The organism is Photobacterium piscicola, from assembly GCF_046058925.1.
Classification (GTDB): Bacteria; Pseudomonadota; Gammaproteobacteria; order Enterobacterales; family Vibrionaceae; genus Photobacterium; species Photobacterium piscicola.
Genome location: NZ_CP175534.1, coordinates 1,614,804 through 1,672,474, shown reverse-complemented (window position 1 = coordinate 1,672,474; position 57,671 = coordinate 1,614,804). Strand labels below are relative to the sequence as shown.

The following is a 57,671-nucleotide window of genomic DNA, read 5'->3' as shown; positions in this document are numbered from 1 at the left end:
CCCGCTCAAGTACAAACGGCGGCTCAAACACAATCGCCATTATTAGAATTAACCTACAATTGGGATGCTGAAGCCTATACTGGCGGCCGTAATTTTGGTCATCTTGCATTTCGTGTTGATGATATTTATCAATTATGCCAACACTTACAAGACAGCGGCGTGACGATTAATCGCCCACCCCGTGATGGTCATATGGCTTTTGTCCGTTCGCCTGATGGTATTTCAATTGAATTACTGCAAAAAGGTGAGCCGTTATCCCCTGCTGAACCGTGGGTTTCACAAGCTAACATTGGTGAATGGTAACCATTAATCAATGCTGCCACAGGCATATCCCGTATTCCTGTGGCGATCATTGATTAGCATAACTATTTATAAAACAACGATACCTAAATTACCTAATAGTTGCTCTTGTTGCCAATCACAAATTTGAGCCCCTTCCAAAGACACTCGGCGAACATCAACATTATCAAGATCAACATGGCATAGGTTAGCTTCATTAAATATCGCTTGTTGCCATTGCTCACTTGAAAATTCACCACGGCTTAAATCAGAACCTTTAAATGACACGCCGATTAAATTAGCGCCACGCCAACGGTTTTCAAATAGCTCACATTTTTCAAGCATCACACTTTCTAAGTTGGCATAGCTCAAATCACATCCAGAAATAAATGCCGAACAAAAAAAAGAATTATGCGTAATGTAATTAGCAAAAGACGCATAATGGAAATCAGCACCTTTAAGATTACATTGGTGCAATTCAATACCAAAGCATTGTGCGTTACGAAAATTTGCCATCGCTAAATTACAACCTTTAAAACTGGCATCTTTTAATTTCGTATAAGCAAAACTGCAACCGTCAGTCTCTCCTGCTTCAATAAAGCTACAATCAATAAAACAAGCATCGGTTAAATTTGCACGTGAAAAATCACAGCGAAAAAACTGACATTGTTCAAAGGTTGCTTCACTTAAATCTTGATGGGAAAAGACTTCGCCATCGAATTGTTTTTTTGCAACATGCATCAATTATTACTCTATTAATGTCTAAAAACAGCCCTATATTAATAACAAAAAACCATTAATTACCAGTAAAAACAGTGAACTAATAAATGTTTTTTTACATTAGCTTAAATAGCTAAATCTCGCGTTTTTAAGGGGTGCTAGTCATGTTATTTAAAATAAAATGCATGAACGTTTATTGTTTTTATTAACGCCTAACAAAGGCGCTATTAGCGGGTTATAAATAGACATAAAAAAACAGCCGCTGGTATTGATCAATAATCAATAGCAGCAGCTGTTTTTTCATTAGAGGTTGCGGTTAAATAATAACCACACGCTATAAATGATTAGGCACATCACAATTTGAAGCAGCGCCAACTTTCTTGTTTACTGATTCAACAGTGTAAGTGTTTTTTAAACTACGGAAAACTTTAGCGGTATAAACGTCATGATTTTCGATTGAAAATGTAACGTTGTAATTCATACCAGCAACAACTTGTTGAGTAACATGAATAACATTTTTTAACTGATGATCACCAGCAATGTCTTTTACTGCGGCTTGTGCTGCAGCCGTTACTTCAGGTGTGATTTCACCTTGTTGCCAGCCACCAGGAATTGCGTGAGTATAGTCACAGCCCGTTTGCATATTTGCCTCGTTAGTCGTTTTGACATCTTGTGCACTACACGCCACTAACGCTAATGAACCCAAAGCAACAACCAGAAGTTTCTTATTCATGACTTTTCCTATTTATAGTAGACATCTCTATAACAACATAAAAACAGTGTTCATTGCAAATAAAATTGAAAAAAAAGCTTAATTTGCAAATTTATACTACATATTTCCGATAAGATTGCTGATTAATATCTTCAATCTCCACACTAATGGCAATATTAGAATGAAACATAGATGCGACATTATGCAATATCAATTCAGATAACATATCTTTCTGCTGTTCAGAACGGCCGGGTAAAATACGTAACGTAATATGCACAAATGGCTTTACTGTTGTTCCCGTTCGATAAATTTCATAAGGAATAAGGCGGGTTTTTATATCCTCTTCTTCAAAAATACCTGAACTAAAAATAGAAAAATGCGTGGTGGTCATTAATTCAGTTAAATCAATGTCTGTTTCTAAATCCTTAGCATATTCCACGATACAATGTGGCATATTGTTACTCCCTCTTTAGTACAGCTAATATTTTGTAACACTAGCGCCGAATAAATATCATAACGGCTTAATATCGCCAATATTAGTTCACCAAATTAGATTTTAATCACTAATATATTAATTTGTGATCAATACCAAATTATCACCTTGTGAGATTACAAACGAAATCGAGAATAACAGCTAAAAATCATCTTTATTTCGACTGTAATATACGAACAAACTATAGTATTAATTTACAGTAGATGAATTCGCAGCCTTTGTTGCTTGAGCTGGCGTCATTTGACCAAATAACGTATCCATCATAAAACCAATTCGTTTGCTCGCATTACCAAATTTATTAGGGTTAGCGGTGTAAGGTACCTTAAACTTAATATCACCAACTCTTTGACCACCTTGGTATGCTTTTATCTCCGCATCTTTTAAATACAAAGCAAGATCCCAGCCCCAATGCCCTTCATATTCAATCGTTAATTTATTCAAATCATGCTTTGAATTATCAGGGAAAATAATGTACGAATAGTTATTATCTTGAAGCCAAACTTTTATTGTATCGAGAAATCCAGCACGAGTATCATTATCCTGAACAATAACAACCTCTGGTTTAATATTTGTTATTGGCACAGAACTACCTGTGTAGCGAGGTGAACCACAACCAATTAATGTTAAAGAAATAGTGGAAAGTAATAATATTTTTTTCATCTAATAAGTCTTATTAATTAATACATTATTAAAAATAGGCCGCAATTAAAGCCCGTAAAGATCTAGACAAGATTATCCTTATACGCAACTTGTTTTAATTAAAATAAATAATGTATCTCTTTAATCTTGGACAGCCATATATTTTAGTTCTTAAAAAACGATCTTAAAAAATAATTTATTCCACTAACAATAAACTCTCGAATCTAAGATTAACGACTTATTATTTGAATTATCCGTTAAATCAATTCTCTTTCTATATTTCAGGATCAACAAAGCCCACAATCCTAACGGTTATTGCGGTATTTGCATTCGATTATAAAAACTATGTCTAATTAGGGTGTAACTGATGACTCGCTAACTTTCCTTTACACCAATGTCCACCAATACGTTGTTTAAAAGCACACATTCGGGACCATCTACCGCTTACATTGGCATAATGTTCCATAAATTGTTCACTGTGCTCAAGCCAAGCATCTGCTGTTATTCCCATTTGCTGTAAAATCTTGGGTTGATTAGGTGCAATAAAGCCTTTTTTATCATTTCGAATACACCGACCAGTCCAGTCAATTAGTTCCAGGTAATCGGCAAAAGCAAAGTTTATCCCTGCGGTTTTAGCTTGATGTTCTCCGCCAACAAAGGGTAATAATTGGAAATGACTTTTGTTTGATGAGGATGGTTTAAAGGGAGTTTTCGTTTGATTATATTCACGAATACGCTGCTGAATTGAGGTAAAATCTGATTGCTCTAGTGACGGTGTAACGCCCGCCCTTATCGGGTTTAAATCAACGTACATCATGCATGATAATAACGCTTGTTCGTCGAGTAATGCTTGAGACTTAAACCGCCCTTCCCAAAATGCACCTTTGCATTGATCTTCTTTATTGGCTTTTCGCGCAATTTCTTCATTCAAACAACGCATAAACCAGCTAATACTGCCTAATCGTTGTTGCCATTCAGCCACTAAATTTGATAATGCTTGTTGTTTATCAGAGTCAATTTGACCCTCTTTTAAAAATTCGACTGCAATAGGATGACCATTAAATAGCTGTAACCAGCGTGATATTACCGCTTCTGGAGTTAACTTTTGCTGCTGCTCTGTATCTATTTTAAGCACTAAATGATAATGGTTACTCATTACAGCATAAGCACAAACATCAATACAAAACACAGCTGCTAATTGTTTGATTTTATTTACTATCCAACCTCGACGGTGTTGATAGTTTTTACCGTTATACGGGTCATCCCCACACAAATAGGCACGACGTACACAGCGATTAATCACATGATAAAAAGGTGTAATTTGAGGCTCTATCAATTTCCGTCTTGAGATTGTCATTCGTTCCACCATAAGCAACTTGAAGCTTAACTATAGTAGCTCATGGTTGATGTGCAAGGTTATGGCTGTCCATTATTCTTTTATTCTTTCACTTAACTGCGAATCTTTACCTAAGCTACATTGATCCCTTTTTTCACTACTCTTGCTGGATTACCTACAACAACCGTATTGTCAGGTACGTCTTTTGTCACAACACTTCCAGCACCGACAACAGCACCATCGCCAATACTTACACCTGGTAAAACAACCACATTAGCGCCAATCCAAACTTTATTACCTATATTAATTGGTTTAGCAAACTCTTCGTAGGTATAGCGAGTTGCAGCATCAAGTGGGTGTCCAGCTGTGCATAATGTAACATTTGGGCCTATCATTACATAATCACCAATAATGACCTTGCCACAGTCTAAAATGACACCGTTGGTATTCATATAGAAGTTTTTACCGACTTTTATGTTATAGCCATAATCGCAAAAAAAATGACCGTTTAACTGAGTCGTCTCATCTGAACAACCAAACAGTCTTTGACTCAAAAGATTTTTTTCATCGACTTCAAAGCATGTGCTTATTTGATGGCATAATTTAGCGGCCTTAAGTCTATCTTCAGGTAACCCTTCTGAGTCTGGATTATATAGTTCTCCACTAATATGACTCTTCGCTCTGTTACTCAATACTTTCATTTATATACCTAAATTACTGAAGGCAGTCCAAAAAACTAACAACTTATTATACGGCTAACTTACTCAAATTTATTTTTAAGCACGCGCCCATACCCCTTCGTCATAATCTAACAAGCACTATAAATCAGATGATGTTTTACTTTGAAAGCCCGATTGTAATCAAAAAATCGGGCTCCTATCGTTTAGTTTCAATTTTTACTAACTACAGTTGCTATACATATTTACAAACAGTAATTAAACAATCTTAACGCCCGTAGCCATTAAACGTTCTGGAGTTAATAACACGCTTTCAGATTCATCATCCGTTTCAGCACATAACAACATGCACTCTGATGTTTCACCGCGCATCTTGGCTTTGGCTAGATTACATAGTACTACCACTTGCTTACCCAATAATTGCTCTTCGGTGTAGTAAGGCACTAAACTAGTGACGGTTTGAAGCTTAGTTTCACCCACTTCAATTTGAACAATATACAATTTATCGGCATTGTCATGACGAACAACATCAATAATTTTACCCACACGAATATCTAATTTAGCGAAATCTGCGTACGAAATAGTGTCCATGGAATCTCCTTTGTATTTAATACTCAATTAAGTTCATTATTAATCGTGGTATATATACCCTTTATGTTAACGTTTACACTACCAATTAAATATTGATTTACAAAGAATATCATTTCAAATTAGTTAGCTATATCACACAGTTAAATTGCGTTATTTACACAAGCGTAGTTTAATAGCTTCAACAGTAAAGAGGTGATCATGGCAACAATCAAAGATGTGGCGAAACTCGCCGAAGTATCTGTAGCAACCGTATCTAGGGTGATCAATAAATCACCAAAAGCAAGTCAAGCTGCTATTACCGCAGTAACACAAGCAATGCAGGCGCTGGGTTATCGTCCCAATGCTAATGCTCGTGCGTTAGTCAGCCAATCAACCAATACTATTGGCGTGTTAGTGGGTGATGTTTCTGATCCTTTCTTTGGCGCGATGATCAAATCGATCGACAATATTGCTCGCCAACACAATAAACATTTATTGATAGGTAATGGCTACCATAATGCTGACAGTGAGCGTGATGTTATTGAACTATTGATCAATAGCCGCTGTGATACGTTAATTATTCACAGTAAAAGTTTATCTAATGATGAATTAATCGCTTACGCGCAAGAAGTACCGGGAATGGTGCTTATTAACCGCTTTATTCCTGAGATAGCTGATCGCTGTATTGCGCTTGATAACCACCGAGGATCATATCTAGCGACAGAGCTATTAATTAAACATGGCCACCAGCATATTGGTTATATTTGTTCCAATCATGATATTGAAGATACTGAGCAGCGCAAGCAAGGCTATCTAGATGCGTTACAAGCACATCAGCTGGCTGCACCACAAAGCTATATTGAATATGGCACACCAGATGAAGATGGTGGTGAGATCGCAATGACTAACCTACTCGCCAAAAATCAACCAATAACGGCGATTGCGGCTTATAACGATTATATGGCAGCGGGATGCTTATCTGTACTTGAAGGTAATGGTTTAACGGTACCAAATCAGATGTCTTTAATTGGCTTTGACGATGGCTTAATTGCAAAGTATCTGCATCCTAAACTAACAACTGTCCGCTATCCCATTCAGATCATGGCAGAGCAAGCAACGCAATTGGCTTTTCAATTAGCGGCGGCGGCAAAACAATCAACATCGAATACCACAAAATCTGATTCAAGTATTACGCATATGTTTGTGCCAACCTTAGTCAAACGTTTATCAATAATGAGTCCTCAATAATTTTCGTTTGACTGAATTTCTATATGCCCACTATATAACCGCATCAGTGACACTGTCACTGATGCGGCTATTATCTAGCAGCACTACTTTAGAACGTAAACACTTTATCAGCTGCAAGTGTCCACTCTGCTAAATCATCCAATGTTGCAATTACAACATCTTCAATTAATGGTAATGCTGTTAATCCGCGTGCGGCGCAGCATGTTTTACACAATTTAACTTCACCACCTTGGGCTAGAACAATCTCAACCATTTGTTGAATATCATACCCTTCTGTTGGGGCTTGTTTTGCTAGTGCACAGGTGACAGCATCAGACATTAAAAAAACTTTCACAGCAACAGGCTCAGCATCTTGTTCATTTAGTTTTATGGCCAATCGCAGTGCATTAAACGGACGCTCAGCTCCATAAGGAGCATCATTAATTATTATCAATATGGTTTGCATTGTTTTCCTATCCCTATCTGATTTTTCGACTTCTGTTTTACCATGAAATCCATCGTCAGTAGTCATTTATGAATGTAAACCGCACCTAATGTCTATTTTTTATTCTCTAGCGGTATTTTTTGTAATTTTAAACTTTTAACTGCAGCAATAATTTGGCACATTAACGCCCTTAACGTGTAATTGTATGTTAAATGCAATTGCCATAACCTAATTGTCATCTACAGTGAGCATTTAATGAGCCATCGCCTCCAACTAACTTCTGCCCCATCAGTGTTGTTTTTGTTTGGCTTATCAGGTGCAGGAAAATCATTTGTCGGTGACGTTATTGGCGCTCATCATGAATGGTTTGTTTACCATGCAGATGATGATCTTACGGATGAAATGCGTCAGGTTATTGCCGAGAAGCAGCCGTTTACAGAAGAAATGCGTGACCAATTTTTTAGCCGTATTGTTGATAAAATTCACTACTATCGTGCTATTTATCCACGTCTGGTGATCACTCAAGGGGCATATAAGAAAAAACACCGCGATTACATTCGCCAGTATGTTGATAATATTGATCTGATTTATGTAACCACATCAGATAAGTTAATTCACCAACGCTTAGAATACCGAACTAATGGTATTTCTAATGCTAGTGCTGAGGCGATTAAACATATTTTTGAAATTCCCGATGATAGTGTTAAGAAATTACACAATATCGATGGTAAAGATGAAATTATTCAGCAACTTAATGCGTTTTATAATAAGTAACCACCAATAAAAACGCCCACAGTATTAACTAAATATAGTTTTCACACTGTGAGCGTTATTGATAATGACTTAATGACTATCGAAACCGATAACAAGTTAGATGACGATACTGCGCATTTGGGCGTAGTATCGAATTATTATTCGGCCATTGTGGGTGATTTGGTGAATCTGGCAAAAATTGGGTTTCTAACGCAAAACCACTGTAATCAGCATACTCTCCTCCAACTCGATTAGGGCACCCAGCTAAAAAATTGCCTGTGTATAATTGCATTGCCGGTTTAGTGGTTAATACATCCATCGTTAATGAATGATCAGCAGCAATGACCGTTGCACAAGCAGTGATGGCACGATGCACATCAGAGCGTAATATAAACGCATGATCATACCCTTTGGCTTGCCGTTGATCATTATCCACTAACCAATCTTGATTTATCAATTTTGGCTCGCGAAAATCAAAACTTGTTGCTTCAACCCTCTTAAATTCATCCTGCGGGATCCCGCTTGAATCCGTCGGTAAATAATGATCAGCATTGATCATTAACTGATGTGATAAGCAATCTTTGCCATTATCAGCCCCGAGCAAATTAAAATAGCCATGATTGGTAAGGTTAACCACGGTGGGCTTATCGGTTTCAGCATTGTATCGAATATTTAATTCGTTATTTTCAGTCAGAGTATAAGTAACAATGACCTGTAAATTCCCCGGAAAACCCATATCACCATCCGCAGATAACAAACTAAATTGCACTTCGGTGGCATTCACTTGCTGCATCTGCCAGCGACGATGACTAAAACCACTTTCGCCGCCATGCAAACAATTGCCATTTTGATTAATTGATAGTTGGTAATCTTCACCGTCTAAGTTAAATTTACCTGCAGCAATACGGTTAGCATAACGCCCAACGGTTGCGCCTAAATAGGCTTGCTGCTGATAAAAGTCATTCAAGGTACTTACCCCTAACAACACTTCTCGGTATTGGGTTTGGTGATCCACGATGATAGGTACACAACAACTAAGCCATGTAGCACCAATATCCATTAACGTAACTGACATACCGCGTTGATTAACAAGGGTGATCAGTTTTGCAGGTAACCCATCAGTTGCCATATCAACAGTCATGGATTGATGTAAGGTAATAGCGTGTTGAGGTAAATGAGTTAACATATTCAATCGCCTTAAATTACGCTATTGCTAAGTTTTGTTCACTGATAACACCAGCGCCCGCCATAGCTTTACACACATAAATAGTTGCTTGTAAGCCTGTTGCAGCCTGATATTTCGCATTCACTTCAGCGGTAATAGCATCAACAAATGTTGGCGGTACCAGTGCCACAATACAACCGCCAAAACCACCGCCGGTCATACGTACGCCACCTTGATCGCCAATAACACCTTTCACCATATCAACCAGCGTATCAATCTCAGACACAGTAATCTCAAAATCATCCCGCATTGATGCATGTGACTCTGCCATTAGCTCAGCCAATAACACCATATTGCCATTACTTAACGCAATAGCGGCTTGTTCCGTTCGCATGTTTTCAGTGATCACATGACGAGCACGTTTAGCAACCATAGGATCAAGCTCTGTTTCACGCGCGATAAACGTCGCTAATGTCACATCACGCAAGGCTGGTACACCAAAGAAGGCAGCAGCTTGTTCACACTGTGCACGACGCGTGTTGTATTCACTATCGACTAAACCACGTTTCTTATTTGAGTTAATGATTACCACCGCCATATCTTCAGGCATCGCAACAGCAGTTGTCTCTAGCGAACGACAATCAATTAATAGTGCGTGGTTTTGCTCACCTTCAGCTGAAATTAATTGATCCATAATGCCGCAATTACAACCAACAAACTGATTTTCTGCTTGCTGGCCATTGAGTGCAATTTCTTGCTGACTAATAGTAAGACCAAATAATGCTTTAAATGTTTGACCAATGACGACTTCAAGCGCTGCTGATGAACTTAAACCTGCACCTTGTGGAACATTACCACTGATAACAATATCGGCGCCACCAAGAACATAGCCTCGCTCAAGCAGACATTTAATCACACCACGAACATAGTTTACCCACATGCATTGCTGGTCAAATTCTAACGGTTGACTAATATCAAACTCGTTCATTTCATTATTGTAATCAACCGCCACCACACGCACGATATTATCGTCACGACGTGCAGCAGCCACGATGGCTTGATAATCAATCGCACAAGGAAGCACAAAACCATCGTTATAATCGGTATGCTCACCAATAAGATTTACACGCCCAGGCGCTTGAATAATATGGCTGGCGACATAGCCTAATACTGATGAGAAAACAGCTGATACATTATCAATAAGGTGTTGAGTACGATTCGTTGTCATTATTTTTACCTACTATTACCAAAGATTATCAAGAAACATATTTTTATTCGTGCTATTCAGCACTTAATCTAAATAGTGCACATCACTTACGGCGCGTAATTTTTCAGCCGCTTGTTCTGCGGTTAAATCACGTTGACTTTCAGCCAACATTTCATAACCCACCATAAATTTTTTCACTGTTGCAGAACGCAATAATGGTGGATAAAACAGCGCATGTAGCTGCCAATGATCGGTTGAGGTATCACTAAAATTAACATCAGATTCAAAGAAAGGAGCGTAATGCCATCCCATTGAATAAGGGAATGAACATTTAAAAAGATTATCGTAACGGCTGGTTAATTTTTTAATCGCTAGCGCCAAATCATCACGCTGGGCTTGAGTTAACTCATCCATTCGACGAATATGGGTTTTAGGTAATAACATGGTTTCAAATGGCCATGCCGCCCAATAAGGCACCACTGCTAACCAATGCTCAGTTTCAACCACAGTACGAGAGCCGTCTTCTAGCTCACTATTAATGTAATCAACTAATAAGTTAGTGCCATGTTGTGCATAATATTCACGTAATAAAGTATCTTTACGGCTAATTTCATTCGGTAAAAAGCTATTTGCCCAAATTTGACCATGGGGATGTGGTTGTGAACATCCCATTACTGAGCCTTTATTTTCAAACGCTTGTACCCAAACGTAATCTTTACCTAGCTCTTCAATTTGCTCATTCCACGTATCAACCACTTTACGAATTGCACCAACTGATAATTGCGGCAGCGTTTTACTGTGATTAGGTGAAAAACAAATAACACGGCTTAAACCACGGGCACTTTGGCAACGAAATAATGGATTACTGTTTTCAGGAGCACTTGGCGTATCGGCAGTTAATGCAGCATGATCATTACTAAAAACATAAGTGCCAGTGTAATCGGGGTTTTTATCACCTGACACACGGGTATTGGTTGGACATAAAAAACAAGAACCGTCATAAGCAACATTCAATTCCGGTTGTGGCTGCTCATCAGCACCTTGCCACGGACGCTTAGCGCGGTGTGGTGAAACTAGCACCCACTGCCCTGTTAACGGATTATAACGACGATGAGGATGGTCAATCGGATCAAAACATTCAGACATAATAATTCAGCTCTTGTGATTATTTAATGCTAAAAAGTCTAAAGTGATTTCAGGCTAACTTCCGTGATCAATGACACATTGTGTAAACGTTTCCATTAAAAGAATAATACGTGCTAATCATCACAGGATAAGATTATCGTTATTGCTTATCTGCATCAAATCACTCAATACTTTAAACTTCTCTATCCACCAATTCCGATCTCGGTGATAAAATATTCAATAATAGATACTAAATTATTCGCGTTTTTTACTAAAAATAAATAGTATAATTCTATAAAATATAATCACATGTCCCTTAAACGCACAGCAAACATGATTTAGGTTGCAGGGATTGCCGGAGGACAAATGGCAACATTAAAACAAATAGCAACCAAAGCTGGTGTCTCGTTAGCGACGGTCTCTCGAGTATTAAATGATGATCCAACCCTAAGCGTAAAAGATGAGACTAAGCGCAAAATCTTTGAAATTGCTGAACAGCTTGAATACACTACCAGTCAATCTCGAAAAACAGCCAAAAAAAACACCTTACATTTCCTTGCCTTGTATAATTACAAACAAGATATTGAAGTTGATGATCCCTACTACCTCGCTATTCGACATGGCATTGATACCCAATGCGATAAACTCGGTATTAAACTAACTAATATTTATGAATGTAATATTGCCGCTGCGCCTAAAACCGTGGATGGCATATTACTAATAGGACAAGTAAGCGAAGACAACCTTGCCGCAGCTCGTACCCTTTCGAGTAACACGGTTTATATTGATTACACCGATCACCAACTTGATATTGATTGTATTGATATTGATTTAGAACGGATCAGTAAAGAAGTCATTAACCACTTTACTCAGCAAGGTTATCAGCGAATTGGATTTATTGGTGGTCAAGATAACCCTGATAAATATGATATTCGTGAATTAATTTTTACTGAATATGGCAAATTTAAAGGCGTTGTATCTGATAATGATATTTATCGCGGTGATTTTAGTAGTCAATCTGGGTATTCATTAGCTAAACAGATGCTTGCCAATAATCACCCAAGCGCTTTGTTTGTCGCATCAGACTCAATCGCTATTGGTGTATTACGTGCGATACATGAAAGCGGACTCAATATTCCTAATGATATTAGCGTAATCAGTGTCAATGACATTCCAACCGCGAAGTTTACTTATCCACCGTTATCAACCTTTAGAATTCACTCAGAACTGATGGGCTCTCAAGGCGTTAATCTATTATTAGAGCGCAGTCGTGACGGTCGGACCATTCCCTTACGAGTCTTTGTTCCAAGCCAACTCATTTTACGCGAGACAACCAAAAAATAATATAACCAATTGATAAAAAATAAAAAACGACAATTTACTTGTCGTTTTTTTTTATCTTTTAATTCATAGACTGTTTAAAACAAGAGCAAGATCACTCAAATAATCATCTGTAATAGTTTTTTTGTTGTCGACCTCACAAAGCTCAAAACAGAATGTGATCGAGTTAATACAACAAAGTTTTACCTATATTTTTTAGTAAAATTTTACTTAATAATAACTCCAGATAATTAAAACATGTCTTGGAGGCATCGTGAATAACTGGGAAAACATTAACTTACTTAGCGAAAATAGACTGGCACCTCGTGCATACTTTTTCTCTTACAACGCATTAAATAAAGCACAACGCTTTCAGCGTGATTTAAGTCAGCATTTCATGTTGCTAAGTGGCCAGTGGACATTCAATTTCTTCACTAACCCATTGCTTGTTCCTGAAGAATTCTATCATCAAGAAATGAGTGACTGGACAAGCATTCAAGTACCAAACATGTGGCAAATGGAAGGCCACGGTAACTTACAATACACAGACGAAGGCTTCCCCTTCCCGATTGATGTACCTTTTGTACCCTCAAATAACCCAACTGGCGCATATCAGCGCACCTTCCTCCTGGGTGATAATTGGAATGAAAAACAAACGATTATTAAGTTTGACGGCGTTGAAACCTATTTTGAAGTTTATGTTAATGGCCAATATGTTGGCTTTAGTAAAGGCAGCCGTTTAACTGCTGAATTTGATATTTCTGCTTTTGTTAATACAGGCAAGAACTTACTTTCTGTACGTGTGATGCAATGGGCTGATTCAACCTATATCGAAGATCAAGATATGTGGTGGATGGCGGGCATTTTCCGTGATGTTTACTTAGTCGGTAAAGAGCCTGTTCACGTACGTGATTTCACTGTACGTACTGATTTTGATGATAATTACCAAGCAGCAACCTTGGGCTGTAAAATTGATTTAGAAAACCTCAGCGGTGATATTGTTAATGGCTATAGCCTTGATTATGCCCTTTACGATGGTCAACATCAGGTTGCCAATGGAAACGTTTCCAATCTAACAATTGCCAGTATGACACATACCGATTTTGCAATCAAAATGGTAAATCCAATCTATTGGACGGCTGAAAACCCGCATTTATACCACTTATTTCTAACACTAAGAGATGCTGATGGCATCATAATTGAAGTGATTCCACAACGAGTTGGCTTCCGCGATATTAAAGTGCGTAATGGTCTGTTTGAAATAAACGGTCAATACGTAATGCTCCACGGGGTTAACCGTCACGATAACGATCACCTTAACAGCCGCGCTGTTGGAATGGATCGTGTCGAGAAAGACATCGTATTGATGAAACAACACAATATTAACGCAGTACGCACAGCACACTACCCTAATGATCCGCGTTTTTACGAACTGTGTGATCAGTACGGTTTATTTGTGATGGCTGAAACGGACGTTGAAACTCACGGCTTTGCGAATGTTGGCAACTTAAGCATGATCACAGATGATCCTGCATGGGAACAAGTATTCGTTGAGCGTATTGAGCGTCATATTCACGCCCAAAAAAATCACCCTTCAATCATTATGTGGTCACTGGGTAACGAATCAGGTTACGGCTGTAATATTCGTTCAATGTATGCAGCAACCAAAGCGATTGATGATACCCGTCTAGTCCATTACGAAGAAGATCGTGATGCTGAAGTGGTTGATATTATTAGTACTATGTACTCTCGCGCCCAAATGATGAATGAGTTTGGTGAATTCCCACATGCTAAGCCACGAATTATTTGTGAGTATGCTCATGCTATGGGTAATGGTCCTGGTGGACTGACTGAATATCAAAATGTGTTCTATAAACATGATCATATTCAAGGTCACTTTGTATGGGAATGGTGTGATCACGGCATTTACGAACAAGATGAAAATGGCCGTGATGTATACAAATATGGCGGTGATTACAGCGATTATCCAAATAACTATAACTTCTGCATGGATGGCTTAGTCTACCCAGACCAAACTCCAGGCCCTGGTTTACGTGAATACAAACAAGTTATTTGTCCGGTAAAAATCAACGTTAAAGATCACACTAAAGGTATCATTACGGTTACTAACAAATATTGGTTCTCTACCTTAGATGACGTGGTATTTGATATCGCAGTACGTGCTGAAGGCGACACGCTAACCTTTAATCAAATTACCGTTACAGGTTTGGCGGCAGGTGAATCACGCGATATTGAATTAGCACTGCCAGTGATGGATCAACGTGAAACGTTTGTAAACGTGTCGATACGTAAAAAATCTCGCACCGCATATAGCGAAGCTAACCATGAACTTGGTATTTTCCAATACCAAGCCAAACCCAATACTGCATATCCTGAAATATTTGAAAATAACAATGCTATACCACTGTCAGTCATTGAAAACCGTCTTGATTGGGAAATTAGTGGTTATGACTTTACCCTGCGCTTTTCTAAAGTCGACGGCAAGCTTACATCATGGCTACGCCAAAATAATGAACTGATTGCATCATCACCTGCAATGAGCTTCTTCAAGCCGATGATTGATAACCATAAGCAAGAATATGAAGGTTTATGGCACCCTGCTCATCTGCAAATTATGCAAGAGCATTTCCGCAGCATTAATGTAGAACACGTTGCAGGTAAGGTGATTGTTACCACTAACAGTATTGTTGCACCACCAGTATTAGATTTTGGTATGCGTTGCCAATACCGTTTTGAAATTTGTCCTCAAGGTCAAGTTAACATGACGTTAAGTGGCAATAAGTACGGTGATTACCCACATGTCATTCCTGTTATCGGTTTAGATTTAGGGATTAATAATCAATTTGATCAGGTTGAATACTACGGCCGAGGCCCTGAAGAAAGTTACCAAGATAGCCGTCAAAGTAACATTATTGATATCTACAGTACTACCGTTAGCAATATGTTTGAGAACTATCCGTTCCCACAAAATAATGGCAACCGTCAACATGTGCGTTGGGCAAGTTTAACGAACCGTCATGGCGTAGGTTTATTGGTTAAACCTAAGCAAGAAATTAATTTCAGCGCATGGCATTACACCAATCAACATATCCATCAAGCACAACACATTAATGAGCTTGAGCCAAGTGGTTACATTACGGTCAATCTTGATCATCAAGTTATGGGCTTAGGCTCTAACTCATGGGGTTCAGAAGTACTTGACTCATATCGTGTTTACTTTACTGATTTTAGTTACCAACTAAGCTTAGTGCCATTTAGTAAAGCAGATTGCGATAGCCGTTACTTAGCAAGTCAAACATTTACCACAACACGTATCGGTGGAGATAAATAATGATTACTTTAGCATCACTGGATCAGTTCAAAAGTCTATATCGCGATGGTCGTAAATGGAATCGTTGTGTAGAGGCTATTGAAAATATCCCGAATATTCAACCAAATGTCTTCCACTCTGTGGGTGATTCACTGGCTTATCGACTTCAACATGGCCCTTCAACCGCAAATGAGCACTTTGTCGGTCATCGTCGTTATTTTGATGTGCATTACTACCTTGCAGGCAGTGAAACCATTGAATGTGCAGATAAAGACACACTAACGCAAGTTCATCCATACAGCGATGAAACCGATCGTGAATACTTAGCTGGTACCGGCCAAACCCACCGCATAGAAGCAGGCCAAATGGTAATTTTTGAAAACCATCAAGCTCACCGTTTCAGTGCCGCTGACAACCTTGAGAAAGTCGTTTTACGTGTCACCATTGAGGACGGTTACTTCCTTAATAAATAACTAAACATAACCGCCAGCTAATCATCGCTGGCGGTTATGCAATAAAAAAGAAACAAATATAAAGCATAAAAACAATAACCTATGATTTGGTTTAGTCGCTAAATACATAGACATCCTACAATACTAAACGTGATCCATCGGAGATTCTCATGTCTGAATCAAAACGTAATACCATAGGGAAATTTGGTCTACTATCGATGACCTTTGCTGCGGTATACAGTTTCAATAATGTCATTAATAACAATATCGAAATTGGCTTATCCTCTACCCCTATGTTCTTTATTGCTACCTTACTTTATTTCATCCCATTTTGTTTAATCATTGCTGAATTTGTTTCACTGAATAAAGACTCAGAAGCCGGTGTTTATGCGTGGGTTAAAAGTTCTCTTGGTGGACGTTGGGCATTCCTCGCCGCTTATACCTATTGGTTTGTTAATCTATTCTTTTTTACCTCATTACTGCCGCGCGTTATTGCTTATGCATCCTATGCGTTCCTTGGCTATGAATATATATTTACCCCAACCACGACCACACTATTAAGTATTGCGCTATTTGCCCTTGCTACGTATGTATCAACCAATGGCGCAAAGATGTTGGGGCCAATCACTTCTGTCACCTCGTCATTTATGCTAGTGCTAACATTGTCATACATTATATTGGCAGGTGCGGCGGTAATGGGCGGTATTCAACCGGCAGATCCGATTACAGTAGAAGCATTAACACCGCAAATTAACTGGGCCTTCTTTGGCGTAACAGCATGGATCTTTATGGCGGCTGGCGGAGCAGAGTCTGTGTCGGTTTATGTTAATGATATTAAAGGTGGTCACAAAGCGTTTGTAAAAGTAATTATTTTTGCAGGTATCTTTATCGGTGGTCTGTACTGTGTTTCATCTGTACTAATCAACGTATTTGTTGAGCGTGAAGCACTGAAATTCACTGGTGGTTCAGTACAAGTATTTGAAGGTTTAGCGCGCCATTATGGATTACCTGAAATTGTAATGAATCGTTTCGTTGGTGTTGTTTCATTCACGGCAATGTTAGGTTCATTACTGATGTGGACAGCCACACCAGTTAAAATTTTCTTCTCTGAGATCCCTGCAGGTATTTTTGGTGAGAAAACCGTTAAATTAAACAAAAATGGTGTTCCGGCACGTGCAGCATGGGCGCAATTTTTCATTGTAATACCTCTACTTATCGTACCAATGTTAGGTTCTGATTCAGTACAAGAACTAATGAGCACTGTAATTAACATGACTGCGGCAGCTTCTATGCTACCACCATTGTTTATTATGATTGCTTACTTAAACTTACGTCTAAAATTGGATCACTTACCACGTGACTTTAAGATGGGTTCACGTACAACAGGCATCGTGATGGTATCGATTCTAATTGGTATCTTCAGTATCGGTTTCTTGGCTTCTACTTTCCCAACAGGTGCCGACATCATGACGATTATCTTCTATAACGTCGGTGGTATTGTTATCTTCCTTGGCTATGCATGGTGGAAATATAACCGCTATGAAAGCCAGTTGGCAGCTGAGCAAAAAATCACATTAGAAACTACAACCACGACAAATTAGTAATTAAATTTAACCGCTATAACTTTCTAGCCTTGAGTTTCCTCTCAAGGCTTTTTACGTTTAAATAATCACAAATAGCAACCATACGATTACATATACATCACAAAATTATATTTATAATCTTAACTTTATGTGTTCAATAGCATATAGTTGGTGCATTAGATGTTAAATCTAACGGTATGTTATAAGGATATTATGCGACAAGCACTAGGAGTCAGTTTAGTTTTCTCTCTTTTATTACTCACTTTAACAGTAATAAACGTAGCCACTGACAACAATCAAAATAATGATGAGACAATCAATAGTATAAAAACAATACAACGTCAGCAACAATACCACCAACAACAACTTATCACACAACAGATTACACATACTGTCTCTCACTTTGAGCAACTCAGCGATTATTTAAAACAACAATCCTGGCAACAGGCACTGACACACTCACAGCGTGATGATTTCATTACTTTCAGCAATAAAATACTCGCAAGCAATACTACATTACAGAGTATTAGTCTTATTGATTATAAAAATAGCGCTTATTTACAAATATTTACTACTACAGAAGGAAAAATAATAGTCACAAATAATCAAGCTATCACCGATGCTACTGAATTGAGCAATATTGATCATGCTTTTGCACTACCATTCAATAAAACTTATATTAATACCGCCTCTGAGCCAATCAACACTATCGCGTATTATCAACATATGACGGTGCAAAATATTTCATGGGTTGTAAAAATAGAACAACAAAATCTATCCGATCTTCTTATCACATCAAAAACAAATCACTCATTACCTCTGCAATCCTGGATTGTTAATAACCAAGGCCAAACATTAGTTAATATTGAACAAAATCATATTACCGAAAATAGACAGCCATTTGTTAATAAAACAAAAAACTTCAAAAAATCAAATTATGTATTATGGAAAGAAATAAAAAATTATAATCATCAACAAATATTAAAAGATAATACTATCTATACCTACTCCCCTATTTTCACCCCTGTATCATTAAAATCGATGCTTGATTTTAAATATGGAAACTTATCACCTTGGATATTAATATCAAAAGTTACATTAACGGATAGCTATCAATTTCTCAGTAAAAAACCATCTTATAATATTTATATTAACTATGTAATTATTATATTAACCTTCATTGGTGGCATTTTTGTTATTTATTATATTAACAACCAAAAAAATGAAATACAGAAAATAAATAAGAGCAGAAAAACAGATAGCCGTCGTTATCACTCACTAATTGAAAACACAGATTCAGGTATAGTGATAATAGATGAGTATAAAAAAATAACAGCCATTAATGCAGCTGCACTTTCTATTTTAGATTTAAAAAATGATATTACTAATAAAAACTTAATTTCGTATATACCATCAATTGATACAAAAAGTGACATGGTTGCATTATTAAAAAAAATCAATAATATGCAATACAATATACAGCAAAAAACACAACTAAAAATCCATAAAAAACACATCGAAATTATTGCTACTAAAGTTAATAACAATGGTCACGATAACATAATGTTGCATATTATTGACGTAACATCATGGATTAAACGAGAACAAAAACTTAAAGGACTATCTAGAGCTGTAGAACAAAGCGAAGAAGCGGTGATCATTACTGATAAATTCGGATTTATTCAATATGTGAATAGCTCATATAAGAAAAGCGTAGGGGATAATTATACGAATATCATTGGATTAGATAGTAAGACTATCTTCAAACGCTATACTAATGACAAAGATAAAATAGACGATATTCAATCAAAACTTAATCAAGGGAAAACGATTCAGCGTATTATTTCTCAAAAAAACAAAGATAATAGTATTCAATATCTTGATAATACTATTTCCCCTATTCGTGACGATAATGGACGAATCAGTAATTACATATCAACCAGTAAAGATATTACAGAACGTATAAACTATGAACATCAGTTAGATCATCTAGCACATTATGATCAGTTAACATCACTTCCTAATCGAAATATGTTTATTAAGAAAATAAATGAATCATTAGTGTATTCAAAAATCAACAATTCTAAAATATCTGTTTTAGTTATTGAGATTGATCTATTCAAACAATTACATGATTCTTTAGATAATGAGAAGAAAGAAAAAATAATCGTTATTATATCAAAACGTATTCGATCAAATCTCAGAGCTGTTAATCTTTTATCGCGATTGAATAACAACCAATTTGGTGTCGTTATCCAATCTGTTCAGCATCGTAAAAATATTGATCATTTAGCAAACCGATTACTCAACAATATTCATGCCCCCATCAGCTATGATGGTAAATTGATTTCAATTTCAGCCAGTATTGGTATTTCATTGCAAAAAAACACTTCGATAACAGCTGAAAAAATAATTAAAAATGCAAATATAGCTCTCAGTTACTCTAAAGATAAATCTAAAAATCAATATTGCTATTTTAATCCTACAATGGAAACAGAAACGACACACAAGCTAGAACTCGAATCTGAATTACGAAAATCTATCAACACAGATCGTTATGAGTTCTACTATCAACCAAAAGTATTAGCCCACTCACACTCATTAACTGGCGTAGAAGCCCTACTACGATGGCGTGATCGACATGGAGATTATCAAGCTCCTGTCGATATTATTCCATTACTTGAGTCATCCGGTTTAATTCTAGAAGCAGGCATATTCCTTATTGAAAAAGCCTGCTATCAGCTTAAACAATGGCAACAGCAAGGACTCAATATCAGTATGGCAATTAATATCTCAGCCCAGCAATTACTTGAATCCAATTTAACCGCCATTTTAAAACAAGCGATAAAAAAAGCCGATTGTGATCCTGCCTACCTCGAGCTTGAGATCACAGAGAGTGTTTTAATGACAGATATTGAATTAGCCTATCAAAAACTGATCGCGCTCAAAACACTTGGCGTTAAAATTGCTATTGATGATTTTGGTACGGGGTATTCTTCTCTCGCCTATCTGAGTCGATTTCCCATTAATATACTAAAAATAGACCGAGAGTTTGTTAAAGCCTTACCTTATAACAAAGACAGCATTACTATCATTGAAGCAATTATCAATCTTGCTCACAACCTTGACCTAACCATTGTCGCAGAAGGAGTAGAAAATAGAGAACAAGTCATTGCACTTGAAGCGCTTGGTGTTGAAGAATTTCAAGGATTCTATTTCAACAAACCCCTTACTCGTGATAATTTTAATCGCCAATATTTACATCAACAACGGCAAATATCAGAGAACATTATATAAGAGGTTCTCTTATTCAACGTTGTAGCTTATCATTATAGATATACGCCATTTTATTGTTAATCATAAGTGGATTCTTTTTTGATTACTTCGTAGGACGTCACAATGAGTTTTAGTGATCACTTAGATAACTTTATTAAGCAACGGGAACAATTTGGTCAGCAGCCAAATAGAATGCAAAAGCGCAATGCTTATATTGTGGTTGATGCTACCGATCAGAGTAAAGCACGTGAAGCGATGGCAAAAGAGCAAGAACAAGCCACATTACGTGCAGAACAAGAAACGAAACAATATCACCAACGTATTCGTGGACGTTGTGTGCTCCCAAGTGAAGCTCAAGCTCAACAAGAGCGTCAAAACGATGCTCGCCCAGCAGACCCTGATCGCATTGCGTACATTCAACAACTGAAAAAAGATCTAAAGTTAAAAAAATACAGCGCTGAGTAGCTTTTTGCTAGAAGCCAACCCAAATATATATTTTTCATCTCTCATCATTGTAACTTAGTGGTAGCGATACATTCTCATCGTTACCATTAATACCCTATTTCCTTCATTATCATAAGCTGCTTTGTTTTTCTTCTTCCTGCCGCAAGATTACGCATAAAAATAAGGTATTAATATTATTCTCACACTATGAGATAAGACTTTATAAGCAATAGGTTAGCTAACGCATAATTTATTTCATTCGTTATCTATAAATAAGGGAAATAGTCATTAATAAAAATGTAATTAGTCGCATTTAATAGCCCATAAAGGCAAAAATAGCCTCTTTTTAGTATTTTGAACGATGTTTCATAAGTTTTTTTCTAGTTTTTATACTTTTTTTTCAAAGACCAAATAATACTGTTTTAGCTAACTAGGTGTATTTCTCAGGTTATGAGAATTAACCCTTTTTTTTTAATCACATTACCAACAACTAAATTTTCAATTTAACCTTTGTATTACAGCCATTAAATAAAAAGAACGCTATACCCTATAGTTTAAAAGTCACCCCACTAAAATATAACGCGTTGATTCTGAAAAATTAACCATATTAATAAAGCAAAAAAACGCCGACTAAAGCGTATTTAAATAGACAATAAATAACAAAACACAATGCAAACTAACAATTAACAACAAAGTGCAAAATTTTAACAATAAACCATATAAAAAAACGACTACTCAATAATATATAAATACCCAAGCACTCAAAATAGGCACCATCTAGCATAGAGCAACAACAATAGCAATATGGTAAGAATGTCTTTTTGGAGTTAAAATTAGCATCAAAGAAGTAAAAAAGAAGATTTTAAATGACAACATCAATTCATGTTAATGAGCTCGAATCTTTGCTTATTGCAATAATCGTGCTTTTTCTTGGCTACTTTATCAATACGAAAGTCAAGATTTTAAGACAATATAATATTCCAGAGCCTATCGTCGGTGGACTTGTCATTGCCTTTATTATTACCTTTTTCCACTTTCAAGGTTATGACATTAGTTTCAAATTAAGTATGCAAGACACATTAATGCAAATGTTCTTTGCAACCGTAGGCCTTGCTGCTAGCTATAAACTGCTAATGAAGGGTGGCTCACGCGTATTCCTATTCTTAGGTATCGCAACAGTATTTATCATCATTCAAGATGCTGTTGGCGTAGGTATGAGTAAAGCTTTAGGTTTAGATCCATTACTTGGTCTTATCGTTGGTTCTATCACTCTTTCAGGTGGTCATGGTACTGGTGCTGCTTGGTCTCAGACTTTTGCAACTGATTATGGTTTAAACACGCTAGAATTATCGATGGCGGCAGCAACGTTTGGTTTGATCATGGGGGGTATTATTGGTGGTCCAATTGCGCAACGCTTGATCAATAAGCATAAGCTAAAATCCGATTTCGGTGAAAGTGGTAACCATCACATTGAACACCCAGATCTGATCACGTATAGCGACCGTGAAGAAGACCGTATTACCTCAAAAAATACCATTGAAGTGCTATTCATTTTATTGGTTTGTGTTGCTGGTGCTTCACACTTTAAAGATTTTGTAGATAGTTTCGGAATCAGTGCATTACGTATTCCTGAATTTGTTTATGCTCTATTTATTGGTGTTTTTATTACCAATATCTGTGAAGGGACTAAATGCTATAAAATCAATAAAGAAACAGTGGATGCTCTTGGTACCATATCATTGTCACTGTTCTTAGCAATGGCACTGATGAGCTTGCACTTGTGGGAGCTGATGGATCTGGCAATGCCGATGTTGATTATTCTGGCAGTCCAAACGGTAGTACTCGGCTTATTTACCTATTTTGTTACTTTCCGTGTAATGGGCAGTAACTATGATGCTGCGGTTATTGCAGGCGGTCACTGTGGCTTCGGTATGGGTGCAACCCCTACTGCTGTAATGAATATGGGTTCGTTAGTTTCTCGTAATGGGCCATCGCCACAAGCCTTTATGGTTGTGCCGATTGTTGGTGCTTTCTTTATCGATATCACTAACCTTATTATTCTTCAAGGTTACATCAGTTTCCTTGGCCACTAAATAGCATTACCCGTTGTTAAAAAAAAGAGAAGATATAGCATATCTTCTCTTTTTTTGTTTTAAATCTACGTCCCTGCTTACCCCATCAATTTTATCATGGTTACATTGCTGTTTTGTAACAAGGAATGTCTGAGCAATATCATATTTTCTTTATGTTGTTACACTCCGCGCTCTTTCTAAAGTTTGACTTTAGTCACCATATTAAATCACCCGTTTATCATTGTGTGGATTCCGATTTAACACCAATGTTAAGTGTAAATTAATTGAGTTCTCTATGAAAAAATTTGATCGTGCTATACAAATCTTGGTAGCAGGTTTTTGTATCAACTTATGTATGGGTATCCTTTATGCTTGGAGTGTTTTTAAAAAAGCACTCGTAGTTAATTTAGGTTGGTCGAATGCAGATGCATCACTCCCTTACACTATTGCTATTATTACTTTTGCTTTATCGCTGTTAGTTGCTGGTATCCTTCAAGATCGCATGGGCCCTCGTCGTGTATTGATTCTAGGTACAATAATGGTCGGCTTAGGCATGATCATCTCAAGTTTTGCAACGACCCCAATGATGCTAGTACTTACGTTTGGTGTAATGACAGGTAGTGGTATCGGATTTGGTTACGCTTGCTTAAGCCCATCAGCAATGAAATGGTTCCATCCATCGAAAAAGGGCTTAGTTAATGGCCTTATTGCAGCAGGTTTTGGTCTGGCTGCAGTTTATCTAGCCCCACTAACATCTACACTTATTGCAAAGTATGGTATCAACACTAGCTTCCTTATCTTAGGTATCGCGGTATTAGTTATCGCAGTACCACTCGCGTTTACCATCAATAATCCACCAGCCAATTATGTACCAGAAGTGCCTGCAGGTTATAAAGCGAAATCAGCGAAGCCTGTTGATATTAATTGGCGAGGCATGTTGAAAACACCACAATTTTACTCACTATGGGTAATGTATGCTTTTGCTTCTGCGGCTGGTTTAATGATTATTGGTAACATTACATCTATTGCAGCTACACAAGCAAACATCACGGATGCCGCTTACCTAGTTGTGATCCTTGCTATCTTTAACTCAGGCGGACGTGTTGTGGCAGGCATACTGTCAGACAAAATTGGTGGTGTAAAAACACTGATGATCGCTTTTGTTATGCAGGGTATCAATATGGTGATGTTCGCTACATTTGACTCTGAGTTTACACTGATCATTGGTGCAGCAATCGCTGGTGTTGGCTACGGTACATTACTGGCTGTATTCCCATCTATTATTGCTGATTTCTATGGCCTGAAAAACTACGGTGCTAACTATGGTGTACTTTACACTGCATGGGGTGTGAGTGGCTTTATCGGTCCTGTTGTTGCAGCATTTGCTGTCGATACCACAGGGACTTATACATTGGCTTATACTGTGTGTTCAGCCATGATTGCTGTCGCCGTTGTATTGTCAGTTATTACTAAAAAAGTCGATGCCAAAGCGCTAGAGAAAAAACTGGCCTCTGCGTAATCAACCACATGAATTAGCAATAAAGCCCAGCCTTATGCTGGGCTTTGTCGTTTTTATTTCCAACCAATTACCCGCAAAACTAGCCCTTTGTACATATTTTCCTATACTTGTAATTGTTAGTGTTTTGTTAATAACCTATCGATAATTAAGTTACTTACGACATGTTGCTTTAACTATTGATCAGACAAGGAAGGTACTTACTAATGGCTAATAAAATAACCGGCGTATTGGCGGCACTTGCTGCATCAGCTACGCTATTTACAATAAACGTCAATGCAGCTGACAACACACTCGATAAAGTAAAAAAACAAGGTTATGTCCAATGTGGTGTTAGTGCTGGCTTACCCGGATTTTCAAACCCAAATGCTAAAGGTCAATGGGAAGGTCTTGATGTTGAGTTCTGTCAAGCTGTTGCCGCAGCAACATTAGGAGATAAAACCAAAGTTAAATATATCCCTCTCACTGCAAAAGAACGCTTCACCGCCCTTCAATCTGGTGAAATTGATATTTTATCGCGTAATACAACCTGGACACTGCACCGTGATACCTCACTTGGGCTTAACTTTACTGGCGTCAACTACTACGATGGCCAAGGTTTCATGGTCAAAAAAGACATGGGTATAAAAAGTGCAAAAGAGCTTGATGGTGCAGCTGTTTGTGTACAATCAGGCACGACAACCGAACTTAATTTAGCTGATTATTTTCGTGTTAATGGTATGAAATATAAACCCGTCGTCTTTGATACCGCCCCTCAAACATCAAAAGGTTTTGACTCTGGACGTTGTGATGTACTTACCACCGACCAATCTGGCTTATATGCCCTACGCTTAAACCTTAAAGATCCAACATCAGCCATCATTCTACCTGAAATAATTTCAAAAGAGCCCCTTGGCCCAGTTGTTCGTCAAGGTGATGACCAATGGTTCAATATTGTGCGTTGGACATTATTTACTATGATTAATGCTGAAGAATTTGATGTTACTTCTGCCAACGTTGACCAACTGAAAAAAGACTCAAAAGATCCGAACATTCGTCGTCTAATTGGTCTTGATGGCCCGAAAGGTAAAGGTTTGGGGTTAAATGATGATTGGGGTTTCCAAATCATTAAACAAGTAGGCAACTATGATGAAAGCTTCCAACGTACTGTCGGTTTAGGATCACCACTTAAAATTAAACGTGGATTAAATGCATTATGGAGCAATGGTGGTATCCAATATGCACCGCCTATCCGTTAATAACCGTCTCTTTTAAGTTCGTATATGAAAAAGGGAGTCGTTATGGCTCCCTCTATCCATCTCAATGGATATGAGGATGTTGTATGGCATTTCTAACGCATACTAATAAGTCGCAAACGAAATCTCGCACTAAAAATTTAATTTATAACCCGACTTTTCGCGCCATTATCTTTCAAGTCATCGCTATCATTGCACTGATTTTTTTCTTTTATAGTGTCGTCAATAACGCCTTAACCAACCTTGAAACTCGAGGAATTGCCACTGGCTTTGATTTTCTTGATCAAGAAGCAGGATTTGGAATTGGGCTGACTCTTATCGATTATGATGAAACCTTCAGTTATGGTCGTACTTTTTTTGTCGGTCTACTCAACACCGCATTAATTGCGGTTCTCGGGATTATATTAGCCACGATATTAGGATTTATCATAGGCATCGCACGCTTATCACCTAATTGGTTAGTCAGTCATTTTGCAGCTTTTTATATCGAAATTTTTCGTAATATTCCATTATTACTACAAATCTTCTTTTGGTACTTTGCTGTTTTACAAGTACTGCCATCCCCAAGACAAAGTCTACAATTTGGCGAGAGTATTTTCCTTAATGTACGTGGGTTATCTGTCCCTAGCCCTATTTTCGAACAAGGCTCTGGTATTATTTTTATCGTTTTCTTTATTGCTCTACTCATCGCGATAAGTTATCACTATTACGCTAAGAAAAAACAACAAAATACAGGTAAACAATCCCCCGTACTTCTCGTTAATTTCACGGTTATTATTTTATTGCCATTATTAACGTTCTTTATAAGTGGTAAACCGATTAGTATCGATTATCCCGCTCTCAAAGGATTTAATTTCAGTGGCGGAATTACCGTGTTACCCGAACTTGCCGCACTTTTACTGGCACTGAGTATTTATACCGCTGCTTTCATTGCTGAAATTGTACGATCAGGGATTAATGCGGTTAACCATGGCCAAACAGAAGCTGCTGAAGCCTTAGGTTTAACCCGTAATAGAACCCTACGTTTAATTGTGATTCCACAAGCGATGCGGATTATTATTCCGCCCCTTACTAGTCAATATTTAAACCTAACTAAAAACTCCTCGCTGGCGATGGCAATTGGTTATCCCGATCTGGTCTCGGTCTTTGCTGGTACCACCTTAAATCAAACAGGACAAGCGATTGAAATCATCGCAATGACAATGGCGGTTTATTTAAGCTTGAGTTTAATTACATCACTGCTAATGAATATCTATAACAAGAAAATGGCTTTGGTTGAGAGGTAAGTATGAATAAACATCAATTTCTACCCAATTTACCCCCACCAACAAATACAGTGGGTATTATTGGATGGTTACGGCAACATCTATTCTCTTCTGCCTTCAATACAATAATCACTTTACTTTTAGGCTATTTTGCCATTATTGGTTTATGGGGGATCATTGATTGGGCATTAATTAATGCCAATTGGCAAGGCGACTCACGTGATGCTTGTACCCTTACCGGCGCATGTTGGACTTTTATTAAAGTACGATTTGATCAATTCATGTTTGGTTTCTATCCCAGTACTGAATTATGGCGACCTAAATTATTTTATGTCACATTGGCTGTTTTCATTACCTTATTAGCCTATGAAAAGACCCCCTATCGCGGTTGGATTTGGCTTTTCTTCGTTAATATATATCCCTTTATTGTCGGTTTTCTTTTATATGGTGGAGTTGCGGGGCTACCCATCATTGAAACGCACTTATGGGGCGGATTACTCATTACCTTGATCATTGCCATTGTTGGCATTGTGGTATCGTTACCCATCGGCATTGTATTAGCGCTCGGGCGACGCTCAGAAATGCCGATCATTCGTAGTATTTGTACTGTCTATATTGAGATTTGGCGAGGTGTGCCGTTAATTACCGTCTTATTTATGGCATCAGTAATGTTGCCGCTGTTTTTAAGTTCAGAATTAGAAACAAATAAATTAATCAGAGCCTTAATAGGTGTCGTCATGTTCAGTGCGGCTTATATGGCAGAAGTGATCCGTGGCGGTTTACAAGCAATACCCAAAGGCCAATATGAAGCCGCTGATGCTTTAGGGTTAAGTTACTGGCGAAAAACCTCTCTTATTGTGTTACCCCAAGCTTTAAAAATCACTATCCCATCAATTGTAAATACCTTTATTGGCTTATTTAAAGACACCAGTTTGGTACTTATTATTGGTATGTTTGATGTATTAGGGATAGGACAAGCCGCCACCAGCGATCCTGAATGGTTAGGTTTTGCTACTGAAAGCTACGTTTTTGTCGCTTTCGTCTTCTGGATTTTTTGTTTTAGTATGTCTAGATACAGTATCTATCTAGAAAATAAATTACATACTGGGCATCAACATTAGCAAGGATTGCATAATGACAAAGACCAATAACACTTCAATCACACCAGATAATACGCAGTGGGTTATCGAACTTACGGATGTAAATAAATGGTATGGTCAATTTCATGTACTTAAAAATATTAATTTAAAAGTCCGTAAAGGAGAAAAGATCGTTATTTGTGGTCCTTCAGGATCAGGGAAATCAACCATGATCCGATGCATTAATTATTTAGAAGAACATCAGCAAGGTAAAATTTCTGTTGCAGGACAAGACATTACTGGAGATTTGAAAAATATTGAGTTAATTCGTAAAGAAGTCGGCATGTGTTTTCAGCATTTTAATTTATTCCCACATCTAACCGTATTAGAAAACTGCACCTTAGCCCCTATTTGGGTAAAAAAAATGCCAAAGAAAGAAGCTAATGCATTGGCTATGCAATATTTAGAGCGAGTTAAAATTCCAGATCAAGCCCATAAATATCCCGGTCAACTATCAGGAGGACAACAACAACGCGTTGCTATCGCCCGTTCGTTATGTATGAATCCACAAGTCATGTTATTTGATGAACCAACGTCTGCACTTGATCCAGAAATGGTACGGGAAGTATTGGATGTTATGGTTGAACTGGCGAATGAAGGCATGACAATGTTATGCGTTACTCATGAAATGGGGTTTGCGCGCCAAGTCGCTGATCGGGTTATCTTTATGGATCAAGGTGAAATCATTGAAGAAAACAATCCTCATGACTTTTTTGATAATCCAAAATCCGATCGAACTCAACTTTTTTTGCAGCAAATATTGCACTAATGGCTGAAACTGCCACCATTAAAGTAAGCCTTATTGAGGTAACACTTAGTTACAACTTAACGATACATGAAAATTAATGAACAAAGTATTTTAATGTTCAATCACTTATAATATGCTTGATGGCAGATAAATCAATATAAAGCTTGAGTTTACGCTTGCAATTCGTATTGTTTAGCCTCATATATAGCTTTAATAGAATTAACATAACTACCCTAAGGGGAACACTTATGAACGAACGTATGGTCAATCGTGACAATGGTTACGAAGGCGTGCTGTCAACCAATAAGGTTTTACGTAACACTTATTTCTTACTATCGCTGACGTTATTGTTCTCTGCTGTTGTAGCTGGCATAGCAATGGTTATGAATGTTCCACCTGTACATTGGATCATTCTTCTTGTTGGTTTCTACGGCTTAATTTTCTTAACTGAACGTAACCGTGATAGCAGCCTTGGTCTAGTATTTGTATTCGCATTGACAGGTTTTATGGGCTATACCCTTGGCCCAATCTTAAATATGTATGTGGGTGCAGGCATGGGGCATGTTGTTATGACAGCGCTCGGTGGTACCGCACTAACATTCTTTGCTTGTTCAGCTTACGCATTAACAACGAAACGTGATTTATCATTCCTTAACGGTATGCTAATGGCGGGTTTCATTGCGATTATCGTTGCTGTTGTAGCAAACATCTTCTTAAAGATGCCAATGCTATCACTCGCAATTAGCGGTATGTTTGTATTGTTCTCATCAGCGGCAATTCTATTGACTACACAGTCAATCGTGCGTGGTGGCGAAACAAACTATATCTCAGCAACGGTTACATTATACGTTTCTATCTACAACCTATTCTTAAGCTTGCTTCAGATTCTAGGTGTAGTAAATAGCAGCGATAATTAATCACAGTGATGAACTTACGATAATGCACTTATCGTAACGAATAACGAACTAAAAAAAAGCCTGCATTTAATGCGGGCTTTTTGTTTTTTACTTGCAGGCAGACAAGTGAATCACTATTCTTGCTGCGTTAGAAATAGAGAGGTCTACTATGCTTGAATTTAATGGTGTACAAATCGATACCGATGCCCAAGGTTATCTAAAAAATGTGGATGATTGGTCGGAAGATCTTGTCGCACAACTTGCCGCAGAAGAAGATATTGAATTATCAGAAGCTCATTGGGAAGTGATTCGCTTTGTTCGTGAGTTTTACCTTGAATTTAATACCTCACCCGCTGTTCGTATGCTGGTAAAAGCCATGTCTAAACAATATGGTGAAGAAAAGGGTAGCTCGCGTTACCTCTATCGCTTATTTCCTAAAGGACCAGCAAAGCAAGCAACAAAATTAGCAGGGTTACCTAAACCTGTTAAGTGTATCTAAATAACAATACAGCAAACCAAACATAACTGGCGATATTTTCCTATATGTTTGGTTTGGTTTGGTTTGGTTTGGTTATTATAATAACCGTCTCTAATTCATCTTAAATCCATCTAAGTGCTGCCACACTAAAGTCTCTGTTGTAAGCCACTCAACCGTTGCTGTTTTAGGACCATGCTGTAGCCATTCAATAAGCTTATCAATATTCTCTTGTTCACCACAGGCAAAGACCTCAACACTGCCATCGGCTAAGTTCCTCGCATACCCAGTTAAATCAAGCATCAAACCTTGATGGGCGGTATGAAATCGAAAACCAACCCCTTGTACATGCCCTATTACCTGCGTTTTTATACAACATCGAGCCATAATATTTACTCTTCTTTTTATGCTGACCTTGGTTCTATTTTAGCGGCATTATTACAAGATTTTGATAGTTGCTAGGCAAAAAACAATGATGTTACAAGGTTTATTTAGTATGCAATCGCAGGTTTATATACCAACTTAGGCTTTTTCATTTGATTTTACTTAGCCAGCACAACATAATATGCCCCCACTCGAATTCCATACTGGGCATGTCATGACTGCTTCTATTTATTTGGTAAAAGGCCGTGAAAAATCACTACGCCGTCGCCACCCTTGGGTTTTTTCTCGCGGTATTGATCGCATTGAAGGAAAACCAGAATTAGGCGAAACCGTTGATGTTTACGATAATAAAGGCGAATGGCTAGCACGTGGTGCGTATTCTCCGCAGTCACAAATTCGCGTTCGCGTATGGACATTCAACAAAAATGAAGCCATTGACGTTAACTTCTTTGTTAACCGCCTAAATGCAGCACAAAGTCTACGTGATGTCTTAGCCGCTCGCGATGGCCTTACAGGCTACCGTTTAATTGCCGCTGAATCTGATGGCCTTCCTGGTATCACTATCGACCGCTACCAAGATTACTTAGTGTGCCAACTATTGAGTGCAGGTGCAGAAGCACAACGTGAAGTACTTCTTGAAGCATTAAAACAATGTTACCCAAGTTGTAATATTTACGAACGTTCAGATGTTTCTGTTCGTAAAAAAGAAGGCTTAAAGCAACGCACTGGCGTTCTGCATGGTGAAGAGCCACCTAAATTTGTCACTATCGAAGAAAATGGCGTTAAAATTAACGTTGATATCGTTGGTGGCCACAAAACAGGCTTCTACCTTGATCAACGTGATAGTCGCGAAGCATCTGTTAAATACGTTAACGGTAAGCGCGTATTAAACTGTTTCTGCTATACTGGCGGTTTTGGCTTGTACGCACTAAAAGGCGGCGCAAGTGAAGTAGTTAACGTTGATGTTTCTCAACCAGCACTTGATACTGCGCTACTTAATGCAGAAGTTAACGGTTACCCCGTTGAAAATGCACAGTTTGTAAATGCTGATGTATTTAAATTACTACGTGAGTACCGTGAACGTGACGAGCTGTTTGATGTTGTTATTATGGACCCACCTAAATTTGCCGAGTCTAAATCTCAGCTAGTTGGTGCTTGTCGTGGTTACAAAGACATCAATATGTTAGCAATGCAAATCCTAAAACCTGGCGGTATGCTATTAACTTACTCTTGCTCTGGTTTAATGGATAATGGTTTATTCCAAAAAATCATTGCAGATGCAGCACTTGATGCGCATCGTGACGTACAGTTTATTGAACGTTTCAGCCAAGCGGCCGATCATCCTCTAGACAGTGCCTACCCTGAAGGTTTCTACCTTAAAGGTTTTGCGTGTTACGTGAAATAATGCACAATTTAGCATAGAGATACCATAAACCCAGTCGACACTGGGTTTTTTTATACCAACAAAATCATTATTAAATATTTATTTCGGCAGTTATTTGTCAACATCGTAAAGATCAGAATACAATAACCGCACTTTACCTAATTCATATTATTCATTATTCGTACTCAAAAGGAATCGACATGAAACTGCGTACAGCCCTCCTCTCTTTAGCTGCGTGTAGCATCAGCTTTTCATCATTTGCAGATGTTACACTTAACCTACCTCAATCGGCTCAGCTGGTTCTCGTTAATGGTGTTAATGCGGAAGGTAATGCACCTCAAACATTAAATAATGGTAGTAATCAAATCGCTTTTCGCTATGATAAAAATTACCGTGAAAACGGCGATACCCACTTATTTCGTTCAGAAGTCGTGGTAATGACATTCTCTGGTAATGACGCAACATATACATTGCAACTACCCAAGATTTCAAGTGCTTACCAAGCACAGAAATTCAATAATCAACCAACAATGTCTTTGCTTTCTGCTGATGGAAGCGACATTCCATTTAAACACGATGTGTTAATTAAAAATGGCTTTCAAATTAGCCGCGACTTCCCACAAGAAATTGCAAAATATAATTTAAGTAAAGGTCCGGCAGCATTAGCATCGGTTGTTACCGCAACTGAAATACAGCGTATGCAACCTGTCGCCCCAGCAACAAAAGACGCTAATATCGATCAAGAATATGTCACTAAGATGTTGAATTACTGGTATAATAAAGCAGACACCACAACTAAACAAAGTTTCAAAACAAGCATTAATAAGTAATATTTTGCTACTTAATAATTAATCTTTTCTTACTCAGTAAAGATTAATTATTTATCTTTTCCTTCCCTTCTTTTTCATCTCTATGGTCAAAAATAAGGGAAGTGAATATAAAGGTTTCTTATTAAGATACATCCCTCATTTTATTTTCCACCTCTACTCCCTTTCATTTAATGCTCAGTACATCAACATAGCCTTATTAGCATTAATGTACTGCTCAATAAAGTGCGCTTAATTCAACAAATAAATAAACTTTTACATAGTGATAACATTTTTTCGCGACTTCGTATGAAGATACCGACATTTATTGATGCAAATAACCAGACTGCACTTATAGTTTTTTTATGACACGTAAAAAGTAAATAAACACAGATTTATTACTGGTGTTATTTCAATAATTAAACAAAAGGATTACATATGAACCGTGGGAAACATGGAATAGCAAGAAAAGGACTTTTTACACTAAGTACCCTTAGCTTGTCCTGCTTATTCGCATTTAATGCCCAAGCAGCCATTGATTGTACGAATATAGCGGAATGGGAAAGCAATAAAGTTTATAACGGAGGGGATAAAGTACAGCAAAATAAAACCGCTTATAAGGCTAATTATTGGACACAAAATAACAGCCCTGCAACTCACAGCGGCCAATACAGTAATTGGTTAACGCTTGATACCTGCCTTGGTACTCCACCTCCAATCGATAATATTGCCCCAACCGCTGACATTACCTCACCAACTGCAGCCACAGAAATTACAACAGGTGATGAGATTACTATCAGTGTTAATGCCGATGATAATGACGGCACAATAACCAAAGTTGAATTCAGTGTTGATGGTAAAATCATTGGTACTGACACCCAAGTGCCTTATAGTTTAACTTGGTCAGCTACCGCAGGCGAGCATGTATTAACCGCCATTGCTTATGATAATGACGATGCTATTAGTAATAAGGCTATGGTTATTATCACCGTTAACGATAGTGCTCCTGAAAACCAAGCTCCGACAATCAGTATCACAACATCAGCCACCATCGTTGAGCTTGGTGATGTTATTACAATCACTGCCGATGCCATGGACAGCGATGGTCAAGTTGATAAAGTAGATTTCTTTGCTAATGGTACATTAGTTGGCACCACAGCTACCGCCCCTTACAGTTTGGTATATACCACAACCCAAACTGGTACCACTCGCCTTTATGCTCGTGCAACTGATAATTTAGGTGAAACAACAGATTCTACTGCCACAGCTATTACGGTTAACGGTGATGATACGGCGAAAAACTGTCGTCCTGACGGGCTCTACCAAACTGAAGGCATTACTGTCCCGTACTGCACAATTTATGATCAAGATGGCCGTGAAAAAATGGGCGTCGATCACCCACGTCGTGTTATTGGCTACTTTACAAGTTGGCGTGCAGGTGATGATCCGCAAAGTAGCTATCTCGTCAATGATATTCCATGGGAACAATTAACGCATATTAACTACGCTTTTGTCAGTATTGGTGCTGATGGAAAAGTCAATATTGGTGATGTTAACGACCCAAATAACCCAGCAGTAGGTCAGCAATGGCCAGATGTAGAGGTTGATCCAGCCTTAGGTTTCAAAGGCCATTTTGGTGCACTTGCAACAGCTAAAGAAAAATATGATGTTAAAACATTAATTTCCATTGGCGGTTGGGCTGAAACGGGTGGTCACTTCGATACTGAAGGTAATCGTGTCGCTGATGGTGGTTTCTATACTATGACCACCAATGCCGATGGCAGTATCAATCATTCAGCAATTGAAAAATTTGCAAATTCAGCTGTCGAAATGATGAAGAAATACAAGTTTGATGGACTTGATATTGACTATGAATACCCAACCTCAATGGCCGGTGCCGGTAATCCAGACGATAAAGTCTTTTCTGAATCACGTCGCCCATATCTCATGCGTTCTTATCATGAATTGATGCGTGTATTGCGCGCTAAAGTCGATGCGGCAAGTGCTGCTGATGGCGTGCATTATATGTTAACCATCGCAGCACCATCATCTGCATATCTATTACGTGGTATGGAAACGATGGCAATTACTCAATACCTCGATTATGTCAATATAATGTCTTATGACCTACATGGTGCATGGAATGATCATGTTGGGCATAACGCAGCACTGTATGACACAGGTAAAGATTCAGAACTTGCAGCATGGAATGTATATGGTACAGAAGCCTATGGCGGCATAGGGTATCTTAACACCGATTGGGCTTACCATTACTTCCGTGGTTCAATGCCAGCAGGACGTATTAATATTGGTGTGCCTTATTATACGCGTGGTTGGCAAGGGGTAACCGGAGGTGAAAATGGTTTATGGGGTAAAGCGGCCCTGCCTAACCAATCTGAATGTGCTGCGGGTACTGGCGAAGGAGAGAAAAACAACTGTGGTAACGGTGCTGTCGGTATCGATAACATGTGGCATGATAAAAACGCATTAGGTCAAGAGATGGGCGCGGGCTCAAACCCAATGTGGCATGCGATGAACTTAGCCAATGGTATCTATGGCTCATATACTGCGGCATATGGTCTTGATCCGATTAATGACCCACAAGATAAATTTGTGGGAAGCTATCAGCGTCACTTTGATGACATTGCAGTTTCACCTTGGTTATGGAATGCGGATAAAAAAGTCTTCTTATCTACTGAAGATAAAGAATCTATCAATATTAAAGCCGACTACATTATAGATAAAGAAATTGGCGGCATCATGTTCTGGGAATTAGCAGGAGATTACAACTGCTATCAATTTGATGCTAATGGTAATCGCGCCGGTATCGATGTATCAGAACAGTCCTGTCAAACAGGTAACGGTGAATACCACATGGGTAACACCATGACCAAAGCCATTTATGATAAATTTAAATCAGCAACACCTTACGGTAATACTATTGCTGTCGCGGCAATTCCAACAGAAGCCGTTGATATCAGCGTAGCAATTTCTGGTTTTAAGGTTGGTGATCAAAATTACCCCATTAATCCGAAAATCACATTCACTAACAATACTGGCATTGATATTCCCGGAGGCACTGAATTCCAGTTTGATATACCAGTATCTGCACCTGACAATGCAAAAGATCAATCCGGTGGCGGCTTAAAAGTCATTTCATCAGGCCATAGCCGTAGTGATAATATCGGTGGTTTAGATGGTGTTATGCACCGCGTCGCCTTCTCACTACCTGCATGGAAAGCACTTCCTGCTGGTGGTGAGTATGAACTAGACATGGTGTACTATCTACCAATTACAGGTCCAGCTAACTATGCTGTCATTATTAATAGCAAAGAATATGCCTTTAAATTTGAGCAACCTAACCTACCTCTTGGTGATTTAAATACGGGTGGTGGCGGTGGCGAAGGTGGTGATTGTTCGACTAATGGTATCAATACCTACCCTAATTGGCCGCAAACTGACTGGCAAGGCAATCCTAGCCACGCAGGTTCAGGCGATCAAATCATTTACAACAACGTGATCTATAAAGCGAACTGGTATACCTCATCAATACCTGGAAGTGATGGTAGTTGGAGTAAAGTTTGTAATATTTAATCTATAAAACAGCACCGATGTTATTAATAATATCGGTGCTGTTCTTTATATTTGGCAATATGAATAGCCATTATTTATTTTTCTTCATCTTATGTTCATGTTTATTTGTTTCTATTTTATTTATTTACCAAACAATGTTGATTAATACGTCGCTAACATTATTATTTACAATATATTTTAAATATTTATACTTAAAAAAACAAAACAAAAATAATCAATAAAATCAATTATTTAAAAAAACACCATTTCCTATAGACAAGCTTTTTTTAGCTTTAGATTAATCTAACTTCCTTTACTTAATTAAATGATGTTCATATTAATAAGCTATTGTTATCCATAATTAAATTAATCCTTCATTTAGCAACTATCATATTTTAAAACTCTAAAATTCCCATTACGACTCCATTTAAATCTTCTTTTTTAATTCTTATTTATGATAAAGTACACCCTCGCTTAATTGCTAACCAACTTTGCAACTTGTTTAAGAATAGAACGTATTAAATGAAAAAATTTATTTACCTATTTCTATTAATGGTATGTCTTTTACCATTAAATGCGTCTGCGCATGTTCGTCATACTGAACGTAAGAATGCAGATATTGTCGCTGATTATGTCTACCAAAAAGCTGATTTAAAAGGCAAGATTGATTACAGCGTGTTCAAAAAAGCGTTTATTGCTTACAATAAAACCCGTGGAAAAAAGAAATCTCTATTAACCATTATTGATTACAGCATGCCTTCTACAGAAAAAAGGTTTTATGTGATTGATTTAAAATCGAATAAATTGCTTTACCGTACTTATGTATCACATGGTGAAAACAGTGGTCGCTTAATAGCTGATGATTTCTCTAACCGTGTTAATTCACATAAAACATCGCTAGGAACCTTTCTAACAGAAGGTACCTACCATGGCGGAAATGGTTACTCCTTAAAACTGAATGGCTTAACCCGTGGTGAAAATGATAACGCATTAAAACGCTTTATTGTTATTCACGGTGCTAAGTATGTGTCTGAGTCATTCATAAAACGTAATGGTTATCTTGGTCGTAGTTGGGGCTGCCCTGCTATACCAACATATTTAACCAAGAAAATTATTGATACCATTAAAGGTGGTAGTGTAATTTTTGCATACGCGAAATAATTTAATGCCTCTATTTAAATAAAAAGCTTTTAGTTGCAAGACTAAAAGCTTTTTTTATATCTAAGATTTCACCACATTTAATTTTGGCATTTAATCGTATCCTTATTCACACGACCCTATAAAATGTTTCGCCAAAGGAACCAACATGAACAAAGCATTAGTTATCATTGACTTCATTAATGACATCGTTGATAAGAATGGTAAAATTCCCAGCTGTGCTGCACAAGTTAGTGCCAATCATGTCATTCATAATGCAAATGTTGCCATTCAATGGGCAAGAAAAAATAATCTCCCTTGTATCTTTGTCAAAGTCGGATTTCAATCTAGCTACCTTGAATTACCCCATCAATCTCCGATGTTTGGTAAAGCCCAACAATACCGTGCATTAGAATTGGGGCAATGGGGAACAGAGTTTCACCCAGATCTTCTGGTAACTGAGCATGATATGGTGATCACAAAATCAAGAGTCAACCCTTTCTATAACACGGCTCTTGATAGCGTCTTGCGTGCTAATGCGATCACTGATATTTACTTTTGTGGTGTTAGTACTTGTTGGGCAATTCAATCTGCCGTCAGAGATGCCCATGATCGTGATTATTGTGCCCATATTATTAGCGATGCATGTACGTCAGCGACAGAACAAGAACATCAACGCTCTTTGGCTATGTTGTCAAGAATCGCAACCTTACATCAAGCAAAAACACTTGATATGTAAGGATAACCTAGCGCTTGAGCTACACTATAGTTAGTTACTTGCCCCTGATAAATATTTAGGCCATTGAGTAAATGTTTATTTGTTGTAAGTGCTGTTTTATAACCCAAATCAGCCAATTGTAAAATATAAGGTAAGGTCGCATTATTAAGGGCAAATGTTGATGTTCTTGCTACAGCACCAGGCATATTAGCAACACAATAATGCACAACATCATCAACAATATAAGTAGGATTATCATGGGTGGTTGGATAAGATGTTTCAATACATCCGCCTTGATCTATCGCAACATCAACAATTGCAGATCCAGCTTTCATGCGGCGTATCATATCTTTTGTAACTAATTTTGGTGCTTGTGCTCCCGCAACAAGCACACACCCAATCACAAGATCTGCGGCAAGAACATGTTTTTCAATAATATCATTGGTTGAATAAAGACAAGTTACAGCGCCAGAAAAAAGACGATCAAGCTGACGTAATACTTCGATATTTCGATCAATAATAACCACATTAGCACGGCAACCAACAGCCATCTGTGCGGCATTCATTCCAACAACACCTCCCCCAAGGATCACTACATTTGCAGGAGCAACACCAGGTACGCCAGCTAATAAAACACCTCGACCACCTCGTGATTTTTCAAGCGCAAAGGCACCTGCTTGTAATGACATTCTGCCTGCCACTTCTGACATAGGAGCTAATAACGGTAATTGACCATTATCATCAGTTACTGTTTCATAGGCAATGCATATTGCTCCACTATTGATTAAGTCTTGTGTCTGTTCTTTATCTGGTGCCAAATGAAGATACGTAAATAATATTTGCCCTTTACGTAACAACATCCGCTCTGATGGCTGTGGTTCTTTGACCTTAACGATCATGTCGGCTAACTCAAACACTGCTTGTGCTGAATTTACAATTTGTGCACCTACCGCAATATAATCTTCATCACTGCACCCTATCCCCGTCCCAGCAAGCGTTTCAACATAAACAGTATGACCATGTAATACCGCTTCTTTTACCGAGGCTGGCACCATACCAACACGATACTCATGTATTTTGATCTCTTTAGGAATACCAATTTTCATCAGTGTATCCTTATCTATTTTTACTAGTCATATATATACAATAGTTAACAATAATAGATATTTCCCACTATTTTTTAATTAAAAATCAATGACTATCACTAGTTATTGATAGATATATAAAATAATAATCCGTAAAAACAGGTATAAAAAAACCGCGATAAAATATCACGGTTTTTTTAATCATAACAGGCTTAAATTAGATATCATCTTCCCAAGGCATATCAGGTAAAGCCGTTAAGTTTTCACGGTAACGTTTTAAATCAAACTTACCGTCATTTTTCATTACATCAAAAACTTCAATAGATAATGCACAAGCAATCATCTGCACCGCTTCATCACGTGCTGTACCTGTCATCATTAAACGCATCAATGTTTCTTTTACAACTAATGGATTACCGTCAGTTAGCTGGTTTTCAACAGTTTCAACCAGCATGTCACCCGTCATGATTTCTTCGTTTTCCATCATAAACCTATCTTAGTTATTTTAATCGTGCATAATTTAACATAGCGTATTCTTAGTACAAGATAATTGCTTACTTCACGCAGCTGCTGATGATAATTTATCTCTAAATAATGAATCTAGTAATGGTTTTGCCTCAACCATTGAAACAAATAAATGGTCAGCGTCAGTTGTTGTTAATGAAGGATGACCGTTAATCAATAGGCAACAAATATCGGCATTTTTTGCAGATTGTAAACCAGTACGGCTATCTTCTATCGCAACCACTTGGTAAGGTTGAACCTTCATTGCTTGACAAGCATGTAAGTAAACATCAGGAGACGGTTTATTATTTTCAACTTCATAGCCGCTAAATACCTGATCAAATAAATCTAACCAACCATGTAGTTTTAAGACACCTTCAACGTAATCTCGTGGAGCTCCCGTCACAACCGCCATAGGTACTTTACCTGAAAAAGCGTGAAGCACAGCATCAACGCCAGGTAACGCGGGGATCCCTTGCTGACGAATTTTAGTATCAGTCAATGCTTCCATTTCAGTCGTAATAGTAATGATATCTACATTAAGTTGATAACTATCAATAAAATGCTTCGCTATCTTTGGCCACGTTACCCCTGCATAATATTCAATAAAATCCTCTGCCGTTAACGTAACACCGTATGTCGCTAAATAGGCACTCCAATTGTTAGCGTGAAACGTTTCCGAATCAACTAATGTGCCATCAAAATCAAAAAAAAGAGTTTGCATTATTTACCAAACGATAATTTCTATGAATAAAAGAACTGCTTTTATAACACCCTAATTTTACAAATAACAGCACACCGTTCATTACACAACAACTTCATTATTTATTACGTACTTGAAGAATTGTAATCGCATCATCAATCGCTACTGCGGGGCTATAATAAAAGCCTTGAATATAATGACATGCCATCTCAGATAAAATATCTAATTGCGCTTGCGTTTCAACACCTTCAGCAACAACTTCAACCTTCAATTTACGGCTAAGATCGATAACCAATGACACCAACATTTGACTCTCTTTACTGTGTTCAATATCAACAATAAAGCTTCGATCAATCTTAATAATATCGGGTTTTATATCAATAATGGCAGCTAACGACGAATAACCCGTACCAAAATCATCCAATGAAATCGCAATACCACGAGCTCTAAATGCCGCAAGAATATCAATAATGTTCTTACCGTCATCAAGGGCTGTTGATTCAGTAATTTCAATCATTATTGCGCTATAAGGTAAGTTATAGTTATTGATTGTTTCAAAAATATACTCTTGATTATGCTGTGAAAATTCTTTTACTGAGTGGTTAATTGAAAAAACAACATCGGTAAAACCACTACGGTGAATACGATCTAAATCAGCACACGCTTTTTCAAAAACTAATTGACCTAACATGCCAATTAATCCGTAACGTTCAGCAATAGGAATAAAGACCCCAGGAGAGATGAAGCCCTCTTGATCATCATACCAACGCGCTAATGCTTCAAATTTACATACGTGACCTGTTTTATTATCAACAATAGGCTGATAATGGACAATTATTTTTTGAGCACTGATGGCATGCTTTAATTTATCACGTAATTTTAATTTGCGGATATATTCATGTTGTAATTGTTGATCATAAACACAGACACCATTACGCCCTAACCACTTCTGCTCATACATAGCATAATCAGCATTCTTAAGTAAAGCTTGGTGCGTGGTACCACTTTCAGGATACGATGATATACCGATACTGACAGTTAAATTTATATCAATATCATCACATTTAAGCGGTTGTGAAATAATTTTCACTAATTGATTAGCAATACGTTGAGCATAATTAACGTCTTGCTCTTTAATTAAAACTGCATATTCATCACCGCCATAACGACAAATCACACTATGCTCACATACCGTCGTTCTAAGAATATTAGCTACTTTTTGTAACACTTTATCACCGAAATTATGCCCATAAAGATCGTTGAAAATCTTAAAGTCATCAAGATCAATAAATAAAAGTGAGCACACTGACGACGGTGAATTATCCATTGCTACGTCATTAATTTGACCGATGTGTTTTTCTACTTTTTCAATAAAACGGCGACGATTCATTAACCCCGTAAGCGTGTCATTATTTGCTAATAGCTTTAATTTCTTTTCTGTTTGCTTTCGAGAACTAATATCATGAAAAACACCGACATAATTAATAACATTATGATCATCTTCAATTTTATTAATCGTCATTTCTTCAGGATAAACAACACCATCACTGCGGCGATTATTTAATTGCCCCTGCCATGTTCCTGTTGTCTCAAGACTATGCCACATTTGTTTATAAAAAGCGGCATTATGATAACCCGATGCTAATACACGTGGGTTCTCACCAATAATTTCAGCATGGCTATAGCCAGTTACTTTTTCAAAGGCTTTATTTACTGAAATTATATTATTATCTTTATCAGTTATAACAATACACTCAGACGTATTATCGAAAACTGTTTTAGCTAGCGTTACTTGTTGTTCTGCTACAACAGCATCTGTTATATCAATTAATATACCGACAATACGATTAAAATAGTTAATACTATTTGATTCAATAATATTACCTTTACAATTAAACCAGCGACAGTTTTTTTCATTGCTTCCTGATTGTAATCTAAAATCAACATCAATTGAGGTTGTATCACCATTACGTAAACTTGAAAAACATTTAACAACAGCTAAACGATCATCTTTATGAATCATCATGACCCAATCATATATATTGTTAACATGAGTTTCATTGATATCTAAAATATCCCAAAACTTAGGTGATGTTAATAATACTTGCGTTTCTAAACTATATTCCCATATACCTTCAGTAACGGCATTATAGGTTACGCTTAATTTATCTGATGCTTGATCTAATTTATTTGAAAGGTAATAAAATTCGGTAATGTCTTGTACAATACCTTTAATTAATGTAGCAATACCATTAATATCACGCAGTATATGACAATGCTCACGTAAGTATTTATTTTTACCTTCTGCTAAAACAATGCGATAGATAACGTTATAACTCACGCTATTGCTATCAAGCATATCACGCCTTAGTTCAATAACACGTTCACGGTCATCCGGGTGAATATATTGATTCGTCGTTGTTTCGTTAGGCGTAAAACTCTCAGTATCGCATTGGAATATTCGGTAAATTTCCTTACTCCAATAAACGCTACCTGTTGCTATATCTACATGAAAATTGCCAAGTTGAGCTTCTTGCTGGCATTCTTCCATTTCACAAAGGAGTTTTTTCTGTTCTGACAACAACGCTAAATATTGGACATCAGAGCCAAGTATGTCGCCAAGAACTTGACACCACTCACCATGCTGTTCTTCAGAGAAAAAATAAGGATGTTCAAACAAACATCCAATAACACCCACAATTTCACTATGCCTAGAAAATATTGGTATACCAAGATAATGTTGTAATGAATGAGAAGAGATTATCTGATTGAATGGGTATATCTGTGGAATATTATTAGAAAAATAGTAAGGTTTTCCAGAGGATATCATCCGCTCACAAAGAGAATGATTAATTAAATAAGTGAATACGGTATTCGAAAAGTGATCGTCAATAGAATAAGCTAAGGATGTCGCTTTATGATGATTTTTATCAAAATAAGCAATATAACAATGTGTAGGCTTTAACGTTTCATAAACAGTATGCAATGCTTCTTGTATGAACTCACCACCATAACTGTTTCGTTTTAATGCTTTTAATGTTGTAACCATAAGTAATCAGTAGCCTAAGCAATATATCTGGAAAAATAACTATCTTTAATACTATATAAATAATGACCTCCTAATATACCGTATGTCATAGCATAATTAAAGAAGGTCAGTATTGATAATAAACTTTATTTAAAATCTTTCCGATAAATATCACTTTATAGCTAAAAACAATAACGCAATTAGGCTAAATAGACACCGCAGTTGTACTACGACGTGGTAACCATAATGATATAATTGTTGTTATCATTATAAAAATAAACGCTATCCATAAACACATAGCCAAGCCATATAATTGATATACCATACCTGAAAGTAATGTTCCGATTAAACGTCCCATTGCGTTAGCCATATAATAAAAACCAACATCCAAACTTACACCATCACCTTTGGCATAACTTACTATTAAATAAGAATGTAATGAGGAGTTAACAGCAAAAACTGCACCAAAGATCATTAGACCAATAATAATAATTAACTGTGGGTACCAATTAAATTGTAATGCAATGGCTATCACTCCTGTAACCACCGCCAGTACCATTGCCCATCCAAATGCAACTCGCCCATCAGGTACGATACCCTCTGTTTTTCCTGTAATTCTTGGCGCGATACTTTGAACAAAACCATAACCAATGACCCACAGAGCCAAAAAGCCACCTACCAGTAAATGGTCCCAACCAAAAACTTGTCCCAAATATAGTGGTAACGCAATAACAAACCAAACATCACGTGCGCCAAAAAGGAACATTCTCGCAGCTGAGAGTATATTTATACTTCTACTTTTTGAGAAAATCTGACTAAATTTCACCTTGCTCTTTGCTTTACCAAGATCTTTATCAAGCCACAACAGGCTACATATAAAGACAACCGCAAGTACACCAGCCATAGCAACGACCGCGCCTTGAAAACCAATCAATGCCAGTAATGCTCCCCCTAGGAAAAAGCCAACACCTTTTAGTGCATTTTTTGATCCCGTTAGTAGTGCAATCCATTTATACAGCGCACCTTGTTTTTCATTAGGCACCAACGTTTTAATCGCACTTTTTGCGCTCATTTTATTCAGATCTTTAGCAATACCTGACAGTGCTTGAGCGAACATTACCCATATAACAGTAAGGTTTACTGAAGGTACAGCAAGCATTAACAACGCAACAACCTGCATAAACAAACCAATATTCATGGTTCGATTTAAACCTAATCGCGCGCCAAGCCAGCCACCAACTAAATTCGTGACCACGCCAAAAAACTCATAAAATAGAAATAATGAGGCTATCTCTAACGGGCTATAACCAAGCTGATGGAAGTGTAAAACCACCAACATTCGTAATGCACCATCAGTGAGAGTAAAATTCCAATAATTAAATGTCACCAACATATATTGGCGTACATCATTGGGTAACTGGCTCAGCTTTGCTAACATAAAATACTCACTACATTTCAATACAATTAAGACTTAATAACTAACATCCGACTTTACGTATTAATTCTGCAGTCCGTGTTGCATAACCCATTTCGTTGTCATACCAAGCATATATTTTAACCATTCGTTGATTAACAACCATTGTAGATAATGCATCAATAATGGTTGAACGTTGATCGCCGCGATAATCAATCGATACTAAAGGCCGCGCTTCAAAGCCTAAAATACCGTTTAGATCTGTTTCTGATGCTGTTTTTAATAATTGATTAACCTCATCAATAGAGGTATCACGCTCAACATCAAAAATAATATCAGTCAGTGAGGCATTTGCGAGTGGTACACGCACTGCATGACCATCAATTTTCCCGGCTAACTCTGGAAATATTTCCACAATCGCTTTAGCTGAACCCGTTGTCGTTGGAATTAAGCTCATGCCACATGCTCGAGCTCGACGTAGATCTTTATGTGGGGCATCTAAGATAGTTTGTGTATTGGTTAAATTGTGAATAGTGGTAAATGATGCTTGCTTTATACCAAGGTGTTCGTGGATCACTTTTACAACAGGGGCTATACAGTTGGTAGTGCAAGATGCCGCGGTCACTATGCGATGTTTTTCTGGATCAAATAAATGATCGTTAACACCAACCACGATATTTAATACACCCTCTTCTTTTACGGGCGCAGAAACCACAACGCGCTTAACGCCTTGCTCTAAATATTGATTAAGATATTGAGTGTCACGGTGAACACCTGTTGCTTCTAGCACGACATCACAACCAGACCAATCAACATCAGCAATATGTTGCTGCTGACAATAATGAATTGCTTGACCATTGATCATCATTTGACCACCATCAACAGTCACTGCATGTTCCCAACGCCCTTGAATCGAGTCAAATTCAAGTAAGTGGGACAAAGCATTAACATCACCTGCAACATCGTTAATTAATACAAACTCAACCTCAGGCCAATCAAATGCTGCGCGTAATGCTAAACGGCCAATACGTCCAAATCCATTGATCCCTACTTTAATTGTCATGATCCTTCCTCAGCTTGCCAATAGTAAATATATGAATAACCATATATATGGAAAATCAAATATATCAGCCGTAAAAAATAAAATAAACCTTTTTTGCACGAAATATTTTTAACAGCCACCAAAAAACAAAAAACCCCGCATCAGCGAGGTTTAATAGTCAGTATTTATGAAGCGAAATTAATGCTTAGCATCGTTATTCCATTGCTTAATATAATCAATATGTGATTGGCGAGCAAAAGCACCGGGTCTTTGTGCTTGAATAGAAGCAAGTGTTGTATTAAAAGGCATACCACGAGCAAGTAGAAGACGTGCGGCTAGTATTCCAGTACGACCAGAGCCACCTTTACAATGAGCGACAACAAATTCACCATTATTCAATGCTATTTGTGCTGCATCATTGGCACGTTGCCATTTTTTTTCAAAATCAGCAGTTGGTGCACAATCATCCTCGATAGGTACATGAAACCATTGCATACCTAATAACTTACACGCTTCTGCTAATAATTGAACGCCTTGGTTCGAAAGTTCATTTTCTTCTAATGCAGTTAAAACCACAGTTGCTCCCGCCGCTTTTAACTGACGTAAACTTGTGATCGCGTTAACCCCTTTCGTTCCTGGGCATGGCGTTAATAATAAGCCACCTTTTAAAGGTGTAGTATCATTTAGTGGTAGTGACCAAACAGGATGTAAATTGTCCATAAAGTAACAACTCCTACTTTGTTATAATATTAGTTAATTGTGGTTTTTTTCTATTTTTTATTGCACTTAAACGTATTTTTTCTTGATTAATCAACGCCGGTTGACCATTCCGCACAGTATCAAAGGTGTGTCGAATCCATTGTGGTAAATCACAAGGAAAATGATAAAAGATCCATACACCTTCACGCTGGTCTTGTAATACACCACTGTCTCGTAACAATGCTAAATGACGAGAAACTTTCGGCTGACTAACCTGCAATGCTTTGGTTAAATCCCCGACAGATAAAGCAACTTCATCATGAATCAGCATTAAAATACGTAATCGTAATGGATCACTCATGATTTTAAATAATTCAACAGCACCAATCGTATCTGATTGGTTATCACCATTAAGCATCAAAAATAATGCTATCTTTGCTTTTAGACCATCAAAGACATCGTAAAATCCTTGAGAGCCAGCTTGCGGTTTAGGATCTTTAAAATCCCAATGTATTAGTGCATCTGAATCAGGGAAAAGCGCACATTCTTTACTGGCTTTATCACATAAGGTTATCACAACATCAAAATGTTGATTTTGTAAGCTCGACGCTAATACACTGGTTAAATTATCGGAATTAATATTGTGATAATTAAGAACTTTATATACACGGGGATCAACAGTTTCAGGTGCCATCCCCGCACTCATAATTTCAAATTGATCGATGGTAGTTTCACTGTCTCTACACATATGGCGCATTAATGCTTCTGCAATTTGCGACCGTGCAGAATTTCCCGTACAAAGAAACAAAATACGTTTCACAGTAAAAACCTTATAACTATCATTAAAAACATTAGAATATACGATAAAGCATATATAACAAGCTCAAATAATTAAAAATAAAGCTTACATAGCTACGATAGTTATCATTATCTATTAGCGAGCAATATCGAGTTGATTTCCACTAACACCATTGGTACGAAACCAGCCAGCAATACTAAATCGTTGTTGTGTTACAGGAAGTACTTCATGAGGAAACAGTTCAGATAAAAATACGACTAGCCGACCAGCTTTGGGATCCAACATTGCCAATTCATTATCATCAAGATTATACATCTTCAGACGACCACCATGCTCAGGTTGCCAATCTTCATTTAAATAAAAAACGGTCGTCAATTTACGATTTTCTTGACCACGAAAACAATCTACATGCTTTTGATAGAAATCACCTTGTTCATATTTAGCGAAATGTGCTTCATACTCAAATAAGCCTAAGAATAAATGGCGATTTACTTCAAGGCGAACGTCGTTCATTCGCTGTAGAAAATCGCTCACTGGCGGCCCCATATCAGATTGTAGCCACTGAATTTTATCGCTTCGAATTGCTTTTTTAGTCATATATTCATCATTACGGCCAATGCCAGCTTGGCTCCAATCTGTTGGAATACATGCTTTCAATTCACAGACTTCATGTGACGTCAAAAAATTATCCCAGACAAACCACCCTTGGGTAAATAAAGCATCAATCAGTTTATCGCTATTCATAATCGTTCCAATCTAAAAGAAAAAAACGTTATAAAGGCAGACATACTTTACGACAAATCGCAAAAATCATCATAACTATGAAATTTTCTGCTTAAATAGCCCCTAATCATAGGTAATATTAGATTCAGTGATTGATTAATCCTAAAAGATAGTAACTAATACATTATAGGTATAATATTTATTAGATACTTATCACGTATTCAGCATCTAATATTGGTAAAAAGATTAATTCACTGAACTAGATTTATAGGAAACTATTATTATGAGCGATAAAAATCGCGGATTATTATTGGCTTTTATTGGCATAATGATATTAAGCTTTGATAGTTTATTCGTTAAACTATCTAATTCTACTGCATGGAATGTCCTTTTTTGGCGTGGTGCATTTCAGTGCATTGCGTTAGTTATTTTTCAATTACTTTATAATCGAAAGCAATTTACAACTGAAATATCTCGTCCATCATTATCATTACTCGGACTAGGCGCTATTTTTGCCGCCTCGACCGTTTGCTTTATTGAATCGTTACATTATACCCAAGTTGCAAGCACGCTCGTTATCATCAATACCGCCCCTTTCTTTACTGCAATTTTAGGTTTTCTAATATTAAAAGAAAAATTGAAGTGGCCGACACTGTTGGCTATTGGTGTTGCAACCAGTGGCATTTGGATCATCTTTGCTTTTGCCCCTGCGGGCGGCCAATGGATAGGTAATGTACTGGCATTAATCACTGCATTAGCCACTGCTATTTATCTCGTTGCTATGCGCAAAACGAAAGGGGAACAAGCCGCCAATATTCTTATTATCGCTGGCTTTATGATTGCCGTATTTGCTTATATTAAAGGGGCACAACCTTTTTCATTATCACATATTCAAATGCTATATTTATTAATATTAGGTGGTATTGTTGTACCAGGCTCTTATTTGTGTATTTCAAAATCAGCAGCTTATATTCCTGCCGCGCAAACAAGTCTAATTTTATTAATGGAAATTTTATTAGGCCCACTGTATGTCTTTTTAGTTATTGGCGAACAACCATCTCTGAATGATATATTAGGAGGCGCAATAATATTAATCACATTAGGACTTTATACAATTTGGGATGTTAAACAGTCGGCATAATATCATATAACACATGGAATTTATCGCCGTTCGTATTCACAACGGCGATAATCTAGCGATATTTTATTAAAAATTTATTTAGCACTTACACGTAAGTTATTTTTATTATCACGATTTTGGCGAATATGGTCATCACTCTGGATAATATTTTCTTGTTTAGCAAGACGATCATATAAAACAACATTAACGGATGCTGCTAAATTCATACAACCAACCGTGGGTACATAAACAACATGGTCGGCTCTGTCTGCTACATCTTGTGAAATAGAACCATCTTCTGGGCCAAAGATATAAATCGCTTTGTCTGGATGCTGAAAATGAGGCAATAATGTTGCTCCCTCAGCAAAATCAACACAAACAATCTTCATGTCTTTCGGCAAGTTATCAAGCATAGATTCAACACCAGATAATGGAATTGTCTGTGCCATTTTCTTAGTATCTGTCTGAAATTTTGCGGCTTTATCGTAACGGGTTCCCGTATAAATAACAGCATCTGCTTTATAGCAACCTGCTGCTCTGAGTACAGCACCGATATTGGTTGGACTTTTAGGATTACTTAATCCAATGATTACTGATGCATCTTTCATGTCAGGAATACCTTATTGTTTAGATTAACAACAAATATAAATAAAGATACCATTATACTAAAATAGTAACTTTCCAGAAAGAAGTAACCAACGTTAGCGCTACCATTCGACCCATAAGCAAAAAAGCCTCACTCTTTGAATGAAGCTTTTTTAAAAAATTTGCTATTGAATTTCTATACGAAAGAAATTAACTCAACCTCGATAATCACTATAATCGATAATAATTAATTTACGTTGTTATCCACTAAATGATAGCACAACCAACCTAATGATAAATCTTCAATAGCTTGCTGTATCGATGCATCTATCTTTTGTGCTTCATCACCATTATACATATCAAGAATAGTAGTAAAAAATGGCATATAAGGCATTGTTGAAATATACACTTTCTTATCATCAGCAGTAGCGATCACTTCAATATCATAGGCATTTAAATAACGTGAGTCTTGATCTGTAATGTGCACTAAATTAAAACGTATAATATTGGTATCTTTCGAATCAATGGTCGCACCATACCCTATTCGATTTTCATCATCGATCAAATGATAGCACCCATCAGCCAGCGCTATTCCTTTTTCAATCAACATCGATAACATGTCTGCTCGATCAGAAGATACATTGATGACTAATGCTGACTCATCTGAAAAATCATCAATAGATCCCTCTTCAATATCATCATCAAATATAGATCGGGTGTAGGTTGTTACGACATGATTCAGCATGCTTGTAATCCTAATGTTTAGTGTAATATAAATAAATTAAGAGAGAAGATAGGGTTATACGGGATTACATTTTATCCGCAACACAAATTATAGACCCCAATAATAAACACTCTAATTCTTCTCTATTCATTGTTTTAATATACACCTTGATTTAATAGAATTACGGATAGTATTTTTGTTTCATTCTAAGCGCAACATTAACCAAGGCAATTAATACTGGAACTTCAACTAAAGGACCAATTACTCCCGCAAATGCTTGGTCTGAACTCAATCCAAATACTGAGATAGACACTGCAATCGCTAATTCAAAATTGTTACCTGTGGCTGTAAAAGCAATAGAGGCATTCTTATCATAAGGAATACCCATTTTCTTACCAACAAAAAAGCTAATAAAAAACATTAAAACAAAGTAAATAACAAGCGGCACTGCAACACGAAAAACATCCATTGGTAAAGCTAAAATCATATCGCCTTTAAGACTAAACATAAGCACAATCGTAGCGAGTAATGCAATTAACGTAATAGGCGAAATACGAGGAATAAACACCTCGTTGTACCATTGCTCTCCTTTTTTAGCGACCAACCATTTACGACTAATAAAACCCGCAAGAAAAGGAATACCAAGATAAATCAACACACTTTCCGCAATATCAAAAATAGATATATCAATTGCAAAACCCTGATAGCCAAATAATGGTGGTAATACAGTAATAAACAACCATGCCATAACACTGTAAGTCAGAATTTGAAATGCGCTGTTTAATGCAACTAATGTAGCGCCATACTCTTTATTACCACCTCCAATATCATTCCAGACTAATACCATCGCAATACAACGAGCCAAGCCGATAAGAATAATCCCCACCATATATCCTGGGTGATCACCAAGGAAGGTTAGTGCTAAAACAAACATTAAAATAGGACCAACAATCCAATTCATGACCAAAGATAACGTAAGGGCTTGTTTATCTTTGGTTACTTTTCCCATTAACCCATAATTTACTTTTGCAAGTGGTGGATACATCATTAAAATCAAACCAATCGCCAACGGAACATTGGTTGTTCCAACCGACATCGCTTGATTCCACTGAGATACTTCAGGAAAAACAGCGCCGATCCCCACCCCAATGATCATTGCAGCAAAAATCCATACCGTTAAGTAACGATCAAGAAACTGCATTTTATTATTTGGGCTATTTAAAACCTTTGTTGTCATAGTAACCTTCCAATTTTTATTATTTACAATAACAAATCGTTAATCGTCGAATAACGATTGATTGTTATGAAGAAATCCAATCTTGTCTATAAAGCACTTAATAAAATATTAAGACAAGAAATCTGAAAATTTAGCATTAAATGTATTTAGTGCTTCACGGTTAATGCGGTAACACACTTTAGGTGGGTTTGGTTCAGCTTTAATAAAATTAGCTTGTTTTAGTATCCGTAGATGCTCAGAAACTGTTGATTGCGCTAATCCTAACTCAGACACTAGATCACTGTTTAAACAGCTATCCATCGCATCTAAGGTGTGAAGAATGTGAAGAATACGCAAACGCGCAGGATGTGATAATGCTTTAGCTTGCGCTGCTAATGCTTGTTCTGTCTTTAGTTGTTGATCTGTTGCCGTAAAAGATATTTGGCAAGAATCAGGACATTTGGTCATTATTTTACCACCCCACTTCGCTAATCGTCGATTAACGATACCCCGTATCGAACAAAAATACAATATTAACAATAAATTTCACTTCTAATGTGGCACCTCTACATGCCACATTAGAATTGAATGACGTTAAGCCTCTTTATTCAACGTCTATTTCATAACAATTCGCTGAGCTTTAAGCGCATTATCCTCTACCATCTTCACAGTCACGACATCACTTCCATTAAGATCATAATCTTCAAAAGCAACATAACGAATTGACTGATTAGTCCAATCTTTATAGTAGAACTTAAGATTTGTTAGATCCTTTACAATCGTATGGTCAGTATGAGCAGCTACCGTATTCTCAAAGTCTGTCTCAACAGCATTATCAACCATTGTCGTTGGTACTTCCCCACTTACTGCAGTTTCATCACTTGCCATTGCAGGAATACGTTTTAGCGCCATACCCGGAATAATATCGAAATTATTAAAGATACGAAGTAGACGTAATACGCCATCTTGTGCAGTAACGACATTTGATTTTGTACTCGCATTTGCTAAATAATTTGCTTTTACAAAACGAGATGTTGGTGATGTATCGCCAGGCAATCCAAATGCACCGCATGTACCATGAGAATGCGCCGAACTACCATCAAGGTTGCGAAGAACAGAATCTGCGGTATCAAACTGTTGGATATTTGAGTACACACCTAGATTCTTTAGGTGCCATTCATACTGAGGGCTATTGGTCATAATGCCATTTGATGGCTTAATTTCAATGCGACCTTTTTGATCCGGTTCAAATACTGCTGCATCACCCGTTCTATCAATAAACAAGAAATGCCCTGGCTGTTCTGCTCCGGCTAATACAACAAATTTGCCTTGATGCGCTTCAATATATTCACGCGCTTCCGCAACAGTTTTACATTGAGATAAGACCAAGTAAGGCGTTGCTAAAACATCAATCATCTCATCTGTTGCTTTTATTGCTACCTCATAGGTTGCCATCTTTGGGTAGTACAACACACCCATAGATAACCCTTCTTCATTAAAGCCATCACTTAAAAATTCAAGACTAGATGCTGCATCACCAAATAATTCACCAATATTACAACCAATAACTGCATACTTCGCTTTTCTTAAATGCGTGCTTTTACCTATTGCAAAATTTGGCACATCATATTGACGAGGAAAGAAACTTACATTATTACGGTAATACTGGCCAAACTCATTAGTACGACCGGTAATAATATCATTTTGTAATGTTTTAATTGAAATTTGAGTACACATAATAAATACCTCTATTACGATTTATTGATAAGTGAATAATTTGGAATATTCTTCGTTAAAGTAAATATACTCATAAAACACATTGCAGCTAATACTAACCACGATAATTGTGCTGATGATTTACGAGCTTCACGATTAATATCGACAAGTACTGGATAGTCTTTTTTCTCTGTAATATTATTTTCAACGAGTTGAGTGAAATCTTTATCACTTAAAAATGGGATTGATGATATTTGTTCAACTTGTTGCTTGGTTTGAGTACTAATTAAGTCACTATTTGCCGCATCTGATTTGACCATATTTGTCAAAGAGAACATCAAAACACTACCCAATACTGCAATACCTATAGTTTGACCGATATTTCTTGATGTTGCTTGAACGCCACCAGATTGAGTTGCATCACGTTGATTAACTGCAGCAGTTACGATTAATGATGCTTGTGAAGCAATAATTCCACAACCAAGACCAGTAAAAAGTGCTGAAGCAAAGAAGGCTTTGTTAATTGAATCAATTTCAGTTCCCAAAGCACCAGATAAAGAAGCTAGAACACAGAATCCAATACCAACCATGCATAACTTTCGACAAGATACATGAGCAAATTTAGTTGGCGTCGCCAGTGATGTTATTAGCATCCCCATAGAGAAAACCATTAATAATACAGCTGTATCTGTTGCACTGTATCCTGCAACCAATTGACAATAAGTAATACCAATTAAGATATAAGCACCTAAGACAAAAAAGACCATGCCACACATATATAAACCATCTCGTAGTTGAGGTGTTTTAATAAATGATTGAGGCATTAAGCATGCACCATTTTTTAATTCAAACTGATGCTCCCATTTAATAAAAATAATAAGAATAGCAATACCAAATAAAACCAATGGTAAAGTTGGACTAATACCTAGAATATGGAAGCTTGGTGATAATGGCGTAATAAGACCCCATTCTGATATTTTAAGTAAACCAACAATTACTGAGAGTAATCCAATCGAAACTAATATAGTACCAATAAAATCAAACTTAATTTTTACTGTTGGCTTTTCAATTTTTTCTAATGCAAAACCTAATATAAATATCATACCAAAGTAAATAGCAAGAGCTTCAAAGGCAACACGATAGTCAAACTTATCAATGAGAAAGCCAAAGAATAAAGGTGCTGCTGTATTTGCAACACCAACGGCTGCGGCAACTGCACCAAAAGCAATAGCGCGATCTTTGGTATCCGTATAAATACCAACAATTAAACCTAACACTGCCGGAATTAAAAAGCTGGCACCAAAACCGGATAAGCTTCGAGCTACAAAAATAAATATTTGAATATTATCGGTATAAGCGGCAATAATTTCGGCTAAACATAGCAATAAAGCTCCAACTTGGAAAAGACGTTTCCAGCCCCAGATCAGCCCTAACATTCCCCCTGCAATCATACATGCACCAGCAATCAACGGATACATGGCATTGGCAAAAGCAATATCAGAAACCGATGCGCCAAGTTCGTTAATTAAAGATGCCGTTGAAACAGAAAGCCCAGAGTTATCCCCCATAGTGCCCATCTGTGCCATAAGCAAAATAACTAAGCTAAACCATTTTGCCATTCCCGTTTTTGCTTTATCTATAGGAGCTAATTTTGATGTATTCTCCATTGCTACTTATCCTTCATATTTTACATTACTCTTCATATTGTTATTTTCTTCGATTTGAAAGTATTGTTACCCACTTTTCCTCTCAAGTAATCTCTGTTATGTTGGGATTATCCAAACATAAACACCGAGTCAGACATGAGAAAATTTACTTTTGAGCAGGTGGATGCATTTGTTGCGGTTGTTGAGGCTGGTTCATTTAGTGCGGCGGCTCGTCTGCTACGAAAAGATAAATCATCAATTCATCAACTAGTAAGTTATTTAGAAATAGAATTAGGTATTGAACTATTTAACCGTGAAAAGAAACTTCCGAGATTAAGACCTGAAGCTAAAAATATTTATAACTACAGTAAATTACTGTTGGAACAACACAAAGAGATTCAAAGTCTGGCTGATAACCTTTTTCATGGCATAGAAAATAGTCTCACCATCAGTTATGACGTAGTAATCCCCCACCAGGTTATTGTTGATATCAGCACTCAGCTCTCATCAGAATTCCCATCATCACAAATTCACTGGTTATGCCAAAACAAAACAACAGCTATTAATGCATTAGATAATCAAACCATTGATATTACTTTACAGGCTTTATCTCATCGAGCTAAACCACAAGATGGACTTGAAGCACTGACTTTAGGCCAAGTCGCTTGCTCACTTTATGTTAATAAAAAAACCATGGATAATAATTTGTCCTATACACGCTCTTACCTTCAAGTAAAACCTCAATTTATTCTAGAAAGTTTTATTGCCGCAGAATTAGACAAACTCACTATCTTAAGCCCTTTCTATCGTCTTTTTACTGAGGTTGATTTGATGGTCAAATGCTTGAATGAAACACCTCATGCTTGGGCTATCATTCCCGATCACCTAGCCAAACCTTTTACTGGTGATAAGGTAGTGAAATTAAAAGACAGTGGGTTTTCAGCACAAGAAGTTTTATGGCCTTGTGTAATGTTAACCAATCAGAAAGGAGTTAAGGGACCTGTCTTTCAGCGGGCTTATGCGTTGATTATAGAGAAGATGCGAGGATTTGATTTATGACGTCGATAATAAGATTAAAGATATAGAATAGACGTTGACCAGAAAAAGGTAGGGATAAATTTTTGATTAGGCTAGAAACAACAAAGCCCCAGCGTAAGCTGAGGCTTTGTTATTTTAATTGGTGCCCGAGGACGGACTTGAACCGTCACTCCCGAAGGAAACGGATTTTGAATCCGTCGTGTATACCAATTTCACCACTCGGGCTTTATTCTCATAAAGAGAATGGAGGCGCGTCCCGGAGTCGAACCGAGGTACACGGATTTGCAATCCGCTGCATAGCCACTCTGCCAACGCGCCAACGTTACTAGGTTTCCCTAGCCTGTTGTTAATTGACTTAACAACGTAATAGATGGTGCCCCGGGCCGGACTTGAACCGGCACAGCGCGAACGCCGAGGGATTTTAAATCCCTTGTGTCTACCAATTCCACCACCAGGGCACGCAATTTCTTGCGATGGGTAAGACACCATCTGTAAATACCGCCATTTCAGCAATATCTTTTAATTTG

General features: G+C 37.3%; 51 protein-coding genes and 4 tRNA genes (2 of these 55 cut by a window edge). 24 read left to right on the top strand and 31 right to left on the bottom strand.

The annotated features are described in order from the left end of the window. Nucleotides 1-303 carry the 3' portion of a VOC family protein gene (locus ACJZU6_RS08025; protein WP_080157681.1) on the top strand. It extends 138 nt beyond the left edge of the window, so 303 of the gene's 441 nt are visible here — the last part of the coding sequence; its start codon lies off the left edge, out of view; it ends in the stop codon at nucleotides 301-303. Nucleotides 304-369: 66 nt separating this feature from the next. Here the strand turns inward: ACJZU6_RS08025 and ACJZU6_RS08020 are convergent, their stop codons facing one another. The 7 genes from ACJZU6_RS08020 to ACJZU6_RS07990 form a co-directional block, all read right to left on the bottom strand. Beyond that, nucleotides 370-1,020 carry a Qnr family pentapeptide repeat protein gene (locus ACJZU6_RS08020; protein ID WP_080157682.1) on the bottom strand — a complete coding sequence of 217 codons (651 nt, stop codon included), beginning with the start codon at nucleotides 1,018-1,020 and terminating at the stop codon, nucleotides 370-372. A gap of 313 nt (nucleotides 1,021-1,333) precedes the next feature. Then, complete coding sequence (locus tag ACJZU6_RS08015) at nucleotides 1,334-1,732, bottom strand: cystatin domain-containing protein (protein ID WP_080157683.1); 399 nt, start codon at nucleotides 1,730-1,732, stop codon at nucleotides 1,334-1,336. Between the two features lie 91 nt (nucleotides 1,733-1,823). Next, nucleotides 1,824-2,165 (bottom strand): 5-carboxymethyl-2-hydroxymuconate Delta-isomerase, encoded by a 342-nt coding sequence (locus tag ACJZU6_RS08010; protein WP_408900036.1) that lies wholly within the window; start codon nucleotides 2,163-2,165, stop codon nucleotides 1,824-1,826. Between the two features lie 228 nt (nucleotides 2,166-2,393). Beyond that, nucleotides 2,394-2,864 (bottom strand): Sbal_3080 family lipoprotein, encoded by a 471-nt coding sequence (locus ACJZU6_RS08005; protein ID WP_408900035.1) that lies wholly within the window; start codon nucleotides 2,862-2,864, stop codon nucleotides 2,394-2,396. A 328-nt stretch (nucleotides 2,865-3,192) separates the two neighbouring features. Next, nucleotides 3,193-4,200, bottom strand: coding sequence for a transposase (locus tag ACJZU6_RS08000; RefSeq protein ID WP_408900034.1), 1,008 nt, complete (start codon nucleotides 4,198-4,200; stop codon nucleotides 3,193-3,195). A gap of 110 nt (nucleotides 4,201-4,310) precedes the next feature. Beyond that, a complete protein-coding gene (locus ACJZU6_RS07995) occupies nucleotides 4,311-4,880 on the bottom strand; it encodes a sugar O-acetyltransferase (RefSeq protein WP_408900033.1) in 570 nt (189 codons plus the stop codon). A gap of 234 nt (nucleotides 4,881-5,114) precedes the next feature. Next, a complete protein-coding gene (locus tag ACJZU6_RS07990; protein WP_080174853.1) occupies nucleotides 5,115-5,447 on the bottom strand; it encodes a tRNA-binding protein in 333 nt (110 codons plus the stop codon). 198 nt (nucleotides 5,448-5,645) lie between these two features. On the opposite strand from ACJZU6_RS07990, the gene ACJZU6_RS07985 reads away from it, so the two are divergent. Further along, nucleotides 5,646-6,674 carry a substrate-binding domain-containing protein gene (locus ACJZU6_RS07985; protein ID WP_408900032.1) on the top strand — a complete coding sequence of 343 codons (1,029 nt, stop codon included), beginning with the start codon at nucleotides 5,646-5,648 and terminating at the stop codon, nucleotides 6,672-6,674. A gap of 88 nt (nucleotides 6,675-6,762) precedes the next feature. Here the strand turns inward: ACJZU6_RS07985 and ACJZU6_RS07980 are convergent, their stop codons facing one another. After that, the gene (locus ACJZU6_RS07980; protein WP_080157690.1) at nucleotides 6,763-7,119 is read right to left on the bottom strand and encodes a DsrE/DsrF/TusD sulfur relay family protein; all 357 of its coding nucleotides are present in this window, start codon (nucleotides 7,117-7,119) and stop codon (nucleotides 6,763-6,765) included. Between the two features lie 234 nt (nucleotides 7,120-7,353). Here ACJZU6_RS07980 and ACJZU6_RS07975 point away from each other — a divergent pair, with 234 nt between their 5' ends. Next, nucleotides 7,354-7,872, top strand: coding sequence for a shikimate kinase (locus ACJZU6_RS07975; protein ID WP_080157691.1), 519 nt, complete (start codon nucleotides 7,354-7,356; stop codon nucleotides 7,870-7,872). A 76-nt stretch (nucleotides 7,873-7,948) separates the two neighbouring features. Here ACJZU6_RS07975 and galM read toward each other — a convergent pair whose 3' ends face one another. The 3 genes from galM to ACJZU6_RS07960 all read right to left on the bottom strand — a co-directional run bounded on the left by galM (nucleotide 7,949) and on the right by ACJZU6_RS07960 (nucleotide 11,369). Then, on the bottom strand, nucleotides 7,949-9,037 hold the full coding sequence (gene galM / locus ACJZU6_RS07970) for a galactose-1-epimerase (RefSeq protein WP_408900031.1): 1,089 nt from the start codon (nucleotides 9,035-9,037) through the stop codon (nucleotides 7,949-7,951). A gap of 16 nt (nucleotides 9,038-9,053) precedes the next feature. Then, on the bottom strand, nucleotides 9,054-10,244 hold the full coding sequence (gene galK, locus ACJZU6_RS07965) for a galactokinase (RefSeq protein WP_080157693.1): 1,191 nt from the start codon (nucleotides 10,242-10,244) through the stop codon (nucleotides 9,054-9,056). 63 nt (nucleotides 10,245-10,307) lie between these two features. Then, nucleotides 10,308-11,369, bottom strand: a complete 1,062-nt coding sequence (locus ACJZU6_RS07960; RefSeq protein WP_408900030.1) for a UDP-glucose--hexose-1-phosphate uridylyltransferase — start codon at nucleotides 11,367-11,369, stop codon at nucleotides 10,308-10,310. 345 nt (nucleotides 11,370-11,714) lie between these two features. Between ACJZU6_RS07960 and ebgR the strand changes: the two genes are divergently transcribed. The 14 genes from ebgR to tusE all read left to right on the top strand — a co-directional run bounded on the left by ebgR (nucleotide 11,715) and on the right by tusE (nucleotide 31,124). Continuing rightward, on the top strand, nucleotides 11,715-12,692 hold the full coding sequence (gene ebgR, locus ACJZU6_RS07955; protein ID WP_080157695.1) for a transcriptional regulator EbgR: 978 nt from the start codon (nucleotides 11,715-11,717) through the stop codon (nucleotides 12,690-12,692). Nucleotides 12,693-12,942: 250 nt separating this feature from the next. Next, on the top strand, nucleotides 12,943-16,020 hold the full coding sequence (gene ebgA, locus ACJZU6_RS07950; RefSeq protein WP_408900029.1) for a beta-galactosidase subunit alpha: 3,078 nt from the start codon (nucleotides 12,943-12,945) through the stop codon (nucleotides 16,018-16,020). Further along, nucleotides 16,020-16,472, top strand: a complete 453-nt coding sequence (locus ACJZU6_RS07945; RefSeq protein WP_080157697.1) for a beta-galactosidase subunit beta — start codon at nucleotides 16,020-16,022, stop codon at nucleotides 16,470-16,472. The genes ebgA and ACJZU6_RS07945 overlap by 1 nt, the downstream gene beginning before the upstream one ends. A 149-nt stretch (nucleotides 16,473-16,621) precedes the next feature. Then, the gene (locus ACJZU6_RS07940) at nucleotides 16,622-18,052 is read left to right on the top strand and encodes an amino acid permease (RefSeq protein ID WP_080157698.1); all 1,431 of its coding nucleotides are present in this window, start codon (nucleotides 16,622-16,624) and stop codon (nucleotides 18,050-18,052) included. Between the two features lie 195 nt (nucleotides 18,053-18,247). Next, complete coding sequence (locus ACJZU6_RS07935; RefSeq protein ID WP_408900028.1) at nucleotides 18,248-21,331, top strand: EAL domain-containing protein; 3,084 nt, start codon at nucleotides 18,248-18,250, stop codon at nucleotides 21,329-21,331. A 102-nt stretch (nucleotides 21,332-21,433) separates the two neighbouring features. Continuing rightward, nucleotides 21,434-21,775, top strand: coding sequence for a hypothetical protein (locus tag ACJZU6_RS07930; RefSeq protein WP_080157700.1), 342 nt, complete (start codon nucleotides 21,434-21,436; stop codon nucleotides 21,773-21,775). Nucleotides 21,776-22,620: 845 nt separating this feature from the next. Next, nucleotides 22,621-23,847: a sodium/glutamate symporter gene (gltS, locus tag ACJZU6_RS07925; protein ID WP_327771174.1), complete on the top strand. Its 1,227-nt coding sequence runs from the start codon at nucleotides 22,621-22,623 to the stop codon at nucleotides 23,845-23,847. Between the two features lie 274 nt (nucleotides 23,848-24,121). After that, nucleotides 24,122-25,345, top strand: coding sequence for an OFA family MFS transporter (locus ACJZU6_RS07920; protein WP_408900027.1), 1,224 nt, complete (start codon nucleotides 24,122-24,124; stop codon nucleotides 25,343-25,345). A 203-nt stretch (nucleotides 25,346-25,548) separates the two neighbouring features. Next, nucleotides 25,549-26,580, top strand: coding sequence for an amino acid ABC transporter substrate-binding protein (locus tag ACJZU6_RS07915; RefSeq protein WP_080157703.1), 1,032 nt, complete (start codon nucleotides 25,549-25,551; stop codon nucleotides 26,578-26,580). An 83-nt stretch (nucleotides 26,581-26,663) separates the two neighbouring features. Further along, a complete protein-coding gene (locus ACJZU6_RS07910) occupies nucleotides 26,664-27,863 on the top strand; it encodes an amino acid ABC transporter permease (RefSeq protein ID WP_408900026.1) in 1,200 nt (399 codons plus the stop codon). A gap of 2 nt (nucleotides 27,864-27,865) precedes the next feature. Beyond that, on the top strand, nucleotides 27,866-28,963 hold the full coding sequence (locus ACJZU6_RS07905; RefSeq protein WP_080157705.1) for an amino acid ABC transporter permease: 1,098 nt from the start codon (nucleotides 27,866-27,868) through the stop codon (nucleotides 28,961-28,963). A gap of 13 nt (nucleotides 28,964-28,976) precedes the next feature. Then, nucleotides 28,977-29,750, top strand: coding sequence for an amino acid ABC transporter ATP-binding protein (locus ACJZU6_RS07900; RefSeq protein ID WP_080157706.1), 774 nt, complete (start codon nucleotides 28,977-28,979; stop codon nucleotides 29,748-29,750). A 227-nt stretch (nucleotides 29,751-29,977) separates the two neighbouring features. Then, nucleotides 29,978-30,646 (top strand): Bax inhibitor-1/YccA family protein, encoded by a 669-nt coding sequence (locus ACJZU6_RS07895; RefSeq protein WP_080157707.1) that lies wholly within the window; start codon nucleotides 29,978-29,980, stop codon nucleotides 30,644-30,646. Nucleotides 30,647-30,794: 148 nt separating this feature from the next. Next, entirely contained in the window at nucleotides 30,795-31,124 is a 330-nt protein-coding gene (gene tusE, locus ACJZU6_RS07890; RefSeq protein WP_080157708.1) for a sulfurtransferase TusE, read from the top strand. 90 nt (nucleotides 31,125-31,214) lie between these two features. Here the strand turns inward: tusE and yccX are convergent, their stop codons facing one another. Beyond that, nucleotides 31,215-31,487, bottom strand: coding sequence for an acylphosphatase (gene yccX / locus ACJZU6_RS07885; protein ID WP_080157709.1), 273 nt, complete (start codon nucleotides 31,485-31,487; stop codon nucleotides 31,215-31,217). Nucleotides 31,488-31,698: 211 nt separating this feature from the next. Here yccX and ACJZU6_RS07880 point away from each other — a divergent pair, with 211 nt between their 5' ends. The 5 genes from ACJZU6_RS07880 to ACJZU6_RS07860 all read left to right on the top strand — a co-directional run bounded on the left by ACJZU6_RS07880 (nucleotide 31,699) and on the right by ACJZU6_RS07860 (nucleotide 39,123). Next, a complete protein-coding gene (locus ACJZU6_RS07880) occupies nucleotides 31,699-32,889 on the top strand; it encodes a class I SAM-dependent methyltransferase (RefSeq protein WP_408900025.1) in 1,191 nt (396 codons plus the stop codon). A gap of 179 nt (nucleotides 32,890-33,068) precedes the next feature. Beyond that, nucleotides 33,069-33,698 (top strand): DUF2057 family protein, encoded by a 630-nt coding sequence (locus ACJZU6_RS07875; RefSeq protein WP_408900024.1) that lies wholly within the window; start codon nucleotides 33,069-33,071, stop codon nucleotides 33,696-33,698. A gap of 414 nt (nucleotides 33,699-34,112) precedes the next feature. Next, on the top strand, nucleotides 34,113-37,268 hold the full coding sequence (locus tag ACJZU6_RS07870) for a chitinase C-terminal domain-containing protein (protein ID WP_408900023.1): 3,156 nt from the start codon (nucleotides 34,113-34,115) through the stop codon (nucleotides 37,266-37,268). A 501-nt stretch (nucleotides 37,269-37,769) separates the two neighbouring features. Further along, nucleotides 37,770-38,408, top strand: coding sequence for a murein L,D-transpeptidase catalytic domain family protein (locus tag ACJZU6_RS07865; protein WP_080157713.1), 639 nt, complete (start codon nucleotides 37,770-37,772; stop codon nucleotides 38,406-38,408). 145 nt (nucleotides 38,409-38,553) lie between these two features. Further along, on the top strand, nucleotides 38,554-39,123 hold the full coding sequence (locus tag ACJZU6_RS07860; RefSeq protein ID WP_080157714.1) for a cysteine hydrolase family protein: 570 nt from the start codon (nucleotides 38,554-38,556) through the stop codon (nucleotides 39,121-39,123). Here ACJZU6_RS07860 and ald read toward each other — a convergent pair. The 9 genes from ald to ACJZU6_RS07815 form a co-directional block, all read right to left on the bottom strand. Next, nucleotides 39,099-40,208 carry an alanine dehydrogenase gene (gene ald / locus ACJZU6_RS07855; protein WP_408900022.1) on the bottom strand — a complete coding sequence of 370 codons (1,110 nt, stop codon included), beginning with the start codon at nucleotides 40,206-40,208 and terminating at the stop codon, nucleotides 39,099-39,101. The two genes, ACJZU6_RS07860 and ald, sit on opposite strands and share 25 nt — an antisense overlap. 196 nt (nucleotides 40,209-40,404) lie before the next feature. Further along, the gene (locus ACJZU6_RS07850; protein WP_080157716.1) at nucleotides 40,405-40,671 is read right to left on the bottom strand and encodes a hypothetical protein; all 267 of its coding nucleotides are present in this window, start codon (nucleotides 40,669-40,671) and stop codon (nucleotides 40,405-40,407) included. Between the two features lie 75 nt (nucleotides 40,672-40,746). Next, nucleotides 40,747-41,415 carry an HAD family phosphatase gene (locus tag ACJZU6_RS07845; RefSeq protein ID WP_080157717.1) on the bottom strand — a complete coding sequence of 223 codons (669 nt, stop codon included), beginning with the start codon at nucleotides 41,413-41,415 and terminating at the stop codon, nucleotides 40,747-40,749. A 97-nt stretch (nucleotides 41,416-41,512) separates the two neighbouring features. After that, complete coding sequence (locus ACJZU6_RS07840; protein ID WP_408900021.1) at nucleotides 41,513-44,443, bottom strand: EAL domain-containing protein; 2,931 nt, start codon at nucleotides 44,441-44,443, stop codon at nucleotides 41,513-41,515. A 184-nt stretch (nucleotides 44,444-44,627) separates the two neighbouring features. Next, nucleotides 44,628-45,860 carry an organoarsenical effux MFS transporter ArsJ gene (gene arsJ, locus ACJZU6_RS07835; protein WP_080157719.1) on the bottom strand — a complete coding sequence of 411 codons (1,233 nt, stop codon included), beginning with the start codon at nucleotides 45,858-45,860 and terminating at the stop codon, nucleotides 44,628-44,630. Between the two features lie 40 nt (nucleotides 45,861-45,900). Then, the gene (locus ACJZU6_RS07830; protein WP_408900020.1) at nucleotides 45,901-46,899 is read right to left on the bottom strand and encodes an ArsJ-associated glyceraldehyde-3-phosphate dehydrogenase; all 999 of its coding nucleotides are present in this window, start codon (nucleotides 46,897-46,899) and stop codon (nucleotides 45,901-45,903) included. A 177-nt stretch (nucleotides 46,900-47,076) separates the two neighbouring features. Then, complete coding sequence (locus ACJZU6_RS07825; protein WP_408900019.1) at nucleotides 47,077-47,598, bottom strand: phosphatase; 522 nt, start codon at nucleotides 47,596-47,598, stop codon at nucleotides 47,077-47,079. 13 nt (nucleotides 47,599-47,611) lie between these two features. Continuing rightward, nucleotides 47,612-48,397 carry a metalloregulator ArsR/SmtB family transcription factor gene (locus tag ACJZU6_RS07820; protein WP_080157722.1) on the bottom strand — a complete coding sequence of 262 codons (786 nt, stop codon included), beginning with the start codon at nucleotides 48,395-48,397 and terminating at the stop codon, nucleotides 47,612-47,614. Between the two features lie 114 nt (nucleotides 48,398-48,511). Then, a complete protein-coding gene (locus ACJZU6_RS07815) occupies nucleotides 48,512-49,120 on the bottom strand; it encodes a 2OG-Fe(II) oxygenase (RefSeq protein ID WP_408900018.1) in 609 nt (202 codons plus the stop codon). A gap of 262 nt (nucleotides 49,121-49,382) precedes the next feature. Here ACJZU6_RS07815 and ACJZU6_RS07810 point away from each other — a divergent pair, with 262 nt between their 5' ends. Further along, complete coding sequence (locus tag ACJZU6_RS07810; protein ID WP_080157724.1) at nucleotides 49,383-50,240, top strand: DMT family transporter; 858 nt, start codon at nucleotides 49,383-49,385, stop codon at nucleotides 50,238-50,240. 74 nt (nucleotides 50,241-50,314) lie between these two features. Here the strand turns inward: ACJZU6_RS07810 and ACJZU6_RS07805 are convergent, their stop codons facing one another. The 6 genes from ACJZU6_RS07805 to ACJZU6_RS07780 all read right to left on the bottom strand — a co-directional run bounded on the left by ACJZU6_RS07805 (nucleotide 50,315) and on the right by ACJZU6_RS07780 (nucleotide 56,127). Continuing rightward, nucleotides 50,315-50,827, bottom strand: a complete 513-nt coding sequence (locus ACJZU6_RS07805) for an RNA methyltransferase (RefSeq protein ID WP_080157725.1) — start codon at nucleotides 50,825-50,827, stop codon at nucleotides 50,315-50,317. A gap of 224 nt (nucleotides 50,828-51,051) precedes the next feature. Continuing rightward, nucleotides 51,052-51,549 (bottom strand): hypothetical protein, encoded by a 498-nt coding sequence (locus ACJZU6_RS07800; protein ID WP_408900017.1) that lies wholly within the window; start codon nucleotides 51,547-51,549, stop codon nucleotides 51,052-51,054. A 160-nt stretch (nucleotides 51,550-51,709) separates the two neighbouring features. Next, nucleotides 51,710-52,765 carry an ACR3 family arsenite efflux transporter gene (arsB, locus tag ACJZU6_RS07795; RefSeq protein ID WP_107276964.1) on the bottom strand — a complete coding sequence of 352 codons (1,056 nt, stop codon included), beginning with the start codon at nucleotides 52,763-52,765 and terminating at the stop codon, nucleotides 51,710-51,712. Nucleotides 52,766-52,873: 108 nt separating this feature from the next. Beyond that, the gene (locus ACJZU6_RS07790) at nucleotides 52,874-53,215 is read right to left on the bottom strand and encodes an ArsR/SmtB family transcription factor (protein ID WP_408900930.1); all 342 of its coding nucleotides are present in this window, start codon (nucleotides 53,213-53,215) and stop codon (nucleotides 52,874-52,876) included. A 144-nt stretch (nucleotides 53,216-53,359) separates the two neighbouring features. Next, a complete protein-coding gene (locus ACJZU6_RS07785) occupies nucleotides 53,360-54,481 on the bottom strand; it encodes a linear amide C-N hydrolase (protein WP_080157729.1) in 1,122 nt (373 codons plus the stop codon). Nucleotides 54,482-54,495: 14 nt separating this feature from the next. Further along, complete coding sequence (locus tag ACJZU6_RS07780) at nucleotides 54,496-56,127, bottom strand: MFS transporter (RefSeq protein WP_408900016.1); 1,632 nt, start codon at nucleotides 56,125-56,127, stop codon at nucleotides 54,496-54,498. A 135-nt stretch (nucleotides 56,128-56,262) separates the two neighbouring features. Between ACJZU6_RS07780 and ACJZU6_RS07775 the strand changes: the two genes are divergently transcribed. Next, nucleotides 56,263-57,165: a LysR family transcriptional regulator gene (locus ACJZU6_RS07775; RefSeq protein ID WP_408900015.1), complete on the top strand. Its 903-nt coding sequence runs from the start codon at nucleotides 56,263-56,265 to the stop codon at nucleotides 57,163-57,165. 119 nt (nucleotides 57,166-57,284) lie between these two features. Here ACJZU6_RS07775 and ACJZU6_RS07770 read toward each other — a convergent pair. From ACJZU6_RS07770 to ACJZU6_RS07755, 4 genes are all read right to left on the bottom strand, one after another. Continuing rightward, nucleotides 57,285-57,369: transfer RNA gene (locus ACJZU6_RS07770), tRNA-Leu, on the bottom strand. Nucleotides 57,370-57,388: 19 nt separating this feature from the next. Continuing rightward, a tRNA-Cys gene (locus ACJZU6_RS07765) sits at nucleotides 57,389-57,462 on the bottom strand. Nucleotides 57,463-57,515: 53 nt separating this feature from the next. After that, a tRNA-Leu gene (locus ACJZU6_RS07760) sits at nucleotides 57,516-57,602 on the bottom strand. 67 nt (nucleotides 57,603-57,669) lie between these two features. Then, nucleotides 57,670-57,671, bottom strand: a tRNA-Gly gene (locus ACJZU6_RS07755) (it continues 88 nt past the right edge of the window).

Coding starts and splice junctions, on each gene's coding strand:
- ACJZU6_RS08020 (WP_080157682.1), bottom strand. CDS start 1,020: ATGCATGTTGCAAAAAAACAATTCGATGGCGAAGTCTTTTCCCATCAA.
- ACJZU6_RS08015 (WP_080157683.1), bottom strand. CDS start 1,732: ATGAATAAGAAACTTCTGGTTGTTGCTTTGGGTTCATTAGCGTTAGTG.
- ACJZU6_RS08010 (WP_408900036.1), bottom strand. CDS start 2,165: ATGCCACATTGTATCGTGGAATATGCTAAGGATTTAGAAACAGACATT.
- ACJZU6_RS08005 (WP_408900035.1), bottom strand. CDS start 2,864: ATGAAAAAAATATTATTACTTTCCACTATTTCTTTAACATTAATTGGT.
- ACJZU6_RS08000 (WP_408900034.1), bottom strand. CDS start 4,200: ATGACAATCTCAAGACGGAAATTGATAGAGCCTCAAATTACACCTTTT.
- ACJZU6_RS07995 (WP_408900033.1), bottom strand. CDS start 4,880: ATGAAAGTATTGAGTAACAGAGCGAAGAGTCATATTAGTGGAGAACTA.
- ACJZU6_RS07990 (WP_080174853.1), bottom strand. CDS start 5,447: ATGGACACTATTTCGTACGCAGATTTCGCTAAATTAGATATTCGTGTG.
- ACJZU6_RS07985 (WP_408900032.1), top strand. CDS start 5,646: ATGGCAACAATCAAAGATGTGGCGAAACTCGCCGAAGTATCTGTAGCA.
- ACJZU6_RS07980 (WP_080157690.1), bottom strand. CDS start 7,119: ATGCAAACCATATTGATAATAATTAATGATGCTCCTTATGGAGCTGAG.
- ACJZU6_RS07975 (WP_080157691.1), top strand. CDS start 7,354: ATGAGCCATCGCCTCCAACTAACTTCTGCCCCATCAGTGTTGTTTTTG.
- galM (WP_408900031.1), bottom strand. CDS start 9,037: ATGTTAACTCATTTACCTCAACACGCTATTACCTTACATCAATCCATG.
- galK (WP_080157693.1), bottom strand. CDS start 10,244: ATGACAACGAATCGTACTCAACACCTTATTGATAATGTATCAGCTGTT.
- ACJZU6_RS07960 (WP_408900030.1), bottom strand. CDS start 11,369: ATGTCTGAATGTTTTGATCCGATTGACCATCCTCATCGTCGTTATAAT.
- ebgR (WP_080157695.1), top strand. CDS start 11,715: ATGGCAACATTAAAACAAATAGCAACCAAAGCTGGTGTCTCGTTAGCG.
- ACJZU6_RS07945 (WP_080157697.1), top strand. CDS start 16,020: ATGATTACTTTAGCATCACTGGATCAGTTCAAAAGTCTATATCGCGAT.
- ACJZU6_RS07940 (WP_080157698.1), top strand. CDS start 16,622: ATGTCTGAATCAAAACGTAATACCATAGGGAAATTTGGTCTACTATCG.
- ACJZU6_RS07935 (WP_408900028.1), top strand. CDS start 18,248: ATGCGACAAGCACTAGGAGTCAGTTTAGTTTTCTCTCTTTTATTACTC.
- ACJZU6_RS07930 (WP_080157700.1), top strand. CDS start 21,434: ATGAGTTTTAGTGATCACTTAGATAACTTTATTAAGCAACGGGAACAA.
- gltS (WP_327771174.1), top strand. CDS start 22,621: ATGACAACATCAATTCATGTTAATGAGCTCGAATCTTTGCTTATTGCA.
- ACJZU6_RS07920 (WP_408900027.1), top strand. CDS start 24,122: ATGAAAAAATTTGATCGTGCTATACAAATCTTGGTAGCAGGTTTTTGT.
- ACJZU6_RS07915 (WP_080157703.1), top strand. CDS start 25,549: ATGGCTAATAAAATAACCGGCGTATTGGCGGCACTTGCTGCATCAGCT.
- ACJZU6_RS07910 (WP_408900026.1), top strand. CDS start 26,664: ATGGCATTTCTAACGCATACTAATAAGTCGCAAACGAAATCTCGCACT.
- ACJZU6_RS07905 (WP_080157705.1), top strand. CDS start 27,866: ATGAATAAACATCAATTTCTACCCAATTTACCCCCACCAACAAATACA.
- ACJZU6_RS07900 (WP_080157706.1), top strand. CDS start 28,977: ATGACAAAGACCAATAACACTTCAATCACACCAGATAATACGCAGTGG.
- ACJZU6_RS07895 (WP_080157707.1), top strand. CDS start 29,978: ATGAACGAACGTATGGTCAATCGTGACAATGGTTACGAAGGCGTGCTG.
- tusE (WP_080157708.1), top strand. CDS start 30,795: ATGCTTGAATTTAATGGTGTACAAATCGATACCGATGCCCAAGGTTAT.
- yccX (WP_080157709.1), bottom strand. CDS start 31,487: ATGGCTCGATGTTGTATAAAAACGCAGGTAATAGGGCATGTACAAGGG.
- ACJZU6_RS07880 (WP_408900025.1), top strand. CDS start 31,699: ATGACTGCTTCTATTTATTTGGTAAAAGGCCGTGAAAAATCACTACGC.
- ACJZU6_RS07875 (WP_408900024.1), top strand. CDS start 33,069: ATGAAACTGCGTACAGCCCTCCTCTCTTTAGCTGCGTGTAGCATCAGC.
- ACJZU6_RS07870 (WP_408900023.1), top strand. CDS start 34,113: ATGAACCGTGGGAAACATGGAATAGCAAGAAAAGGACTTTTTACACTA.
- ACJZU6_RS07865 (WP_080157713.1), top strand. CDS start 37,770: ATGAAAAAATTTATTTACCTATTTCTATTAATGGTATGTCTTTTACCA.
- ACJZU6_RS07860 (WP_080157714.1), top strand. CDS start 38,554: ATGAACAAAGCATTAGTTATCATTGACTTCATTAATGACATCGTTGAT.
- ald (WP_408900022.1), bottom strand. CDS start 40,208: ATGAAAATTGGTATTCCTAAAGAGATCAAAATACATGAGTATCGTGTT.
- ACJZU6_RS07850 (WP_080157716.1), bottom strand. CDS start 40,671: ATGGAAAACGAAGAAATCATGACGGGTGACATGCTGGTTGAAACTGTT.
- ACJZU6_RS07845 (WP_080157717.1), bottom strand. CDS start 41,415: ATGCAAACTCTTTTTTTTGATTTTGATGGCACATTAGTTGATTCGGAA.
- ACJZU6_RS07840 (WP_408900021.1), bottom strand. CDS start 44,443: ATGGTTACAACATTAAAAGCATTAAAACGAAACAGTTATGGTGGTGAG.
- arsJ (WP_080157719.1), bottom strand. CDS start 45,860: ATGTTAGCAAAGCTGAGCCAGTTACCCAATGATGTACGCCAATATATG.
- ACJZU6_RS07830 (WP_408900020.1), bottom strand. CDS start 46,899: ATGACAATTAAAGTAGGGATCAATGGATTTGGACGTATTGGCCGTTTA.
- ACJZU6_RS07825 (WP_408900019.1), bottom strand. CDS start 47,598: ATGGACAATTTACATCCTGTTTGGTCACTACCACTAAATGATACTACA.
- ACJZU6_RS07815 (WP_408900018.1), bottom strand. CDS start 49,120: ATGAATAGCGATAAACTGATTGATGCTTTATTTACCCAAGGGTGGTTT.
- ACJZU6_RS07810 (WP_080157724.1), top strand. CDS start 49,383: ATGAGCGATAAAAATCGCGGATTATTATTGGCTTTTATTGGCATAATG.
- ACJZU6_RS07805 (WP_080157725.1), bottom strand. CDS start 50,827: ATGAAAGATGCATCAGTAATCATTGGATTAAGTAATCCTAAAAGTCCA.
- ACJZU6_RS07800 (WP_408900017.1), bottom strand. CDS start 51,549: ATGCTGAATCATGTCGTAACAACCTACACCCGATCTATATTTGATGAT.
- arsB (WP_107276964.1), bottom strand. CDS start 52,765: ATGACAACAAAGGTTTTAAATAGCCCAAATAATAAAATGCAGTTTCTT.
- ACJZU6_RS07785 (WP_080157729.1), bottom strand. CDS start 54,481: ATGTGTACTCAAATTTCAATTAAAACATTACAAAATGATATTATTACC.
- ACJZU6_RS07780 (WP_408900016.1), bottom strand. CDS start 56,127: ATGGAGAATACATCAAAATTAGCTCCTATAGATAAAGCAAAAACGGGA.
- ACJZU6_RS07775 (WP_408900015.1), top strand. CDS start 56,263: ATGAGAAAATTTACTTTTGAGCAGGTGGATGCATTTGTTGCGGTTGTT.